General features: G+C 72.7%; 41 protein-coding genes and 2 pseudogenes (2 of these 43 only partly in view). 21 read left to right on the top strand and 22 right to left on the bottom strand.

What is annotated here, in order from left to right; genetic code table 11:
- From ABH937_RS18760 to ABH937_RS18730, 7 genes are all read right to left on the bottom strand, one after another.
- Window positions 1-16,272: the 5' portion of a non-ribosomal peptide synthase/polyketide synthase gene (locus ABH937_RS18760; RefSeq protein ID WP_370218890.1), read on the bottom strand. The gene continues 5,760 nt to the left of window position 1, outside the view; the window shows 16,272 of its 22,032 coding nt (coding positions 1-16,272); its start codon is at window positions 16,270-16,272; its stop codon lies off the left edge, out of view.
- A gap of 273 nt (window positions 16,273-16,545) precedes the next feature.
- Window positions 16,546-17,355, bottom strand: coding sequence for an enoyl-CoA-hydratase DpgD (gene dpgD, locus ABH937_RS18755; RefSeq protein ID WP_280692058.1), 810 nt, complete (start codon window positions 17,353-17,355; stop codon window positions 16,546-16,548).
- Window positions 17,356-17,448: 93 nt separating this feature from the next.
- Window positions 17,449-18,750 (bottom strand): (3,5-dihydroxyphenyl)acetyl-CoA 1,2-dioxygenase DpgC, encoded by a 1,302-nt coding sequence (gene dpgC, locus ABH937_RS18750; protein WP_370146559.1) that lies wholly within the window; start codon window positions 18,748-18,750, stop codon window positions 17,449-17,451.
- Window positions 18,751-18,815: 65 nt separating this feature from the next.
- Window positions 18,816-19,532, bottom strand: a complete 717-nt coding sequence (dpgB, locus tag ABH937_RS18745) for an enoyl-CoA-hydratase DpgB (protein ID WP_348533689.1) — start codon at window positions 19,530-19,532, stop codon at window positions 18,816-18,818.
- Window positions 19,529-20,614 (bottom strand): 3,5-dihydroxyphenylacetyl-CoA synthase DpgA, encoded by a 1,086-nt coding sequence (gene dpgA / locus ABH937_RS18740; RefSeq protein ID WP_280692054.1) that lies wholly within the window; start codon window positions 20,612-20,614, stop codon window positions 19,529-19,531. Before dpgA ends, dpgB begins: the two co-directional genes overlap by 4 nt.
- A gap of 93 nt (window positions 20,615-20,707) precedes the next feature.
- Window positions 20,708-20,884: a hypothetical protein gene (locus ABH937_RS18735; RefSeq protein WP_348533688.1), complete on the bottom strand. Its 177-nt coding sequence runs from the start codon at window positions 20,882-20,884 to the stop codon at window positions 20,708-20,710.
- A gap of 60 nt (window positions 20,885-20,944) precedes the next feature.
- Window positions 20,945-21,931 carry a PLP-dependent aminotransferase family protein gene (locus ABH937_RS18730; RefSeq protein ID WP_348533687.1) on the bottom strand — a complete coding sequence of 329 codons (987 nt, stop codon included), beginning with the start codon at window positions 21,929-21,931 and terminating at the stop codon, window positions 20,945-20,947.
- 513 nt (window positions 21,932-22,444) lie between these two features.
- Here ABH937_RS18730 and ABH937_RS18725 point away from each other — a divergent pair.
- The 3 genes from ABH937_RS18725 to ABH937_RS18715 all read left to right on the top strand — a co-directional run bounded on the left by ABH937_RS18725 (window position 22,445) and on the right by ABH937_RS18715 (window position 24,709).
- The gene (locus ABH937_RS18725; RefSeq protein ID WP_280692052.1) at window positions 22,445-22,651 is read left to right on the top strand and encodes an MbtH family protein; all 207 of its coding nucleotides are present in this window, start codon (window positions 22,445-22,447) and stop codon (window positions 22,649-22,651) included.
- Window positions 22,652-22,779: 128 nt separating this feature from the next.
- Complete coding sequence (locus tag ABH937_RS18720) at window positions 22,780-24,114, top strand: cysteate synthase (protein ID WP_370218889.1); 1,335 nt, start codon at window positions 22,780-22,782, stop codon at window positions 24,112-24,114.
- Window positions 24,115-24,163: 49 nt separating this feature from the next.
- A complete protein-coding gene (locus ABH937_RS18715; protein ID WP_370218888.1) occupies window positions 24,164-24,709 on the top strand; it encodes a hypothetical protein in 546 nt (181 codons plus the stop codon).
- A 15-nt stretch (window positions 24,710-24,724) separates the two neighbouring features.
- Here ABH937_RS18715 and ABH937_RS18710 read toward each other — a convergent pair whose 3' ends face one another.
- On the bottom strand, window positions 24,725-24,943 hold the full coding sequence (locus ABH937_RS18710; protein ID WP_370218887.1) for a hypothetical protein: 219 nt from the start codon (window positions 24,941-24,943) through the stop codon (window positions 24,725-24,727).
- Window positions 24,944-25,110: 167 nt separating this feature from the next.
- On the opposite strand from ABH937_RS18710, the gene ABH937_RS18705 reads away from it, so the two are divergent.
- On the top strand, window positions 25,111-25,674 hold the full coding sequence (locus ABH937_RS18705; RefSeq protein WP_370218886.1) for a GNAT family N-acetyltransferase: 564 nt from the start codon (window positions 25,111-25,113) through the stop codon (window positions 25,672-25,674).
- Window positions 25,667-25,882: a DUF6011 domain-containing protein gene (locus ABH937_RS18700; protein WP_280692045.1), complete on the top strand. Its 216-nt coding sequence runs from the start codon at window positions 25,667-25,669 to the stop codon at window positions 25,880-25,882. Before ABH937_RS18705 ends, ABH937_RS18700 begins: the two co-directional genes overlap by 8 nt.
- 41 nt (window positions 25,883-25,923) lie before the next feature.
- Here the strand turns inward: ABH937_RS18700 and ABH937_RS18695 are convergent, their stop codons facing one another.
- The 5 genes from ABH937_RS18695 to ABH937_RS18675 all read right to left on the bottom strand — a co-directional run bounded on the left by ABH937_RS18695 (window position 25,924) and on the right by ABH937_RS18675 (window position 30,133).
- Window positions 25,924-26,298, bottom strand: coding sequence for a hypothetical protein (locus ABH937_RS18695; protein WP_280692043.1), 375 nt, complete (start codon window positions 26,296-26,298; stop codon window positions 25,924-25,926).
- Window positions 26,299-26,376: 78 nt separating this feature from the next.
- Entirely contained in the window at window positions 26,377-26,802 is a 426-nt protein-coding gene (locus ABH937_RS18690; RefSeq protein ID WP_348533686.1) for a roadblock/LC7 domain-containing protein, read from the bottom strand.
- A 43-nt stretch (window positions 26,803-26,845) separates the two neighbouring features.
- Entirely contained in the window at window positions 26,846-27,814 is a 969-nt protein-coding gene (locus ABH937_RS18685) for a transcriptional regulator (RefSeq protein ID WP_370218885.1), read from the bottom strand.
- Window positions 27,814-28,197, bottom strand: a complete 384-nt coding sequence (locus ABH937_RS18680) for a hypothetical protein (protein WP_370218884.1) — start codon at window positions 28,195-28,197, stop codon at window positions 27,814-27,816. Before ABH937_RS18680 ends, ABH937_RS18685 begins: the two co-directional genes overlap by 1 nt.
- A gap of 406 nt (window positions 28,198-28,603) precedes the next feature.
- Window positions 28,604-30,133 (bottom strand): alpha/beta hydrolase, encoded by a 1,530-nt coding sequence (locus ABH937_RS18675; protein ID WP_370218883.1) that lies wholly within the window; start codon window positions 30,131-30,133, stop codon window positions 28,604-28,606.
- Window positions 30,134-30,435: 302 nt separating this feature from the next.
- On the opposite strand from ABH937_RS18675, the gene ABH937_RS18670 reads away from it, so the two are divergent.
- Window positions 30,436-31,218 carry a maleylpyruvate isomerase family mycothiol-dependent enzyme gene (locus ABH937_RS18670; protein WP_370218882.1) on the top strand — a complete coding sequence of 261 codons (783 nt, stop codon included), beginning with the start codon at window positions 30,436-30,438 and terminating at the stop codon, window positions 31,216-31,218.
- A gap of 99 nt (window positions 31,219-31,317) precedes the next feature.
- Window positions 31,318-31,707 (top strand): annotated as a pseudogene (locus ABH937_RS18665) (transposase); the annotation flags it as partial.
- Window positions 31,708-31,898: 191 nt separating this feature from the next.
- On the opposite strand, the gene ABH937_RS18660 reads toward ABH937_RS18665, so the two are convergent.
- Both ABH937_RS18660 and ABH937_RS18655 read right to left on the bottom strand, forming a co-directional pair.
- On the bottom strand, window positions 31,899-32,453 hold the full coding sequence (locus ABH937_RS18660; RefSeq protein WP_370218881.1) for an isochorismatase family protein: 555 nt from the start codon (window positions 32,451-32,453) through the stop codon (window positions 31,899-31,901).
- 98 nt (window positions 32,454-32,551) lie between these two features.
- Complete coding sequence (locus ABH937_RS18655; RefSeq protein ID WP_370218880.1) at window positions 32,552-33,037, bottom strand: MarR family winged helix-turn-helix transcriptional regulator; 486 nt, start codon at window positions 33,035-33,037, stop codon at window positions 32,552-32,554.
- A 196-nt stretch (window positions 33,038-33,233) separates the two neighbouring features.
- On the opposite strand from ABH937_RS18655, the gene ABH937_RS18650 reads away from it, so the two are divergent.
- Window positions 33,234-33,722 carry an NUDIX domain-containing protein gene (locus tag ABH937_RS18650; protein WP_370218879.1) on the top strand — a complete coding sequence of 163 codons (489 nt, stop codon included), beginning with the start codon at window positions 33,234-33,236 and terminating at the stop codon, window positions 33,720-33,722.
- Between the two features lie 36 nt (window positions 33,723-33,758).
- Here ABH937_RS18650 and ABH937_RS18645 read toward each other — a convergent pair whose 3' ends face one another.
- From ABH937_RS18645 to ABH937_RS18635, 3 genes are all read right to left on the bottom strand, one after another.
- The gene (locus ABH937_RS18645) at window positions 33,759-35,057 is read right to left on the bottom strand and encodes a DUF3533 domain-containing protein (protein ID WP_280692026.1); all 1,299 of its coding nucleotides are present in this window, start codon (window positions 35,055-35,057) and stop codon (window positions 33,759-33,761) included.
- 135 nt (window positions 35,058-35,192) lie between these two features.
- Window positions 35,193-35,936, bottom strand: coding sequence for a class I SAM-dependent methyltransferase (locus ABH937_RS18640; protein ID WP_370218878.1), 744 nt, complete (start codon window positions 35,934-35,936; stop codon window positions 35,193-35,195).
- Between the two features lie 71 nt (window positions 35,937-36,007).
- A complete protein-coding gene (locus tag ABH937_RS18635) occupies window positions 36,008-38,221 on the bottom strand; it encodes an alpha-N-acetylglucosaminidase (RefSeq protein WP_370218877.1) in 2,214 nt (737 codons plus the stop codon).
- Between the two features lie 186 nt (window positions 38,222-38,407).
- Here ABH937_RS18635 and ABH937_RS18630 point away from each other — a divergent pair, with 186 nt between their 5' ends.
- Complete coding sequence (locus ABH937_RS18630; protein ID WP_370218876.1) at window positions 38,408-39,325, top strand: aminoglycoside phosphotransferase family protein; 918 nt, start codon at window positions 38,408-38,410, stop codon at window positions 39,323-39,325.
- Window positions 39,326-39,374: 49 nt separating this feature from the next.
- Here ABH937_RS18630 and ABH937_RS18625 read toward each other — a convergent pair whose 3' ends face one another.
- Window positions 39,375-41,042: a hypothetical protein gene (locus ABH937_RS18625; RefSeq protein ID WP_370218875.1), complete on the bottom strand. Its 1,668-nt coding sequence runs from the start codon at window positions 41,040-41,042 to the stop codon at window positions 39,375-39,377.
- 347 nt (window positions 41,043-41,389) lie between these two features.
- On the opposite strand from ABH937_RS18625, the gene ABH937_RS18620 reads away from it, so the two are divergent.
- Entirely contained in the window at window positions 41,390-42,085 is a 696-nt protein-coding gene (locus tag ABH937_RS18620; protein WP_370218874.1) for an alpha/beta hydrolase, read from the top strand.
- Window positions 42,086-42,181: 96 nt separating this feature from the next.
- Here ABH937_RS18620 and ABH937_RS18615 read toward each other — a convergent pair whose 3' ends face one another.
- Entirely contained in the window at window positions 42,182-42,637 is a 456-nt protein-coding gene (locus tag ABH937_RS18615) for a MarR family winged helix-turn-helix transcriptional regulator (protein WP_280692016.1), read from the bottom strand.
- 74 nt (window positions 42,638-42,711) lie between these two features.
- Window positions 42,712-44,238 (bottom strand): MFS transporter, encoded by a 1,527-nt coding sequence (locus ABH937_RS18610; RefSeq protein ID WP_370218873.1) that lies wholly within the window; start codon window positions 44,236-44,238, stop codon window positions 42,712-42,714.
- Window positions 44,239-44,406: 168 nt separating this feature from the next.
- Between ABH937_RS18610 and ABH937_RS18605 the strand changes: the two genes are divergently transcribed.
- Entirely contained in the window at window positions 44,407-45,057 is a 651-nt protein-coding gene (locus ABH937_RS18605) for a TetR/AcrR family transcriptional regulator (RefSeq protein WP_370218929.1), read from the top strand.
- A gap of 77 nt (window positions 45,058-45,134) precedes the next feature.
- Here the strand turns inward: ABH937_RS18605 and ABH937_RS18600 are convergent, their stop codons facing one another.
- The gene (locus tag ABH937_RS18600) at window positions 45,135-45,926 is read right to left on the bottom strand and encodes a maleylpyruvate isomerase family mycothiol-dependent enzyme (RefSeq protein ID WP_370218872.1); all 792 of its coding nucleotides are present in this window, start codon (window positions 45,924-45,926) and stop codon (window positions 45,135-45,137) included.
- A gap of 220 nt (window positions 45,927-46,146) precedes the next feature.
- Between ABH937_RS18600 and ABH937_RS18595 the strand changes: the two genes are divergently transcribed.
- From ABH937_RS18595 to ABH937_RS18550, 10 genes and pseudogenes are all read left to right on the top strand, one after another.
- Entirely contained in the window at window positions 46,147-47,916 is a 1,770-nt protein-coding gene (locus tag ABH937_RS18595) for a hydrogenase maturation protein (protein ID WP_370218871.1), read from the top strand.
- Window positions 47,917-48,065: 149 nt separating this feature from the next.
- Window positions 48,066-49,712: pseudogene (locus ABH937_RS18590) on the top strand (AMP-binding protein); the annotation flags it as partial.
- 3 nt (window positions 49,713-49,715) lie between these two features.
- The gene (locus ABH937_RS18585; protein WP_280692148.1) at window positions 49,716-50,129 is read left to right on the top strand and encodes a thioesterase family protein; all 414 of its coding nucleotides are present in this window, start codon (window positions 49,716-49,718) and stop codon (window positions 50,127-50,129) included.
- A gap of 35 nt (window positions 50,130-50,164) precedes the next feature.
- On the top strand, window positions 50,165-52,507 hold the full coding sequence (locus ABH937_RS18580; protein ID WP_280692147.1) for an FAD-dependent monooxygenase: 2,343 nt from the start codon (window positions 50,165-50,167) through the stop codon (window positions 52,505-52,507).
- Window positions 52,507-53,505: a carbon-nitrogen hydrolase family protein gene (locus ABH937_RS18575; RefSeq protein ID WP_280692009.1), complete on the top strand. Its 999-nt coding sequence runs from the start codon at window positions 52,507-52,509 to the stop codon at window positions 53,503-53,505. The genes ABH937_RS18580 and ABH937_RS18575 overlap by 1 nt, the downstream gene beginning before the upstream one ends.
- Complete coding sequence (locus ABH937_RS18570) at window positions 53,502-54,665, top strand: cupin domain-containing protein (protein WP_370218870.1); 1,164 nt, start codon at window positions 53,502-53,504, stop codon at window positions 54,663-54,665. Before ABH937_RS18575 ends, ABH937_RS18570 begins: the two co-directional genes overlap by 4 nt.
- A gap of 7 nt (window positions 54,666-54,672) precedes the next feature.
- Window positions 54,673-55,560, top strand: coding sequence for a fumarylacetoacetate hydrolase family protein (locus tag ABH937_RS18565; protein WP_370218869.1), 888 nt, complete (start codon window positions 54,673-54,675; stop codon window positions 55,558-55,560).
- Entirely contained in the window at window positions 55,557-56,324 is a 768-nt protein-coding gene (locus tag ABH937_RS18560) for an Asp/Glu racemase (RefSeq protein WP_280692004.1), read from the top strand. Before ABH937_RS18565 ends, ABH937_RS18560 begins: the two co-directional genes overlap by 4 nt.
- Window positions 56,325-56,373: 49 nt before the next feature.
- Window positions 56,374-57,207, top strand: a complete 834-nt coding sequence (locus ABH937_RS18555) for a PaaX family transcriptional regulator C-terminal domain-containing protein (protein WP_280692002.1) — start codon at window positions 56,374-56,376, stop codon at window positions 57,205-57,207.
- Window positions 57,208-57,227: 20 nt separating this feature from the next.
- On the top strand, window positions 57,228-57,671 hold the start of the coding sequence (locus ABH937_RS18550) for an amidohydrolase (protein ID WP_370218868.1). It continues 1,212 nt past the right edge of the window; only the first 444 of its 1,656 coding nucleotides appear in the window; it begins with the start codon at window positions 57,228-57,230; its stop codon lies off the right edge, out of view.

Below are 57,671 nucleotides of genomic sequence, written 5' to 3'. Positions count from 1 at the left end.
GAAACCGCCCTGGTGGCCGGCGATCGCCGGGCGCGGCCGGTCGGTGGGCAGCGCGAGTTCTTCCGGCAGCTCGGCCAATGCTGCTCGCCAGTAGGCGAGTTGCTGCGCGAGCACGCTGGCCGGGTCCTCGGGCGAGCCGAGCAGCTCGCGCTGCCAGAGCGCGTAGTCCGCGTACTGCACCGGCAGTGGCTCCCACAGCGGGGCCGCCCCCGCCAGTCGGGCCGCGTACGCGGTGGAGATGTCGCGGGCGAGCGGGTCCAACGACCAGCCGTCACCAGCGATGTGATGCACCACCACCAGCAGCACGTGCTCGGTCGCGCTCTGCGAGAACTGCCAGGCATGCAGCGGAACGTCGGCTCGCAGGTCGAAGGTGTGGGCGGCGGCCTGGCTGATCGCCTGCTCGTCGAAGGCGGCCACGGTGAGGAGCGAGCCCACCGCGTCGATCGGCAGCACCTGCTGGCGCGGGTGGCCGTCGACGGCCGGGAAGACCGTGCGCAGCACCTCGTGCCGCTCCGTCACGTCGCGCAGCGCCTGGTGCAGGACCGCCGTGTCCAGCGCGCCGGACAGGCGCAGCGCCAACGGAATGTTGTAGGTGGCGCTGGGGCCCTCCAACTCGCCGAGGAACCACAGGCGTTGCTGGGCGAAGGAGACCGGGACGGCCTCGGGGCGCGGGCTCGCCATCAGCGCCGGGCGCCCTTGGCCCGCTCCCTCCAGCCGGTCGGCGAGCGCGGCGACACTTGATGCCTCGAACAGGGCGCGGATGGGCAGTTCGACGTCGAGGGTGGTGCGGATGCGGCTGACCAGGCGGGTGGCGAGCAGGGAGTGGCCGCCGAGGTCGAAGAAGCTGTCGTCGATGTTGACCTGCGGCAGGCCCAGCACCTGTGCGAACAGCTCGCAGAGGAGCTCTTCGCGCGGGGTGCGGGGGCTGCGACCCGCTGTCGCGGTGAGGTCGGGGGCGGGCAGGGCGCGGCGGTCGAGCTTGCCGTTGATGGTGAGGGGGAGGGTGTCGAGCGGCATGATCGCGCTGGGGACCATGTACTCGGGCAGGGTGGTGGCCAGGTGGCTCCGGATCGCCGTGATGTCGAGCTCGCCCACGGGCACCACGTAGCCGACCAGACGCTTGTCGCCGGGGAGGTCCTCGCGGACCAGCACGGCGGCCTGCGCGACGGCCGGGTGTGCGGCCAGGGCGGCCTCGATTTCGCCGGGCTCGATGCGGAAGCCGCGTAGTTTGACTTGCTGGTCGGCGCGGCCGGCGTATTCGATCTGGCCGTCGTGGTTCCAGCGAGCGAGGTCACCGGTGCGGTACATGCGCTCGCCGGGAGCGCCGAAGGGTGCCGCCACGAACCGCTCGGCGGTCAGACCGGGTCGGTCCAGGTAGCCACGGGCCAGGCCCGCACCGGCCAGGTAGAGCTCGCCGATGCTGCCCGCCGGGACCGGGTGCAGGTGCGCGTCCAGGATGTAGGCGCGCATGTTGTCCAGCGGGCGACCGATCGGCAGCGCCATGCCGGTGTCCGCCACCGGGTGGGCGGTGGCGAAGGTGGTGGTCTCGGTCGGGCCGTAGACATTGGTCACGACCGTGCCCGGGCAGCGGGTCAGCACCTGGGCCACCGCGACGGGGGAGACCACGTCGCCACCGGTCCACACCTCGCGCAGACCGGCGAAGCAGCCGGCGTCCTCGTCCGCGAAGAGCGTGAACAGGCCGATGGTCAGGAACAGCCAGGTCACCCGGTGCTCGGTGACCACCCGGGCCAGCGAGGCCGCGGTCAGGTCGCCCGCCGGCGCCACCACCACCTGACGGCCCGTCAGCAGCGGTGCCCACGGCTCGAAGGTGGCGGCGTCGAAGGAGTGCGGCGAGTGCATCAGCACCCGCGCCAGGCTCTCGGACGCGAACCGGCTCTCCATCGCCAGCGCCACCACGTCACGGTGGGTGACGGCGACGCCCTTGGGGCGGCCGGTCGAGCCTGAGGTGTACATCACGTACGCCAACTGCCGTGCATCGCAGCGGACGTCGACGGCGTCACCAGTGTCCGCGCCGACCTCCAGGACGGTGAGGCCCAGGTCCGTGGCCTGTTCGCGCAGCGCCGTGTCGGTGAGGATCACCGTCGCTCCGGTCTCCGCGAGGATCGCCTGACGGTGCGCGAGCGGGTAGCGGGCATCGAGCGGGACGTAGCAGCCGCCGGCCTTCACCACGGCCAGCAGCGCGATCACGAGCTCGGCCGAGCGTTCCATCAGAACAGCCACGCCGCGCTCGGCGCCCACACCCTCGGCGATCAGGCGCCGGGCGAGCCCGTTTGCCCGCGCGTCCAGCTCGGCGTACGTCAACTCGACACCGTCGGCCACCACGGCGACCGCGTCCGGCGTCCGCGCCACCTGCGCCGCGAACAGCTCCGGCAGCGTCCCTACGGGGACCGGGCGATCGGTGTCGTTCCACTCGGTCAGGATCCGGTACCGCTCGACGCTGTCGAGGATGTCGATCTGGTCGACCGGCCGCTGCGGCTCGGCGGTCACGGAGTGCAGGACGCGGAGGAAGCGGTCGGCGATCTGCTGCGCGGTTCCAGCGTCGAAGAGATCGCGCGCGAAGGTCAGGCTGCCGCGTAGGCCGGACGCGCCGGGCTCCTCGTCCAGCGCGAAGGTCAGGTCGAACTTCGCGGTCGGCTGGCCGGCCGGTATCACCGCGGCGTCCAGCCCGGGCAGGTCCACCACGGCCTGAGCGGTGTTCTGCAGGGTGAGCATGACCTGGAAGAGCGGGTGCCGGGCCATGGAGCGCGCCGGGGCGAGTTCCTCGACGAGGCGCTCGAAGGGCACGTCCTGGTGGGCGAAGGCGCTCAGCCCGGTCTCGCGCACCCGGCCGAGCAGTTCGGCGAAGGTGGGGTCGCCGGTGAGGTCGGTGCGGATGACGAGGGTGTTGACGAAGAACCCGACCAGGTCGTCCAGGGCGTCGTCGGTGCGGCCGGCGATCGGGGTGCCGATCGGGATGTCGGTGCCGGCGCCGAGCCGGGAGAGCAGGACGGCGAGTGCCGCCTGCAGCACCATGAACAGGGTGACACCCTCGGCCTGCGCCAATTCCTGCAAGCGCTGGTGAAGTCCAGCCGGGACGTCGAGCTCGACGTCGCCGCCGCGGTGGCTGGCGATGGTGGGGCGCGGTCGGTCGGTGGGGAGGGTCAGTTCCTCGGGCAGTTCGGCCAGGGCCGAGCGCCAGTAGGCGAGTTGCTGGGTGAGCAGGCTCGTCGGGTCTTCGGGCGAGCCGAGCAGGTTGCGTTGCCAGAGTGCGTAGTCGGCGTATTGGACGGGCAGCGCCTCCCAGGCGGGGGTCTGGCCGGTGAGGCGGGTGGTGTAGGCGGTGGAGAGGTCGCGGGCGAGTGGGACGGTGGACCAGCCGTCGCCGGCGATGTGGTGGATCACGACGAGCAGCACGTGCTTGTCGGCGCTCTGGGAGAACAGCCAGGCTCGCAAAGGCAGTTCGGCTGCCAGGTCGAAGGCGTGGGCGGTGGCCCGGGTGATGGCCTGCTCGTCGAAGGTGGTCACGGTGAGGAGCTCGCCGAGGGTCTCGGCGTTCAGGACCTGCTGGTGGGGCTGGCCGTCGGCGGAGGGGAAGACGGTGCGCAGCACCTCGTGCCGGCCCACGACGTCGCGCAGCGCTGCGTCGAGCGCGGTGACGTCGAGGTCGCCGGTGAGCTGCAGCGCCAGCGGGATGTTGTAGGTGGCGTTCGGCCCCTCCAGCTCGTTGAGGAACCAGAGCCGCTGCTGGGTGAACGCGAGCGGCAACACCTCCGGCCGTGCGCCTGCCGTCAGCGCCGGGCGCCGGTCGGTGGTGTCGTTCAGTCGCCGGGCGAGGGCGGCGACCGTCGGCGCCTCGAAGAGTGCGCGGATGGGCAGTTCGACGTCGAGGGCGGTGCGGACGCGGCTGATCAGGCGGGTGGCGAGCAGGGAGTGGCCGCCGAGCTCGAAGAAGTCGTCGTCGATGCCGACCTGGGGCAGGCCGAGCACCTGGGCGAAGACCTCGCAGAGCAGTTCCTCCTGCGGGGTGCGAGGGGCGCGGCCCGGTGCCGTGCTGAAGTCGGGGGTGGGGAGGGCGCGTCGGTCGAGTTTGCCGTTGACGGTGACCGGGAGCTTGTCGAGGATGACGATGGCGGCGGGGACCATGTATTCGGGCAGCGTCGCGGCGAGCTGGGTGCGTACCTCGGTGGTGTCCAACTCGCCTGTGGGGATGGCGTAGCCGACAAGTCGCTTGTCGCCGGGGGTGTCCTCGCGGACGATGACGGCGGCGTGGGCGATGGCGGGGTGGGCGGTCAGGGCGGCCTCGATCTCGCCCAACTCGATGCGGAAGCCTCGGAGTTTGACCTGGTCGTCGGTGCGGCCGAGGTACTCCAGGGTGCCGTCGGTGCGCCAGCGGGCGAGGTCGCCGGTGCGGTACATGCGCGCGCCGGGCTCGCCGTGGGGGTCGGCGACGAAGCGTTCGGCGGTGAGGTTCGGGCGGCTGAGGTAGCCGCGGGCGAGCTGGACGCCCGCCAGGTACAGCTCACCCTGGACACCGGCGGGCACTGGCTGCAACGCACCGTCGAGCACGTAGACACGGGTGTTCCAGACCGGGCGGCCGATCGGCACGGACGCGCCGGTGCTGTCGTCGGCGCAGGCCCAGGCGGTGACGTCGACCGATGCCTCGGTGGGGCCGTAGAGGTTGTGCAGCGGCACGCCCGGCAGCAAGTGGGCGACTCGGTCGCGCAGTTCGGTGGGCAGTGCTTCGCCGCTGCACAGGACGGCGCGCAGTCCGTCGCAGTTCGCCGCGGTGGGTTCGGTCAGGAAGGCCTGGAGCATCGACGGAACGAAGTGCGTGATGGTGACCCGCTCGCGCTGAATCAGCTCGGCAAGGTAAGCGGGTTCGCGGTGGCCGCCCGGGCGGGCGACGACGAGGGTAGCGCCTTCCAGCAGCGGCCAGAAGAACTCCCAGACGGACACGTCGAATCCGAACGGGGTCTTCTGCAGCACCCGGTCCGAGGAGTCCAGCCCGTACTCACCCTGCATCCAGGCCAGGCGGTTGACGATTCCGGTGTGCGGGACCACGACGCCCTTGGGCCGACCCGTCGAACCGGAGGTGAAGATGACGTACGCCGGGTGCTCCGGCCGCAGACCACGGTCAAAAAGATTGTCGCCATCGCGGTCTGACGCTTCGTCAATCAGCTCTCGCGTCACGGTCACCGGGCTGTTCGCCTCGCTGAGCACGTAGGCGATGCGCTCGGCCGGGTAGTCCGGGTCGACGGGCAGGTAGGCGCCGCCGGCCTTCAGGACCGCGAGGAGTGCGACGACCAGTTCGGTGGAGCGCTCCATCAGCACCGGCACCACCGACTCGGGCGCGACCCCGCGCTCGACCAGCAGCCGGGCCAGCCGGTTCGCCCGCGCGTTCAGTTCGCCGTAGCCGACCTGGACGCCCTCGAAGACCACCGCGACCGCCTCCGGCGTCCGCGCGACCTGAGCCTCGAACAGCTCCGGCAGCGTCCCCGCCGGAACCTCGACCGCCGTGTCGTTCCACTCCACCAGCACCCGCCGCCGCTCCGCCGCATCGAGCACCTCGACGCGGTGGAGCGGCCCGTGCGGCTCGGCGGCCACGGAGTGCAGGACGCGCAGGAAGCGTTCGGCGATCTGCTCAGCGGTCTTGCGGTCGAAGAGGTCGCGCGCGAACGTGAGATCGCCCTGCAGCCCGGCGGTGCCGGAACCCTCGCTCAGCGTGAGGGCCAGGTCGAACTTGGCGGCTTCCTGCCCGCTGGGCAGCACGGACGCGTCCAGACCCGGGAGGTCCACCACCGCCTGGGTGGTGTTCTGCAGGGTGAGCATGACCTGGAAGAGCGGGTGGCGCGCCAACGAGCGGGCCGGCGCCAGCTCTTCGACCAGGCGCTCGAACGGCACGTCCTGGCGGGCGAACGCCGCAAGACCGGCCTCCCGGACCCGGTGCAGCACCTGCGCGAAGCTGGGGTCGCCGGTCAGGTCGGTGCGCAGCACCAGGGTGTTGACGAAGAACCCGACCAGGTCGTCCAGACCCTCATCGGTGCGGCCGGCGATCGGGGTGCCGATCGGGATGTCGGTGCCGGCGCCGAGCCGGGAGAGCAGGACGGCGAGTGCCGCCTGCAGCACCATGAACAGGGTGACGCCCTCGGCCTGCGCCAATTCCTGCAAGCGCTGGTGAAGTTCGGCGGGAACAACCAGTTCGACGGACTCGCCCTGGTGGCTGGCGATGGCGGGGCGCGGTCGGTCGGTGGGGAGGGTCAGTTCCTCGGGCAGTTGGGCCAGGGCCGAGCGCCAGTAGGCGAGTTGCTGGGTGAGCAGGCTCGTCGGGTCCTCGGGTGCGCCGAGGAGGTCGCGTTGCCAGAGTGCGTAGTCGGCGTACTGGACGGGCAGCGCCTCCCAGGCGGGGGTCTGGCCGGTGAGGCGGGCGGTGTAGGCGGTGGAGAGGTCGCGGGCGAGTGGGACGGTGGACCAGCCGTCGCCGGCGATGTGGTGGATCACGACGAGCAGCACGTGCTTGTCGGCGCTCTGTTGGAACAGCCAGGCTCGCAAAGGCAGTTCGGCTGCCAGGTCGAAGGCGTGGGCGGTGGCCCGGGTGATCGCCTGCTCGTCGAAGGTGGTCACGGTGAGGAGCTCGCCGAGGGCGTCGGCGTTCAGCACCTGCTGGTGGGGCTGGCCGTCGGCGGAGGGGAAGAGGGTGCGCAGCACCTCGTGCCGGCCCACGACGTCGCGCAGCGCTGCGTCGAGCGCGGTGACGTCGAGGTCGCCGGTGAGCTGCAGCGCCAGCGGGATGTTGTAGGTGGCGTTCGGCCCCTCCAACTCGTTGAGGAACCAGAGTCGCTGCTGCGCGAACGAGACCGGCAAGACCTCCGGCCGCGTACCGGCCGTCAGGGCCGGGCGGCGCTGGCCCGCACCGTCCAGCCGCTGGGCGAGGGCGGCGACCGTCGGCGCCTCGAACAGGGCCCGGATGGGCAGTTCGACGCCGAGAGTGGCGCGGATCCGGCTGATCAGGCGGGTGGCGAGCAGGGAGTGGCCGCCGAGCTCGAAGAAGTTGTCGTCGGGGCCGACGGCGGGCACGCCCAGAACCTGGGCGAAGACCTCGCAGAGGAACTGCTCCCGCGGCGTCGCGGGTGCCCGGTGGGTGGTGGCTCCGGCGGTGAAGTCGGGGGCTGGCAGGGCGCGTCGGTCGAGCTTGCCGTTCGCCGTGAGCGGCAGCGCGTCGAGCACGACCAGTGCGGCGGGGACCATGTACGCGGGCAGCAGCGTGGCGAGGTGGGCGCGCACCGCTGCGGTGTCGATCTCACGTGCCGGGAGCAGGTAGCCGACCAGCCGAAGGCCGCCCGGGCTGTCCTCGCGGAGGATCACGGTTGCGTGGGCGATGGCGGGGTGGGTGGCGAGGGCGGCCTCGATCTCGCCGAGTTCGATGCGGTGGCCGCGGAGTTTGATCTGGTCGTCGGCGCGGCCGAGGTACTCCAGGGTGCCGTCAGCGCGCCAGCGGGCGAGGTCGCCGGTGCGGTACATGCGGGTGCCGGGCTCGCCGTGCGGGTCGGCCGTGAAGCGTTCGGCGGTCAGGGCGGGTCGGTTGAGGTAGCCGCGGGCCAGGCCGTCGCCGGCGATGTAGAGCTCGCCGGCCACTCCGGCCGGAGTCGGGCACAGGGCCGAGTCGAGCACGTAGGTGCGGGTGTTGGCGATTGGCCGGCCGATGGTGGGGGCCTCGGTGGGGACTACCTGTGCGGTGGTGGACCAGATGGTGGTCTCGGTCGGGCCGTAGAGGTTGGTGACCTCTCCGAGCCTGCCGAGGGTGGTCGCCAGCGGCCCGGGCAGGGCTTCGCCACCCACGAGCACGCGCAGGTGCGGGAGTTCGGCCGTCCCGCTGCTCAGCTCCTCGGTGAGGGCGCGCCAGAGCGAGGGGGTGGCCTGCATGATGGTGGTGCCGGAAGTCTGGAGCAGCTCGGCGAGGGCGGGGGTGTCGATGACGGTGTCTCGCGGTATGAGCTCGACCCGGGCGCCGCTGATCAGCGGAAGGTAGAGCTCCAGGGCGGCGATGTCGAACGCGATCGTGGTCACCGCCGCCCAGCGGTCCTGGCCGGTGAGCGGGAAGCGGCGGCCCATGTCGGCCAGGAAGGTGGCCAGCGCTCCGTGCCGGACCACGACGCCCTTGGGCCGTCCGGTCGAACCTGAGGTGAAGATGACGTACGCCGGGTGCTCCGGCCGGAGCTGACGTTGCGTCAGGTCAGCCGAGTCATAGTTTGACGTTTCGTCAATGAGCTCCCGAGTCACGACCACCGGGGCGTTCGCCTCGCCGAGCACGTAGGTGATGCGCTCGGCCGGGTAGTTGGGGTCGACGGGCAGGTAGGCGCCACCGGCCTTCAGGACCGCGAGGAGCGCGACGACCAGCTCGGTGGAGCGCTCCATCAGCACCGGCACCACCGACTCGGGCGCGACCCCGCGCTCCACCAGCAGCCGGGCCAGCCGGTTCGCCCGCGCGTTCAGCTCGCCGTACGTCACCTCGACGCCCTCGAAGACCACCGCGACCGCGTCCGGCGTCCGCGCGACCTGAGCCTCGAACAGCTCCGGCAGTGTCCCCGCCGGAACCTCGAGCGCCGTGTCGTTCCACTCGCACAGCACCCGCTGCCGCTCCACCGGGTCCAGGATGTCGATCCGATGGACCGGCCGCTGCGGCTCGGCGAGCACGGCGTCCAGGACCCGCACGAAGCGTTCGGCGAGCTGCTGCGCGGTGGCGTGGTCGAACAGGTCGAGGGCGAAGGTCAGGGCTCCGCGCAGTCCGGCCGGCGCGCCGTCGGTGCCGAAGGCCTCGTTCAGGGTGAGGTCCAGGTCGAACCTCGCCGCCAACTGTCCTGCGGGCAGCAGGGAGACGTCCACGCCAGGCAGGTTGAGAGCGGGCAGCGTGGTGTTCTGGAGGGTCAGCATGACCTGGAAGAGCGGGTGGCGGCCCATCGACCGGGTCGGCGCGAGGTCCTCGACCAGGCGCTCGAAGGGCACGTCCTGGTGGGCGAAGGCCCCCAGGCCGGCCTCGCGCACGCGACCCAGCAACTCGCTGAAGGTCGGGTCGCCGGAGAGATCGGTGCGCAGGACCAGGGTGTTGACGAAGAATCCGGCCAGCTCGTCCAGGGCCTCGTCGGTGCGACCGGCGACGGGCGTGCCGACGGGGATGTCCGTCCCGGCGCCGAGGCGCGACAGCAGGACGGCCAGGGCCGCTTGTAGGACCATGAACACCGTCACGCCCTTGGCGCGCGCGAGTTCGGTCAGGCGCTGGTGCAGCTCGGCGGGCACGGCAAGGTCGACGGTGCCGCCGTCGTGGCTGGCCACCAGCGGGCGGGGCCGGGCGGTCGGCAGCGCGAGCTCTTCCGGCAGGTCGCTCAGCGTGGCGCGCCAGTAGGCGAGTTGCCGGGAGAGCAGGCTGTCCGGCTGCTCCGGCGAGCCGAGCAGGTCACGCTGCCACAGGGCGTAGTCGGCGTACTGCACCGGCAGCGGCTGCCACCCAGGAGCCTCACCGGCGCGACGGGCGCTGTAGGCGGTGGCGATGTCCCGGGCCAGCGGCCCCATCGACCAGCCGTCACCAGCGATGTGGTGCACGACGACGAGTAGCACGTGCTCATCGGTGCTCCGCGAGAACAGCCAGGCATGCAAGGGTACTTCGGATGCCAGGTCGAAGGGGCGGGCGGCGGCCCGGGCGATGGCCTGCTCGTCGAAGGCGGACACGGTGAGCAGCGAGTCGAGCGTCTCGGTGTTCAGCACGCGTTGGTGGGGCCGGCCGTCGACGGCCGGGAAGACGGTGCGCAGCACCTCGTGCCGGTCTGCCACATCGCGCAGCGCCTGGCGCAGAGCCTCGGCGTCCAGTGTGCCGGAGAGGCGAAGGGCCATGGGGAGGTTGTAGGTGGCGTTCGGTCCCTCGAGCTCGTTGAGGAACCAGAGTCGCTGCTGCGCGAACGAGACCGGCAGCGCCTCGGGGCGGGTACCGGCCACCAGCGCCGGGCGCCGCTGGTCACCGGCGATGTGCAGCCGCTCGGCCAGTGCGGTGACGGTGGGCGCCTCGAAGAGTGCGCGGATGGGAAGTTCGACGTCGAGGGTGGTGCGGATGCGGCTGATCAGGCGGGTGGCCAGCAGCGAGTGGCCGCCCAACTCGAAGAAGCTGTCGTCCACCCCGACCTGGGGCAGACCGAGGACCTCGGCGAAGAGCGCTGCCAGGACCTCTTCGCGCGGGGTGCGCGGGGCGCGGTTCGAGGCCGGTGCGAAGTCCGGGGCGGGCAGGGCGCGTCGGTCGAGCTTGCCGTTGAGCGTCAGCGGGAGCTTGTCGAGGACGACGATGACGGTGGGGACCATGTACTCGGGCAGCGTCGCGGCGAGCCGGGTGCGTACGTCGGCGACGTCCAACTCGCTTACGGGGACGGCGTAGCCGACCAGCCTGCGGTCGCCGGGGACGTCCTCGCGCACGAGGGCGGCGGCGTGGGCGATGGCGGGGTGGGTGGCGAGGGCGGCTTCGATCTCGCCGAGTTCGATGCGGTGGCCGCGGAGTTTGATCTGGTCGTCGGCGCGGCCGAGGTACTCCAGGGTGCCGTCGGCGCGCCAGCGGGCGAGGTCGCCGGTGCGGTACATGCGGGTACCGGGCTCGCCGTGGGGGTCGGCCGTGAAGCGTTCGGCGGTCAGGGCGGGTCGGTTGAGGTAGCCGCGGGCCAGGCCGTCGCCGGCGATGTACAGCTCGCCGGCCACTCCGGCCGGGGTCGGGCGCAGGCTCGCGTCCAAGACGTAGGTGCGGGTGTTGGCGATCGGCCGGCCGATCGTCGGCGCCTCGGTGGGGACTACCTGTGCGGTGGTGGACCAGATGGTGGTCTCGGTCGGGCCGTAGAGGTTGGTGACCTGGCCGAGCGAGCTGAGCTCGTCGGCGAGGGAGCTGGGCAGGGCTTCGCCACCCACGAGCACGCGCAGGTGCGGGAGTTCGGCCGTCCCGCTGCTCAGCTCCTCGGTGAGGGCGCGCCAGAGCGAGGGGGTGGCCTGCATGATGGTGGTGCCGGAGCTCTGGAGCAGCTCGGTCAGGGCGGGGGTGTCGATGACGGTGTCTCGCGGTATGAGCTCGACCCGGGCGCCGCTGATCAGCGGAAGGTAGAGCTCCAGGGCGGCGATGTCGAACGCGATCGTGGTCACCGCCGCCCAGCGGTCCTGGTCGGTGAGCGGGAAGCGGCGGCCCATGTCGGCCAGGAAGGTGGCCAGCGCTCCGTGCCGGACCACGACGCCCTTGGGACGCCCCGTCGAACCTGAGGTGAAGATGACGTACGCCGGGTGCTCCGGCCGCAGAGCACGGTCAACGAGGTTGTCACCATCGTGATCTGACGCTTCGTCAACCATCTCTCGCGTCACGGTCACCGGGCTGTTCGCCTCGTCGAGCACGTAGGCGATGCGCTCGGCCGGGTAGTTGGGGTCGACGGGCAGGTAGGCGCCACCGGCCTTCAGTACCGCGAGGAGTGCGACGACCAGCTCGGTGGAGCGCTCCATCAGCACCGGCACCACCGACTCGGGCGCGACCCCGCGCTCCACCAGCAGCCGGGCCAGCCGGTTCGCCCGCGCGTTCAGCTCGCCGTACGTCACCTCGACGCCCTCGAACACCACCGCGACCGCGTCCGGCGTCCGCGCGACCTGCGCCTCGAACATCTGTGGCAAGGTGCTCGCCGGAACCTCAAGCGCCGTGTCGTTCCACGCGTGCAGCACCCGCTGCCGCTCCACCTGGTCCAGGACCGCGACCTGGTCCAGGGGGCTGTGCGGCGCGGTCTCCAGGATGGTGACCAGGCTGTCGACGGCGGTGCGGGTCAGGGCGAGGAGCAGGTCGGGGTCGACGGGCGCTGCGGACTGGGCGTTGAGGATGAAGCCGGTGCCGGTGTCGTCCACGTTCATCGTCACCGGGTAGTTGGTGCGTTCGTGGCTGTGCAGGATCTCGACGCCGGGCAGGCCGGTCTCGGGGATCGCCTCGGGGGTGGGGCCCTGACTGTGGCGGTAGTTGAGCAGTGCGGTGAACAGCGGTGCCGCCGCGGCGACGGAGCTGGCCTGCTGTGCGACGGCGAGCGGGGCGTGCTCGTGGATCAGCAGGTCGGCGAGCTGTCCGCGCATCGCGAGGATCGCGTCGGTCGTGCTGACGCCGGCGGTGGGGACGCGGACCGGCAAGGTGTTGATGAACAGCCCGGGCACCCGGTCCGCGCCGCTGCCGGCGTTCATCCGCCCGAAGAGGACGGTGCCGAAGACGACGTCGTCGCGGTTGGCGGTGGCGGCGACCACCCGGGCCCAGGCGACGTGGAAGACGGCGGCCGCGCTGACGCCCAGCCGGCGGGCCTGCTCGCGCACCCGGGCGGCGAGCCCGGCGTCCAGCCAGTGGGTGGCCTCGGCGAGCCCGCCGGCCTCCCGGTGCACGTCCACCAGGCCGAACGGGGCGGTTGGCTCGCTGATGTCGCCGAGCAGGCCGGCGAAGAACTTCTCGTGGTCCTCGGCGGAGACGCCCAACCGGGCCTGGGCGACGAAGTCGCGGAACGGCAGCGGGGTCGGCAGGCTCTCCTGCTGCCCCGTCACGACGGCCCGGATCTCCGCGAGCAGCACCTCCAGGGTGGTGTGGTCGGTGATCAGGTGGTGGCGCTGGAGCAGCAGCAGCCACCGCTCGGTACCGGGCTCGGCGGCGATGTACGCGTGCAGCAGCGGCGCTCGCGTGACGTCCATGGACGGACGGCACGCGGCGCTGAGCCGCGCCATCGGGTCCGTGCCGGAGTCGGTGCCGGCGTCCATGCCTGAGTCAGCAGCGAGCGCCGCGTCGAGGTCGACCTGCTCGACGGGCAGCTCGGCGTGGCGGGCGACGACCTGGACAGGCGCGGACAGGCCTTGCCAGAGGAAGGCGGTGCGCAGGATGTCGTGGCGGTCCACCACGTGCTGCAACGCGGCCAGGAAGCTGTCGAGGCGGTCGCGCGAGTCGAAGGTCAGCGCGGTCGGCAGCACGTAGGCGTCGTCTCCGCCGTCGCCGGTGGCCAGCAGGTGGTGGAAGAAGATGCCCTCCTGGAGCGGGGCGAGGGGGTAGATGTCGGCGATGCCGGCCGCGCCGCCGGGGAACGCGGCCGAGATCCGGTCGATCTCCTCGGCCGTCAGGTCCACCAGGGGCAGCATCTCCGGCGTGATCGCCCGGGCCCCGGCCGGGATCCGGTTCGGCGGCGCCGCCACCTCACTGGTGGCGGAGGCCAGGGCGAGGCCGGCGGCGGTCGGCGTGGCGAACAGCGCGCGGACGTTCACCTGCACACCGCGGGCGCGCAACCGCTCCACCAGCGAGACCGCGAGCAGGGAGTGGCCGCCGAGCTCGAAGAAGTCGTCGTCGATGCCGACCTGGGGCAGGCCGAGGACCTCGGCGAAGACCTCGCAGAGGATCTCCTCACGCGGCGTGGACGGCGCGCGGTGCGTGGCGGACGCGGCGAAGTCGGGGGTGGGCAGGGCGCGTCGGTCGAGTTTGCCGTTGACGGTGACCGGGAGCTTGTCGAGGACGACGATGGCGGCGGGGACCATGTATTCGGGCAGCGTCGCGGCGAGCTGGGTGCGTACCTCGGTGGTGTCCAACTCGCCTGTGGGGACGGCGTAGCCGACAAGTCGCTTGTCGCCGGGGGTGTCCTCGCGGACGATGACGGCGGCGTGGGCGATGGCGGGGTGGGCGGTCAGGGCGGCCTCGATCTCGCCCAACTCGATGCGGAAGCCGCGGAGTTTGACCTGGTCGTCGGTGCGGCCGAGGTATTCGAGGTTGCCGTCGGTGCGCCAGCGGGCGAGGTCGCCGGTGCGGTACATGCGCGCGCCGGGCTCGCCGTGGGGGTCGGCGACGAAGCGTTCGGCGGTGAGGTTCGGGCGGTCGAGGTAGCCGCGGGCGAGTTGGACGCCCGCCAGGTACAGCTCACCCTGGACACCGGCGGGCACTGGCTGCAACGCACCGTCGAGCACGTATACCCGGGTGTTCCAGACCGGGCGGCCGATCGGCACGGACGCGCCGGTGCTGTCGTCGGCGCAGGCCCAGGCGGTGACGTCGACCGATGCCTCGGTGGGGCCGTAGAGGTTGTGCAGCGCCACATCCGGCAGCAAGTGGGCTGCTCTGTCGCGCAGTTCGGCGGGCAGTGCTTCGCCGCTGCACAGCACGGCCCGCAGCCCGGTGCAGGAGGTCGCGCCCGGATCGGCGAGGAAGACCTGGAGCATGGCGGGGACGAAGTGGGTGACCGTCACCTGCTCGCCCTGGATCAGCTCGGCCAGGTACCCCGGCTCGCGGTGGCCGCCCGGGCGGGCGACAACGAGGGTAGCGCCTTCCAGCAGCGGCCAGAAGAACTCCCAGACGGACACGTCGAATCCGAACGGGGTCTTCTGCAGCACCCGGTCCGAGGACTCCAGCCCGTACTCACCCTGCATCCAGGCCAGGCGGTTGACGATCCCGGCGTGCGGGACCACGACGCCCTTGGGCCGACCCGTCGAACCGGAGGTGAAGATGACGTACGCCGGGTGCTCCGGCCGCAGACCACGGTCAACAAGATTGTCGCCATCGCGGTCTGACGCTTCGTCAACCATCTCTCGCGTCACGGTCACCGGGCTGTTCGCCTCGCTGAGCAGGTAGTCGATGCGCTCGGCCGGGTAGTCCGGGTCGACGGGCAGGTAGGCGCCACCGGCCTTCAGCACCGCGAGCAGCGCGACGACCAACTCGACCGAACGCTCCATCAGCACCGGCACCACCGACTCCGGCCCCACCCCGCGCTCCACCAGCAGCCGCGCCAGCCGGTTCGCCCGCGCGTTCAGCTCGCCGTAGCCGACCTGGACGCCCTCGAACACCACCGCGACCGCCTCCGGCGTCCGCGCGGCCTGTGCCTCGAACAGCTCCGGCAGCGTCCCCGCCGGAACCTCGACCGCCGTGTCGTTCCACTCGGTCAGCACCTGCCGCCGCTCCTGCGCGGCGAGCAGGTCGACCTGGGTGAGCGGCAGGTCCAGGGCGTCCGGGGCGGCCAGCGTCTCCAGCAGCCGGGCGAACCGCCGGGCGTGCTCGGCCGTGGCCGCCGCGTCGTACACCGCCGGGTTCGCGTTGACGACCAGCTGCATGGTCCGGCCGCCCTGGCGGTCGTACAGGACGAAGGACAGGTCGTCGACGGAGCCGTTGGTGAGGCTGTGCGCGGTGCTGGGGTGGCCGGCGAACCGCAGGTCGTAGTCGAAGGCCATCACGTTGACCTGCGAGCCGAACAGGCGGGCGCTGCCGCTGCCGACCAGGTTCAGGTCGCGCCGGAGGTCCTCGTAGCGGTAGCGCTGGTGGCGCAGCGCCTCGCGCATGGTGCTGCTGGCCTGGCGGGTCAGCTCGGCCAGGCCCGCTTCCGGACGCACCGTCAGGCGGATCGGCAGCAGGTTGGCGAGCATGCCAGGGGTGGTGCGCTGGAGCCGGCTGGTGCGGCCGGCCACCGGCAGGCCCAGGACGATGTCCTCGGTCCCGGTCAGGCGCTGGGTGTAGAGGGAGGCCGCGGCCATGATGAAGACGGGCAGGCTGGTCTTCAGGCGGCGGGCGGCCGTGCGCACCCGCTCGGCCGTCTCGGGGGCGAGGTCCTCGATGTGGCGGATGCAGGTGTGCGAGGCCGGCGCGAAGCGGCCGCCGAGGCTGACCGCCTCCGGGTGATCGGCGAAGCGCTCCGTCCAGTACCGGCGGTCCTCGGCGAACTGCTCGGAGGTGCGGTAGGCCGCGTCCTCCTCGACCAGGTTCCGGAACGGCGGCAGGGGGTCACCGGTGGGCCGTCCCTCGACCAGGGCGGTGTAGATCTCGGCGACGCGGCCGGCGACCAGCGAGCCGCTGTAGCCGTCGGCGGCCACGTGGTGACCGCGCTGGTACCAGTAGAACCGCTCCGGACCCGCCGGGAAGATGGCCATGGAGTTGGCAGGACCGCGCTCCAGGTCGACCGGCTGCGCCAGGTCCGCCCGCATCCATGCCTGCACCGCCGCCCAGGGGTCCGGCTCGGTGCTCACGTCCCGCACCAGCACGGGCCACTGCGGCACCGGCTCGACCACCTGGCGCACCTGCGCGCCGTTCGACACGAAGCGCAGCCGCAGGATCTCCGCCTCCACGACGATCTGCCGCAGCGCGCTCTGGAAGAGGACCGGGTCGATCGGGCCGTGGATCTCCAGGCACTCGGCGATCTGGTACGACGGATTCGACGGGTCCAGATGCTGGGCGAACCACACTCCGGACTGTCCAGCCATCAGCGGCCAGGTGACGGATTGGGTGTCCGACATCTTCGGTGCTCCGGTTCGTCTAGCAGTGGCCGTGCGACGGGCAGCGGCAACGGGCAGTGGCAAAGAGGGAGCCACCCTCGGCCGGGCAGGCTCCGCGGGTGGTCTCTTCGGGTGGGGGTGGATCCGGCGGGTAGGCGGATCAGGGTGGGGCGTCGATCCGGTGGATCTGCGGATCTTGCTCCAGCGTCACGGTGCCTGAGGCAGAGTCATGTCGAGAGCCCGTTCGGTGAATCAGAGTCAAACTCTGGAACAACTTGCCAGGTTGCCTGACGGTCAGCGGGCTCTCCACTGCGGCGTCCGCTTCTCGACGAAGGCGAGCGGCCCTTCCTCGGCATCCTCGCTGTGCATCCGCCGCTCCTCCCACGGGAAGCGGGTCCGGAACGCCTGCTCCAGGGGCATGGTTGCCGCGGCCGCCGCGGCCTGTTTGATCGCGCGCACCGACAGCGGGGCGCAGCGCAGGATGTCCGCGACCCAGGCGTCCACGCAGGCGTCCAACTCCTCGGCCGGCACCACCTCGTTGACCAGGCCGAGTTCGTAGGCGCGGGCGGCGGTCATCGGGCGGCCGCTGATCAGGTGGCCGAGGGCGATCCGGTGCGGTGCCTGCCGGGTGAGCCGGAAGACGCCGCCGGCGCCGGCCATCAGGCCGAGCTTGGCCTCGGGCAGCGCGAAGGTGGCGCGGTCGGCGGTGACGATCACGTCGCAGGCCAGCGCCAGTTCGAAGCCACCGCCGAAGGCATGGCCGTTGACCCGGGCGATCACCGGCTTGGCCAGCTCGAAGCGCTCGGTGAGCCGGGGCCAGCCGGGCTTGCCGCGGCTGCCGAAGGTGGCCGGGGTGTTGGTGCCCTGGGCGATCCGGGCGGCGAGCTCCTTGAGGTCCTGGCCGGCCGAGAAGGCGCGGTCACCGGCACCGGTGAGGACGGCCAGCCACACCTCGTCGTCCGCCTCGAAGTCGTCCCAGACGCACGCCAGTTCCTCGTGCATCCGCAGGTCCATGGCGTTCAGGCACTCGGGCCGCGCCAGCGTCACATGGGCGACGCGGTCGCGCTTCTCGTAGCGGACGCGGGTGAGGTCTGCCAGGTCCATCGGCTCTCCGGCTCTTCTGGTGGATGGTGCGGCGCTGGTCCGGTCCGGCCGATCCTGCCCGACAGGATCGGCCGGCCGGGACCCGGCGCGCGGTCAGGTGTGGGCGGCAGCGGCGGCCGCCGAGAAGCGGCCGACCTTGCCGATCACGTCCTGGCTGTAGAGGCGCAGCGCCTGCTGCACGGCGAACTCCGCCATGTACTGCCGGAAATGCTCCGGCGGCTCCTCGGCGAGGTTGAGCATCCGGCGGTTGGTGACCACCGCCGGGCTGTCGAGGCGCTCCAGCGACTCGGCCACCGCCCGGTCCATCCGGTCCGGTTCGACGACCTCGTCGAGCAGCAGACCGGCGTCGGGTTCGGTGGCGTGGATCCGGCGGCCCCAGAGCACCACCTGACGGGAGACGCGGCCGCCGGCCAGCCGGCCGAGCCGTAGGTTGCCCGCGCCGGGCACGATGCCCTCCTGGGCCGCGGGCAGGCTGACGTAGGAGTCGGCCGCGGCGAGCACCCGGTCGAAGACCATCAGCAGCTGGGCGCCGCCGCCGATCGCGAAGCTGTCGACGGCCGCCACCCAGGGCTTCTCGATCACGGGGGTGTGCCAGGAGCCAGCGTGCTCGACCCGCAGACCGCGGAAGAGCTTGTTGATGTAGCCGAGTTCGCGGCGCAGCAGGAAGTCGACCAGGGAGATCTGGCCGGTGTGCAGGCTCTTGAGGTTGATGCCCGCGCTGAAGACGCGTCGGCCGCGGTAGCGGGAGTGGGTCATCTCGCCGCCGCGCAGCAGGCCGACCCGCACCTGCGGATCGAGCAGCGCGAGGTCGACGGCGGTCTCCATGTCCTCGACCTGGCGGTTGTCCTCGGCGTTGAGGCAGTCGGTGCGGCACATGGTCAGGTGGGCCGCGCCGCCGCGCCGCTCCAGTCGCACCGAGCCGAGGTCGAGCTCGCCGGTGCGGCGGAAGTCGGGCAGCAGGTGGAGGGCGCGGGCGGTGGGCAGAGCCATCGCGTCGATCAGGTGGCGGCCCGAGGCGGGGGAGCGGAGCACCTCGCGCAGGAAGATGCCCTGGTCGATTTCCAGGCCCTCCTTCGCGGCCTGCGGCCTGGCCTGTTCGGCCGCCATCGCCTCGGCACCCGGCAGCAGCCCGGGCCAGCCGGCGGCGGCGCCCGCGACGAGTTCGGGCAGCCGCAGGTCGAGGGTGTGACCGTCGGTCAGGTGCTGGTAGACGGCCTCGCCGTGCAGCCGCATGAAGTGGCTGCGCACGGTGCGGGCGGCGTTCTTCGCGTCGGTGGCGAGCGCCTGCTGCTCGGAGGTGCGGCCGGCCGGCTCGGGCAGCGTGGCCAGCAGCGTGTCGGCCCGGTCGGCGGCATCGGCCAGGGTGCGCCGGGCCGTGGTCAGGTCGCTGCCGATCGCCGGCGGGGTGAGGGCGGCGTGGATCGGCAGTGCGGTCGGGTCGGCGTCGATCATCGGCGCGGTCATGAGGCCACCCCGGTGGCCGTCCGGCGCAGCAGCCGCTCGCAGGCGGCCAGGTGGCGGCCGAGGGCCTCTTCGAAGCTGGTGGTGGCGGCATCGTGCATCAGCTGCCGGCGGATGCCGAGCCCGGCCCCGGCCGCGGTGGTGAGGCTGTCGACGGTGGCGGCGAGGGCGGCTGACGGGTCGTCGGCGAGCTGGTCCAGCAGGTGCAGGGCCAGCGCCCGCTCGGCCGGTATCGCGGTGCCGAACAGGACGCTGCGACGGGCCGGGGCGACGCCGGCCTGGTGGACGAGGCGGTAGAGGGCCATGCCGGGCCAGACGCCGTCCGCACCGGCCGGCAGCAGGCGGGTCGCCGGGTCGGCGATCCGGTGGTCGGTGGCCAGCAGGGCCTCCAGCGCCGTGCCGCCGCAGTCGCCGGTGGCCAGCGCGATGGTGGGCAGGTCGAGGCGCTCCAGGCGGCGCAGCGCCCGCTCCCACTTGTTGACCAGCGCCAGCGCCGGCGGCTCGGTGGGCCCGGTCGCGGGCACGCCGCCGACCCGCAGGACGAGCGCGGTGCCCAGGACACCGTCCTCGGCCTGGGAGCAGAGCGCGTTCAGGGCCTGCACGGTCTCGGCGGACAGCGGCTGGGCGCCGTCGATGAGCAGCGGCTGGAGGGTGTGGTTCATGGTGGCGTGGCCTTCGTGCTCGGTGCGGACTGGCTGCTCGGTGCGGGTGGTCACCAACGGACCAGCGCGGTCTCGATGGTGGATCCCGGACCCATGGTCATCAGCACGCAGTGGTCCCCCGGCTGCGCCGCCCGCTCCTCCAGCAGCCGCTGGTAGGAGAAGAGGAACGAGCCGCTGGAGAGGTTGCCGAAGTCCCGCAGCACGCTGGTGGTGTGGCGCACGTCGTGCCGGGTCAGGCCGAGGTTGACGCCGACGGCGTCGATGACCTTCTTGCCGCCGGAGTGCACCAGCCACTGGCTGATGTCGCTGCGGCGCAGCCCGGTACCCGCGAGCAGGCGGTCGACGACGAGTTCGGCGTGCGCGCCGACCACGTAGGGTACGTGCGGGTCGAGGAAGAAGCTGAACCGGTCCTGGCCGCCGTCCCAGTCGTAGCGCATCGCGTCGATGGCGTCGGTGATGATGTAGCTGGCGAACTTCAGCAGGCGCGGTCCCTTCGCCTGGGGCAGCGGCAGTTCGGGCTCGCCGGCGAGCAGCGCGACGGCGGCGGCACCGTCGCCGAAGAGACTGTTGACCACTGAGGTGCGCATGGTGCCGTCGAAGACGTAGGCGGCGGAGCAGGCTTCGGCGCAGACCATGACGGCCAGCCGGCCGGGGTTGGCGCGTGCCCAGCCGTTGACGGCGTTGAGCGCGTTGAGCCCCGCGTTGCAGCCCATGCCGACCACGTCGAGTCGGCTGGTGTGCGGGTCGATGCCCAACTCGCGGATGATCAGGGCGCTCAGGCCCGGGGTGAGGAACCCGGTGGTGGTGACGCAGCAGAGGTAGCCGATGTCGGACAGGTCCGCGCCGGTCTCCTTGAGGCAGTCCTGGACGGCGCGCACCCCCATGTCGACGGCCTGGGCCTTGTGCTTGGCGAGCAGCTCGCCCTGCACCTCCAGGACCCGGGTGCCGTCGGGGCCCTCGGGCGGCAGGGTCAGGAATCGGCGCTCGATCGCGCTGTTGAGGAAGATCGAGCGCACTCGCGGGTCCTGGACCTCGAAGATGTCCAGGATTTCCTGCTGGGAATAGGAATTCTCCGGAACGGCGGTGCCGACTCCGACGATCCGGGCCGTGGCGGTGGTCGTTGTGAGCGTGGTCATCGGTAGGTCCACCCCCAACTTCGCGGTTTGCTCCTCAGGAGCGGCGTATAAGTGTCCATCGACTTCGCGGCCTCCGTGTCTTCTTCTTGTCCATCAGGTGCGCGACCGATAACGGATGAAGTCCGCCAGCCGGTTCAATCCTTCTTCGATCTCCTCCGGTCGCAGATGACTGAAGGAGAGCCGCATGACATCGCGTGCTTGTGCGTCGGCGTAGAAGTGGTGCACCGGCGTCCACAGCACCCGGAACTTCTCGGCGCTGAGCTCGAGCAACTCGTCGCCGACCGGGAACGGGACGGTCAGCAGCAGGAAGAACCCGCCGGCGGGCGTGTTCTAGGAGACGCCCGGAGTGTCGCCGAAACGCGCTTCCAGACCGGCCAGTACCCGCTCGAGGTTGCTCCGGTAGTGCTCGATCTCGCGGGTGTTGGCGGCCCGCAGGCTGCACCCGTGGGCCAGCAGCTTGCCGCCGATGACCGCCTGCGCGATCGGCGAGGTGTTGACCGTCAGCATGCTCTTGATCTTGGCCAGCTGGTCGGCCAGCGGGCCGTCCGTCCCGGGCACCAGCTGGTCGGCCAGCACGTAGCCGACCCGGGCGCCGGGCAGGCCGGTCTTGGCGAACGAGCCCAGGTAGACGACCCGGGCGGCGTCGTCCAGGGACTTGATGGTCGGGGGACCGGCGGCCGCCGGGTCGCCGAACAGGCCGTACGGGTTGTCCTCCAGGAGGAGGATGTCCTGCTCGGCGGCGATGCGCAGCAGCCGCCGCCGTACGTCGAGGCTCAGCCTGATCCCGCTCGGGTTGGCGAAGTCGGGGATCACGTAGCAGGCCCGGGGGTTGAGGCCGGCCGCACGGGCGCGCGCCAGCTGGGCCACCAGGTCGTCCAGGTCGATGCCCTCGGACGACTCCCGGACCGGCAGCACCGGCATGTCCACCAGGCTGGCGGCGCCGTGCACCCCGACGTAGCTGGGCGTCACGGCGAGCACCGCGTCCCGGTCGCTGCGGCGCAGCGCGCGCAGCGTCAGGAAGAGCGCCTCCTGGCAGCCGACCGTGACGACCAGGGCCTGCGGGTCCGCGGTGATGCCCTCGTCCACCCGCAGGTGTTCGGCGATCAGCTCGTGGATGATGCCCTTGGTGCGCCCGTACTGCAGCAGCGTGCGGCGCACCGCGTCCTGGTCACCGCCCAGGCGGGTGGTGAGGTGCCGGCGATAGGTGTCGAAGTACCGGTGCACGTCGTCCAGATCGAAGAAACCCTCGAACGGACGCCCGGCGGCCAGGGATATGGCATCCGGGAACCGGTGCGCGATCTCGTTGAGGAAGTTCATCGATTCGCTGACCGGCGATGCCAGCGAATCGTGAAGACCTGACAGTTCTAGTTCCGCAAGCGCGTTTTGGGCGGGTGGGCCGTTCAGCACGGTTGTCCTTCTTGGCTGTTCGTGGTCAACGCTGCCTTGACGAGGTCAGGCACGCTGTCGCGCTTGGTACTTCGCCGGCTGCAGGCTAACCACAGTTGTCAGCCGATGACAACTGACGTCGGCTCAAAGTCGGTCGGCCCCTAATACGGCAGGACTATGAGTGGTGAATTCATCTCGCGTTTACGTGATCGCGATCTTCCGTTACATCCTGCCCCGCAGGCTCTGACTCGCGAGTGCACCCCACCACGCCGGGCCGTTCCGCCCCGGTCGGGGCCGGCCGAGCGCCAACTCAGCTGCCCCGCAGACGAATCCGACTGCGCGTGGCCCGCCCGATCCCGGCCCGGGGTTTCCAACTGAGCACGACCGGCCGACTGCTGACCGCTGTTCAGTACTCTCCGGCTGCTCCGATGAGAGGACACGTCGATGACGAACCCGTTCGAGGACACCGAGGGCACCTTCCTGGTCCTGGTGAACGACGAGGGCCAGTACTCCCTCTGGCCCGCCTTCGCCGAGGTGCCCGTGGGCTGGGCCCTCTCGCACGGCCCGGCCGACCGCCAGGACTGCCTGGACCACGTGGTGGCGCAGTGGACCGACATGCGGCCCGCCAGTCTCGTGCGGGCGACGGCCTGAGCATCGCCGTCCGCGTGCGGCGGGCCCGTTCGGGCCGGCCGCGCGCACCACGGCCCGGCCCGACCCGCGGCCGGATCCGCACGGCGCGATCCCCGACGCACCGACCACACCGAGAGTGAACCAGCCCCATGCACGGTGATTCGACCGACGCGTCCCACTACCGCCTCGTGTGCTCCGTCTGCGGGCACCGGCGGGTCGACGACGGCCTGACGCTCGGCTGCTCCGGCCCGCACGGGCCCGGGCTGTGGCAGACCGACTACCAGGCCACCGAGTTGACGCCGGACCAGGCCCAGAGCGGGGTCTTCCGGTACCGCGACTGGCTGCCGGTCCGCCGCACCCTGGCCGACACCGGCCGCACCGCCGTCTACCGCAGCGAGCGGCTGGCCGCCTCGCTCGGGCTGAGCGAGCTGTGGATCGCCTTCAACGGCTACTGGCCCGAGCGCGGCGGCGACCTGATGACGGGGACCTTCAAGGAACTCGAAGCCGCCACCGTGCTCGGCCGCATCCCCGAGGAGGCCGGCACGCTGGTGGTCACCTCCGCGGGCAACACCGCCGCCGCCTTCGCCGAACTCTGCGCGCGCCAGCAGGTCCCGGTCGTCATCATCGTGCCGTCCTCCGCCCTGCCCCGGCTGCGCACCCGCACGCCCGGCTCCGAGCTGGTGCGCGTCATCGCGGTCGACGGCGCGGACTACGCCGACGCCATCGCGCTGGGCGACGCGCTCGCCAGGCTGCCCGGCTTCACGCCCGAGGGCGGCACCAAGAACGTCGGCCGGCGGGACGGCCTGGCCACCGTGCTGCTCGCCGCCGTGGAGGCGATGGGCACGCTGCCCACGTACTACGTCCAGGCCATCGGCAGCGGCGCCGGAGCGATCGCCGCGCACGAGGCGGCGCTGCGGTTGCGATGTTGCCGGCCCGGACCGCTGCCGCAGCTGCTGCTGGCGCAGAACGACGCGTACGCCCCGGTCCACCAGGCCTGGCAGACCGGCGAACGACTCTGGGAGAGCGGCTCCGAGCAGGACCAACGGCTCGCCACCGAGCGGGCGTTCGCCCCGGAACTGACCAACCGTCGACCGCCCTACGACGTGCGCGGCGGCCTGTACGACGCGCTGACCCAGAGCTCGGGTCAGGTCTTCACCGCAAGCGCCCAGGCGGCCCTGGCGGCGATGGACACCTTCCGCGAACTGGAGGGGATCGACATCGAGCCGGCCGCCGGCGTCGCGCTAGCCGCGCTGCGCGAGGCCGTGCTGGCCGGGCGGATCGACACCGAAGCGCCCGTGCTGCTGAACATCACCGGGGGCGGGCGGGCCCGGCTGGCCCGGGACCACGTACTGACCGCGCATCAGCCGGACCTGGTGGTGCCGCGCTCGGCCGTCCACGACCCCGTGAGCATCGCCGAGCTCGCGGCCCGGGTCGCGGCGCCGCAGCTGACGGCCCTGACGGCCCTGACGGCTTTGACGGTCTGACGTCGGATCAGTTCGCGATCACTTCAGGACGAAGGGAGCACTCACTTTCATGACCACCCTCATGACCGCGGTCCTGACCGAGCTCACGGCCGCCATCCGCACCGAGCTGGGCGCCGCCTCGAACGCCGAGGAGCGCGCCCAGCGGGTCGCCGCCGCGCTGGCCCCCTTTCTGCGCCACGCCGACCTGCTGCCGTCCGCCCAGCTGGAGCCCGATCCGCTCCGCTACCGCCAGCACCTGCTGCACGCCGAACCGGACGGCTCCTTCTCGGTGGTCGCCCTGGTCTGGCTGCCCGGCCAGACGACCAGCGTCCACGACCACACCTCCTGGTGCGTGGTCGGCACCTACCTGGGAGCCGAGGAAGAGACCGTCTACCGCCTGGCGGTGGAGGCCGACCGCGCCGTCCTGGTCCCGGTCGGCACCACGGTCCACCCCGCCGGCGCCGTCACCTACGTCACCCCACCCGGCGACATCCACCGGGTCCGCAACGCCACGACCGAGAAGACCGTCTCCATCCACGTCTACGGCGTCGACGTCAGCCTCAGCGGTACCAGCATCCGTCGGACCTACGACCAGCCGGTGCTGACCGCCGGCTGACCGACGGGCCGTGGCTCAGTGACCGAGCACGCCCGCGAAGTCGGTGCCCAGGTTCGCGACCTTGGTCAGGTCGCCCAGGTCGGTGATCCCGCCGACCGGAATGCTGTAGGTGTGCTCCTGCTTCGAGGGGGCCGGGTAGGCCGGGTTACCGGCCGCCCGGGCGGAGGCGGCGCCCGCCAGGCCGGCCGCGGCGAGCAGGGCGCCGGTGACGGTGAATCGGATCGCGGTACGCATCTGGTCCTCCGGGGGTGGGGTGTGGCCGGCCTGCTCAACGGCCGGCGAGCCGCAGGGTCACGCCCGGCCGGGCGTTTCACCGGGTCGGACCAGTGGTCGAGTCGGTGGGAGCCCTGAGCTCCTGAATTCGGTGGCCGCCGCGGAGTCGACGCGGCAGGGTGGGCCGGGTGGATCTCGTGGATGTCGAACTCGTCGCCGTCGCCGCCGAGGAGAAGCCGGTGCTGGCGAATCTGCTGCAGCTGTACCTGCACGACTACTCCGAGCCAGAGCCCCGGGAGCTGTCCGCAGCCGGCACCTTCGACTTCCCCTGGCTGGACAGCTACTTCACCGGCGCGGACCGCGAGGCGTACGTGATCCGCGTCGGCGGCCAGCCGGCCGGGTTCGCGCTGACGCGGTGCGACGCGGCGGGGGACGAGGGGGCCTGGAACGTCAGCGAGTTCTTCGTCGGTCGGGCGCACCGCAACAGCGGCGTGGCCAGAGCCGCGGCCCGCCTGCTGTTCCAACAGCACCCGGGGCCGTGGACGTTCGCCTGTCTCCAGCACAACGCGCCGATGGCCCGCCTGGCGTCGGTGCTGGCCGCCTCGGTGGCCACTGGGCCGGTGCGGCGGTCGAGCAGCTTGCACGGGCGGTCGCGGCGCCCAAGTACCGCTTGCGCTTCGAGGTGTCCGCCGGGCAGGCGGCTGCGGTCGGCGGCTGCGGTCAGTGGCGCGATACGCTGCGTCGATGCCTGAGGAACTGGTGGAGCCGGAGCGCGCCGAGCCGCTGTTGCCCGGCCTGGCGGCCGAGGAGCGGCTGGCGGCGCGGGTGACCTGTCGCGAGTGCGGGCGGTTGCTGCACGACCCCGAGTCGCGGATGCTCCGGCTGGGCCCGGGCTGCCGCCACAGCGCCGAGCCAGTGCGGCAGCACGTGGTGGAGCAGGACGCGCTGCCCGGCCTGTGAGACGGGGCAGCGCGTCGTATGAGTCCTGAGGTGGCGGTGCGTCAGACCTCCAGCTCGGCCTCGATCTTGGCCAGCTGATGCCGTGCCATCGCCAGGTTGGCGCGGCGCTTGTCGAGCGCGAGGTAGAGGAAGAGGCCCTTGCCGCTGCGGCTGGTCAGCGGCCGGATCAGGTGATACTGGCTGCTGAGCGAGATCAGGATGTCCTCGATCGAGTCGTTCAGCCCCAGCATCTCCATGGTGCGGAACTTGGCCCGCACCACATCGGTGTTGCCGGCGGCCGCCACCGTCAGGTCCAGGCCGCCGCCGCCGTCCAGGGTGCCGAGGGCCATCCCGCTGCCGTAGTCGACCAGCGCGGCGCCGATGGCGCCCTCGATGGAAGCGATTGCCTGGCGCAGCGAGTTGTCGGCGTCTGCCATGGTGATCTCCTGAAGGTGTGGTGAGTTGGTCATCGGGTGAGGGGTCTAGCTGGACAACGGTGAGCAGGGGAGGTCGGTCTAGCCGGCGGAGGGCTGCTGGTCCCCGCCGCGCAGCACCTCGCCCAGCCGCTGGGCCGATCGGCGCGCCTCCAGGTGCAGGCGGCCGATGCTCACATCGGGGTGCGAGAGCAGGGTCAAGACGCAGCTCGGACCCGCCGCGTAGGTCGCGATGTAGCCGTGCTCGCCACGGAACAGCGACTCGCGGAACCCGCCCTGGCCGGTGGCGTCGGAGAGCCGCTGGGCCACCCCGAGCGCGGTCGCGGTCAGCGCGGCCAGGCCTTCGGGGTCGGTGCCGTGGGTGTCGTGGGCGAGCAGCAGGCCGTTCACGCCGGCCACCAGGCCGCCTGCCAGGTGCGGCACGCGCAGGCGCAGCACGCGCAGCTCGGCGAGCAAGGTGCTCTCCAGCAGCGCGAGTTGGTGCCGGTCGGGCCGCGGCTTCAGCATCCGCCTCATGACCGGGTGTCCGGGACAGCGGGCGGGGCGAGGATCACAGTCGGGCCTCCAGTGCGGTGCGGACGCGGATCAGCAGGGCGATGTCCGGTTCGGTGGGTGCGGGGCGGGGCGGTGGGTCGGGCGCTCTGCCGCGGCGCAGGGTGGCACCCGGGACCCGGCGGGCCATCGCGTCGGCCGGGATCGGGTGGGTCGGCGCGTGGGGCGGGATCGGGTGGGTCGGCGCGTCGAGCGGCGTCGCCGCGGCCGGCGCGTCGTGCGGGTCCAGCGCGTCCGGTGCGTCGGGCGGCGTCGCGATCAGGCCCGCCGCCGCCAGGCGCCGGACCTCGACGATCGTGGCGTAGGTCGAGCGTCCGAGCAGTCGGGCCAGCTCGACGGGCGTGCGCCGGCCGTCGGCGAGGCCGAGCAGCTCGCGCCGTCGCGGGCTGGGGGAGAGGCCGCGGGCCGCGGTTCCGTCCTGGTCCGTGGTCACCGTGTGGCGGACCGGCGCGGTGTCCACCTGGGGCCACGGCCAGATCCGCTCCAGCAGGTCCCGGCGCCGGACCGCCTCGCGCCGCAGCAGTCGCGGGTCCACCCCGCTGACCGGGCCGAGCCAGTGCCGGACGCCGGGTTCGAAGCGGGTGGCCAGGGAGAACGCACCGAGGGCGAAGTACCCGGCGTCGTAGAGGGTGGCGAGGTGGCAGACCTCCAACTCGCCCCGGGTCAGGGCGCCCTGGGCCACCAGCATGCGGCCCACCAGGCAGTGCTCGGCGAACTGGTCCAGGGTGTGCTGCCAGTAGTCCGGTGTGACCCGGCCGCAGCGGGTCAGCAGGGAGCCGAGGTCGAGGGAGTGCGGGCTGTCCGCGTGGACGACGGCGCCGTGGTCCAGGTAGAGGGTGCCGGTCTCGGTGTGCAGGGCCCCGGTGGCCTGCCGGTCGGCCAGTTGCTCGACGGCCGGACCGGGCGGCTGCCGGCGGCGGGGTGCGGCCGCGCTCACGCCCTCGGCTCCGCTGGATCGAGGTGCCATCAGCCGAGCACCAGTTCCTCCGCGAGTGCCTGCAGCCGCATCCGGGCGCCGGCCAGGTTGGCCTCCTCGCGGTCGAGCCAGAGGTGCAGCAGCAGCCGGCTGTCGAAGACCGTGCCGATCAGCCGGAACAGGTGGTAGCTGCGCTCGGTGGTGAGGATCAGGTCCTGCAGCGGAAGCCGCGGGTCGCTCGGCTCGGCGAAGCTGAGGCTCTCGGCGGCCAGCCTGATCAGGTCGGTGGCCTCGGCGGCGGTCGCCTCGTGGTCGTCGGCCGGGCTGTCTCCCGCCGTGCCCAGGGCCAGGCCGCTGCCCCAGTCGAGTAACCCCGCGCCGCGCGCGCCGGCGATCCGCATCGCCGCCGACAGGCAGTCCTCGATCCCGGGCACCTGGGCTCCTTCGGGCTGGTAGAAGTCGCGGGAGTATCAGAAGTCGGCGAACCGCGTCGCCCGGCGCCGGGCGTCGGGCGTCCGGCGTCCCTCGCCCGGCGGCTGGAGCGCGGGCGCGGTGGATCGCCACGACGCGTCGCCGATCTGCCACGGAAGGTTACTGAGTTCGGCATGCCGTATGACAATGCCGTTGGCATATTTACTACTTCAGCGACGTGTTTCGGCCACCCCTGGTGCACTTTCGACGGACGGCCGCAGGGCTCGGGCGTCGCGTGTTGCCGCTACGGACGGTGGCGTGAACTCGGCCACCAGCAGCGGGTGGTTGGCTGATTCCGCGCACTGCGGGACGGGCGGACGCCCGGCGCCCCGGGATCTTTGAGATGCTCCGGGGCTCCAGGCGGCCGCCTCAGCCGTTCAGGTGCCGCAGCACGGCGCGGACCGCGTGTGCCACGGCCTGGCGCGCCTGCTCGGTGTGGTCGACCGTCTCGAACCCGTGATGCCCACCCGGCACTTCGACCACCTCGACCTCAGCTCGGCATGCCTCGGCGGCGGTCAGGAACTCCTGGACGGTCGCCGCGATCTCCGCGCTCTCCAGCTCGACCCGGGTCAGTACGATCGGCAGGTGGCCCGCGCCGGCCAGCGCGACCGCAGGACGGAACCGGGACTCCGTGAGCCCCCAGTTCGGCAGCGGAGCCAGCACCGGATAGGTCGCCGCCACGCAGCGCAGCCAGGGCGGCGGCGCCGCGAGCCAGTCCGCTGACAGCAACCCGCCGCCGGAGAAGAACCAGAGCGCGACGCGTTCCCCGTCGACCCGCGGATCGGCCCGCACCAGCTCGACCGCCTCGGCGACGTCGGCGGCGGCCTGCGCGAAGTCGCCGAGCCCGTGCAGCCGGTGATCCACCGTCACGCCGACGACGCCCAGGCTTGCCGCGTACCGTCCGTAGCCGAGGAAGGTCGCGGAGTCCCGTGGCGTGAGAGGCGCGTCCCGGGGGACCGGGCCGCCATGGACGAACACCACCGCGGGCCAAGGCCGCAGGGCGCAGGCCGGATCCGGCAGATGGAGATCGACCCGCCCCACCCGCTCGCGAGCACGCTCCGGCACGTCCAGGAGGAAGCGCCGGGGCTCCGCGAGCAGCCCACCCGCCTTCGCGCTCACCCGTTGCCCCTCGCCCGCGGCGGCCCGGAGCAGCACCGCGGCCAGTTCGTCGGGGGCGGAGAGCATCGGCCAGTGCCCGGTGTCGATCTCGATGAAGCGCACCCGGGGCTCGGTGAGCACCTGGAAGCGCGGATCCCCCATCCCCACCACGGTCTCGACCATCGCGACGCTGGCCCCGTTGGCCGTGCACAGGATGCCGGTCGTCGGCAACTCGGCGGCGGCGCCCGACAGTCGCAGCGGCCGGGAGAGCGTGCCCAACGGCTGCGGCGTGCCGCGCTCGACCAGCTGCGCCAGCGCTTCCTCGGGGACGCCGGCCAGGCTGCCCCAGAGCGGCCACTCCTCGGCCGACGGCGCGGGGACCCGCCAGCCCTCCCCGACCGCCGCGGCCTGCCGCACCAGCCGGTCCCGGACCGCCGGGTCGGGCACCAGGTCCAGCACCGACTCCCCATCCTGGGGGAGGCCGGCGTCCAGGTAGACGACCCGGGCGATCCGCTCCGGCCGCCGGTCGGCGGCGCCCAGCACCGGGTGCATGCCGTTGCCGTGTCCGACCAGCACCAGTTGCGGGGCGGCGATCCGGTCGATCAACCGCAGCAGAGCCGCGATCTGCGTCTCGAGGTCGGTACCAGGACCCGCCGCCTCGCCACCGTCGGCGCTGCCCGCGAACGTTCCCGTGAGCGCCGCCGGGAACACCTCGGCCCCCGACTCCCGCAGCCGGGCGGTCACTTGCTGCCAGATCCAGTCGCCGGCCCAGGGGCCGGGCACCAGCACGAATGCCGTCATCTCATCGCCTCCTCGCACGTCATGGCCCGCGGGTCGGCCGCACCGCGCACCGGCCGTCCGCGCTGCGGGGAACGGTAGGAACTCCCCCTGCGGGAGGTTCCAGTGCCGGGGGACATCCCGCGCGGGCGGCTGCGGGCGGCTGCGGGAGGCTGCGGGCGCCCGGGCGCCTGGGGCGCGTATTTGGTCGTGATCAGGCGGCAGCTCTGGTGAGGTCCTTGATCCGGATCATCGCGCCGCGAAGGTGAAGGCCGGCCCGCGAAAATCGCTGTGACGTCGCCGCCGCACAGTGATAGAAAGCCCGGGTGACCAAGACCTTGGACTTCCCTGAGCTGCTGCGCCTGATCGACGAGCGGTCGGCCGCCTTCCGGGCCGCGATCGCCTCCGCGCCCAGCCTCGATGTGCAGGTGCCGACCTGCCCCGAGTGGACGCTGCTCGACCTGGTGCACCACCTGGGCGGGGGGCGTCGCGCCTGGGCCGCCACGGTCGCGGCTGGGCCGGACGCCTCGGGCAAGTTGGCGGGAGAGGGCCTGGCCGCACCGCAGGAGCGCGAGGCCTTGCTCGCCTGGCTGGCCGAGTCGACGCAGCAGATGCTGGACGCGTTGCGGGAGGCCGGCCCGGAGCGCGGTTGCTGGACGTGGTGGGGCTCGTCGCAGTCGCCGCGGACCTGCGGCGCCGTCGCCCGGCACCAGCTCCAGGAGATCGCGATGCACACCTATGACGCCCAGCTCACCGTGGGCGCCCCGGAGCCGCTGCCGGAGGAGGTGGCGCTTGATGGTGTCGAGGACTTCCTGTTCACCTGCTGCACCACGACGGTCGCTTGGCCGCACAAGCCCGCCGTCGTCGACTATCACGTCACCGAGGGCGGCTCCTGGCGCCAGTCGCTCTCCGCCGATGGTTCGCGGGCCTTCCGTCTGCCCGAATCCGGCCCCGCCGCCGGCGAGGACTCGGAGTCGGTCGACGTCTCCGTCCGGGGTACGGCGAGCGACCTGGTCCTGGCCTTCTACGGTCGCATCCCGCTGGACTCCCTGAAGCTCGAAGGCGACCGGCACCTCTTCGACCTGCTGGAAGAGTGGGACATGGAGTAGGACTGCCTGGAGTGGGACCGCGCACCTAGTGCCTATGTGGTTGTGATCATTCTGGGAAGTTGCTCTCACGGTGCGGTCTGATCCGGTAGGCCGTGTTCCGTGACGCGAGTGCAACTATCCGATGCGGAGTGGCAGTTCATCGAGCCTTACCTGCCTGTCGGCGAGTACGGCCCGTACCCCGAACGGCTGCGCCAGCAGTTCGAGGGCGTGATCTGGCACTTCAAGAGCGGCAGCCAGTGGCCTGAGACGCCCAGGGAGTTCGGTGCCTGGTCGACCGTCCACAACCGCTTCCGGCAGTGGAGGGACGCTGGCGTCTTCGAGGCCCTGCTGGAGGGCGCGATCGCGGAGGCAGCCAAACGGGGCGAGGTGGACTTGTCTCTGGTCGGCGTGGACTCCACCACGGTCCGGGCCCATCAGGACGCCGCCGGGATGCACCCGGACCCCGACGCCCTGGCGGCCTTGGAGAAAGCCGCCGAGGAGGCGGAGCAGGACACCCCGTCCGGGTACGCCGGTGAGCCGGCCCGCAGAGGGCGGGATACCACCGAGTTCGCCGCGATGGCGATCGAGGCGGGGCTGGCGCTCGGCGTCGGCGGGCCTGCTGCGCAGCCGGTGCGCTGAGGACCTGGCATGGCGCTGCTGGGGGCGGACCGTCCCCAGCGGCGCCATGCCAGGTCGGTCGCTCAGCCCCGCTGGTCCAGCAGTGCGATCAGCTCCGCCGTGCTGCCCGTCTCGCCGAGCTTGGGGAAGACCCGGGTCAGGCTGTGCTCGTGCGAGGTCGGGTCGAGGTCGGTCACCGCGTCGGTGGCGATGGTGACGTGGTAACCGTGCTCGTGCGCCGCACGGGCAGTGGACTCGACGCCCATGCTGGTGGCGACCCCGCCGATGACGACCTGGGTGACGCCCCGGCGGCGCAGCTCCGCGTCCAGGTCGGTGCCGTGGAAGGCACCCCAGGTCTGCTTGGTGACCGTGATGTCCCCCTCCTCGGCGGGCAGCACCAGTTCGGCCCAGTCGGCCGGCAGTTCGCCGCCGCGGCTGGGGAACTCGGTCCGGCCGGGGGCGCCGCCGGTGACGTTCACCTGGACGATCGGCAGGCCGCGCTCGCGGAACGCCGCGACCAGTTGCTCGGCGTTGGCCAGGACCTTGTCGATGCCGAAGTCGGCGGCGAAGGCGGTGATGCCCTTCTGCAGGTCGATCAGGATCAGCGCGGTGTCGCGGTCCAGGGTGGTGGCGGTCATCGTGATCTCTTCCTTGCTGCTAACGAGGGGTCTGCCTGCTGGGATGGCGGTCTGATGGAACGTCAGCTACGCGCGGGACGCCTGCGATCTGTGGGCGCTCAACTCTCGTCGCCGGCAGCGAGGGTGCGCAACAGCGGCAGTGCCCGGGCGAGGGTGGCGCGCTGAGCCGGGTCGAGTTCGGTGCCGAGCGCGGTGGTCAGCCAGTCGCGCTTGGCGCGCAGGATCGAGTCCATCGCGGCCCGGCCCTCCTCGGTCAGTTCGATGAGCAGTTGTCGCCCGTCGGTGGGGTGCGGGGTGCGCCGGACGTAGCCCTGCTCCTCCAGTGCCGCCACGGTCATCCGCATCGACTGCGGGCGCACGAACTCCGCCCGGGCGAGGTCGGCCGTGGTCGCCGCACCGTCGCGCCGCAGCCGGGAGGCGGCCGAGCGCTGCGAGGCGGTCAGCCCGCTGCCGGCGGAGGCGGCGCGGGCGCGGCGGAAGAGCTGCCCGAGGACGGCGTGGATCTCACTGGCCAGCCCGGACAGGTCGTCGGGGTCGACGGCGTCCTCGGGACTGGCGGCGGCATCGGGGTCGGCGGGCGGCATGGAGCGAGCTTATGCAGCTGGCAGGGAAACTTGCAAGCTTGACTGTTGAGTCTTCCTGTGGAGTTTCCCCACCGAGTTGTCCCACCGAGTCGTCCCGCCGAGTCGTCCGGTCGATCAGCGCCGCACCCGTGCCCGCTGACCCGGCCGTTCGTTGCCCAGGGCAAGCGTCCCGCCGCACCGAGAGGGGGTCGCGTCGATGACCCTGGCCCTGCCGCCCGACGAGTTCACCGCCATGCTGCCCAAGCACGTGGTCTCCGCCGCCGTCCTGCTCACCGACGGGGCGGGCCGGATCCTGATGCTCCATCAGGCGCGCGCCTACCCGGGGCATCCCGCCTGGTGGCAACTGCCCGGCGGCCTGGCGGACGCCGGCGAGCGCCCGCACGAGACCGCGACGCGCGAGACCCGGGAGGAGACCGGCCTCCGGCTGCCCGCCGAGCTGCCCCTGCTCGCCGTCGACTACCGTGCCCCGGTGGACGGTTGGCCCCCGGTGATCGACTTCTGCTTCGACGGCGGCACGGCGCGGCCCGAGGCCGCGGTGCTGCTCAGCGCCGAACACGACGACTACGCCTGGCGCGACCCCGTGCAGTGGCAGCCCTGCCTGCAGCCCGCGCAGCGCCCCTGGTTCGCCGCGCTGCTGCGGGCGCGCGCCGCCGGGACGGCGCTGTTCCTCAACGACGGCCGCTGACCGGAACCACACCGCGTCCCCGGGTCGCGGTGGTGCTCAGGCGATCTTGGGGACCATCCGGTGCAGGCCCTTGCGGTCGTAGTAGCGGGTGATGGCCAGGCCGAAGGCCAGTGCCAGGACCACGGCGATGGCGATCATGATCCAGGCGCGGATGAGTCCGGCGTCGGCGCGGGCGTCGAAGTAGAGGATGGCGCGGGTGCCGTCGCTGAGTTGCCGCATCGGCTCGAAGACGGCCAGCCAGCGGTAGAAGGTGGGCAGCGCCTGCAGCGGGATCGTCGCACCGGAGGACGGCAGGGCGACGGCGACGAAGATGAACATGCTGACGAGCTGTCCGATGCCGCCGAACGCCGCGTTGATGGCCTGCACACCCAGGCCCACCGCCGCGGTCGCGCAGAACGAGAAGACCCAGAGCAGCGGAAGGTGCGAGGCGTCGATGCCGATGATCGCGATGCCGCCGACCATGACCAGCGTCGAGGTCACCGCGGCGAGCACCACCGACATGCCCCACTTGGCGAGGAGGGTCTGGGTGCGGTTGATCGGCACCACGGGGCGGCGGGTGTGCCAGGGGCCGAGCTCGCTGTCGGCGTAACCGAGGCCCACATCGAGGCCGTTGCTGATGATGTTGGCGCCCAGAAAGCCGGAGAGGACCAGCAGCAGGGTGTAGTAGAAGGCCGTCAGTCCCAGGCCGCTGTGCATGCCGATCGGGTGGCCGACCTGGACCACGACCGTGATCGGGTCGGCGAGCAGCAGCCGCTCCGCACTGCTCTGCGCGCCGCCCGGGGCGGGTGCCGCGGCTGCCGTCAGCGAGCCGCCGAGCTGCAGCGAGGCCTGGTGGGCGGCCGCCTGGTTGATCGAGCTGGCCAGCGACGAGGCCAGGCTGCCCACGCCGGGATTGGTCAACACGTTCACGGTGGGGCGCGCCGGCGACTGGGCGCTGGTGCTGCCGAGAGCGGCGACCGCCGCGGTGAAGCCGTCGGGGACCTCCAGGACGCCGTCCAGCTTCCCCGAGGCCAGACCGTCCTGAGCGCTCGCCTGGTCCAGCAGCCGCCAGGAGACCTGCTCCTTCGGGTCGGGGGCGCCGGCGATCCCGCTGGTGAGCTGCGCGCCGAGGTTCGTCGGGTGCCCGGCCACGGTGGCGCCGCGGTCGGCGTTGACCAGGCCGATCGGCAGCCGGTGCAGGTTCCCGTTGGGGTCGGCCACGCCGCCCAGGTAGAGGAGCGACAGCAGCAGCGCCAGCAGGGCGACGATGCCGCCGGGGAAGTACCAGGCCTTCGGGTTGCGCAGCACCTGCGCGGCGCGCACCTGTGTCGGCGCGGTGCGCTGCGGAGATGTCATGACGCGGCTCCCGGTGGCATCGATCCGATTCACCGGCAAGCTAGCCGCCCCGGCCGCCCGCGACCTCGTGACCCGCCCGCGCGCCCGGCCACGGTGCCCCAGGTGGCTGAGCGCGCGGCCGCTCGGCAGGCGGGGTCAGCCGAGCTGCTCGGCGCGGCTGCGCGCTCGTACGACGAAGAACGGGGGCAGCTCCGCGCGCCGCGGCTGCGCGGCGGCCACCTCGGGGCCGGGCTCGGGCTCGGCGGTCGCCTCGATCGCGAACCCGTGTGCGATCAGGGCGTTGAGGTAGCCGGACAGCCGGCGGTGCTGGTTGCCGGCCCGCCGCACGCCGTGCGGGTCGGCCGAGCGCCAGAAGCCCTCGGCGTGGTAGTCGCCCACCACGCGGCGGGGGCGGCCGGGTTCGGCGGTGGAATCCGTCCAGCCGGCGTGCGGCGCCTCGAAGCACGGGTGCGGGATGGTGAACACCAGGAGCCCGTCCGGGACCAGTACCCGCCGGGCGGCGCGGAGTGCCGCCGGGAGGTCGGGGACGTTGTTCAGGGAGAGCGCGGCCGTCACCCAGTCGACGGATCCGGCGGCCACCGTCGCCAGGGTGCAGCCGTCGTCGACCAGGGAGCGGGCGCCGGTCGGCGTGCGCTGCTCGGCGGCCCGCGCGTGTTCGATCATGCGCGGGGACGGGTCGATGCCCAGGGCATGGGCGCCTCGGGCGGCCAGGGCCCGGGTGGCGATCCCTTCGCCGCAGCCGACGTCGAGAACGCGTCGTCCGGCGGGGTCGTCCGGCAGTTGGTCGAGCAGGATGTCGCGGCTGAACTCGTTCAAGGCGGAGCCGTTGCGGAGGAGTTGGGCGTACCAGTCGGCGATCGTGTCCCAGGTGTCGGTCATCAAAACCCTGACGCTACCCGACGGCCCAGGGCGCCGGCCATCCGTTTTGGGACCGGGTCCGCCCTGAGCTGTCAGTTCGCGTTCGCCGCCGCGACCTGCCGGGCCAGCGTGAGCAAGTCGCCGACCTGCCGGGCCAAGGTGAGCAAGTCGCCGGTCGGCGCACTCGGGTAGCGGGTGGTCCGGTGCGCCCAGGCGTCGTCCCGGGCGAACCAGTCGATCGCGGCCGGCTCGCCGCCGCTTGCGAGGGCGGCGTCCAGGCTCGCGAAGTACGCGGCCCAGCGCGGGGCGTAGACGTCGGCGACCAAGCCGGACCACTCGCGGTTGGCGTAGTCGTGCAACCGCCCGTCCTCGCTGGGCCCGCGACCGCCCCAGGTGGTCAGCAAGGCGCGCGCGTCGTACTCCAGTTGGTCGCGCTCGGCCGGGGAGGCGCCCCAGGATCGGGCGGCGGCGAGCCAGGGGCCCAGCAGGAAGCGGGAGTCGGTGGCGAGCAGCTGGTCGAGCAGCGCCTCGTCGGCGCTCCAGGCGGCTGTCAGCGCGGCGAAGGCGGCCCGGTCGCGCGCGGCGTAGGCGGCGGCGATCCGGGGCAGCTGCGTCCGGGCGCGGTCGGCGAGCACCTGCCGGGCCAGGTCGAGCAGGTCGAAGCGGTAGGCGTCGCTGCCGCGCAGCTCCGGCGCGACCTGGAGGAGCTCGCCGAGCGCCGCCTCGACCGTCCGGGCGGGGTAGCGCATCGCACTGGGACTCCAGGCCGCGGCCGTGCCGGCGGTCAGCGCGGGCCGGGCGGCGAACAGGCTGTCCGGCGGCTCGCTCCAGCCGTCGGACGGCATGCTGTAGGGGCCGTCCCGCAGCAGCTCCCACGCGGCGGCGGCGTGCGGGTCCGGCCCCCCGTAGCGGCGGGCCGCGTATCCGGCGAACCAGGCGCGCTGGTCGACCGGCCTCGGCTGCCAGGCGAGTTCGGTGAACAGCTCGAAGGCGGCCGGGTTGCCGCCGGTGCCCTCGGGCAGGTAGGCGAGGCCGCGCAGCGCGCTGCCGGGCTTGCCGAGCCACCGGCGGAACCGATCCGTCCAGACCGCCGTGTTGGCGCCGATGCCGGTGTGGCCGCCGAAGTTGTCGATGCTGCCGAAGGCGTACGGCGTCCCGGCCCAGCGGCTCTCCCGGTCCAGCCCGTCGTAGCGGTCGGACAGGCCGTCCAGGATCAGCATCCTGGCCTTGTCGACGCCGCCGAGCACGGCGGGCGAGGGGTTCTGCTCCCAGCCGAGGATCGCCCAGGTGGCGCCGGGGTGCGCGGCGTCCAGCGCCTGCTGCACGGCTCGGGCTGCCGCGCCGGCGTCGACCGGGCCGAGCACGCCGCCCTCGTGCAACAGGTCCATCTTGTACATCGTGCTGTCGCCGAACCGCTCGCGCTGCGCCCGGTAGTAGGCCGCCGCCAGGTCGACGAAGACCGGGCCGGTCGGGTCGAGCCAGTCCGGCCGCTGGAAGCCGACCCAACTGCCCTGCGCCACCACCCGGGCGCCCGGCCGGCGTTCGGCGAACCCCGGCGGCACGGTGCCGAAGAAGCCGGGCAGCACCGGCGTCATGCCCAGGCCGCGGAGCTGGTCGGCGATCCGCCGCCCGAGCGCCGCGCGCGCCTCGACGAGTTGCGCGGACTCCGGCCCGCCGAAGCCCGCCAGGTTCTGCAGCAGCCACCAGCTCTGATGGCCCGGGGCGGGAAACCAGGCGCGCAACTCCGCCTCGCTGTAACCGAACTGACGCAGCGCCTGGAGATAGGGGTACTCGGCCCCGGTCTGCACGAAGACCTCGTTGACGCCGTGCAGCGCCAGCAGGTCGATCTCGTGCCGGTAGGCGGTGAAGTCGCGGTAGGGGCCGGAGTAGCCGGCGTCGGTGTCGTTCAGCGCGTAGCGGTGCGGCACCGCCGCCGCGCGGGTGATCGGGCCGGCCGGGGCGGGCAGCACCGCCGGGAGCCGGTCGAGGCTGTCACCCGGCCAGCCGAGGTCGACCCCGGCGACGTGCTCCAGATACCAGCCGACGCCGCTGAGCAGGGTGGCCCCCGAGGTGCCGCGCACGGTGATGGCGCCCGGGGTGCCGTCGATCGAGAACGCGTCGCCGGTGGCGGGCCGGGCCGTCGGGAGCAGGCGGAACTGCGCGGCGTGTCCGGGTAGCAGGCGGGAGAGACTCGCCGTGGCGGGGGCGGTGTCGAAGGCGGGAGCCGAAGCGGCCCGGGTGGGGGCGGGCGGGCTGGTCACGGTCAGCGCCGCCGCCAGTAGCAGGGTGATGCCGGGCCACTTCATGTCGTTCGCCTCCGGTGCCGCGATCGGCTGGATCGATCTTGGCAGGCAGGGTGCGGTGAACGCTGGACCGGCGACTCCGCCGGCCGGGTGAGCGGCGGTCGACCGCTGCCCCGAGGCACCTGCGTTGAGAACATCAGCCACAGCCGCTCCGCCCTGGGCCGGTCGGCGACGCTATCGTTGCCCCGCATGACCCACACAGAGACCGAGCTCACCGCGGAGTTGGTCCAGGATCTGTTGCGCGATCAGCACCCCGACCTGGCCGACCATCCCGTGCGGCTCGGCGCGCGTGGTTGGGACAACCAGCTGTGGCGGCTCGGTGACGACCTCGCCGTCCGGTTGCCCTGGGCGACGCAGTCCGCGGACGCGCTGCTGCGCAAGGAGTACGCCTGGCTGCCCGCCCTCGCGCCGCACCTTCCGCTGCAGGTCCCCGTCCCGCAGCGCCTCGGCGAGCCCTCCGAGCGGTTCCCGCGCCCCTGGATCGTCACCACCTGGGTGCCGGGCGAGCCCGCCGACCGTGCTCCGGTCACGCGCGCCGAGGAGGCGGCCGACACCCTGGCCGCCTTCCTGACGGCTCTTCACCACCCCGCACCAGAGGGAGCACCAGCCAGTCGTCTCGGCCGGGGGAGGCCACTGGCCGAGCATTCCGATGGGTTCGCCGAAGGGCTCGCCGCGGCTACCGAGCTGGGTCTGATCCCCGATCCGGACGCCGTCCGCGCGGTCTGGGAAGACGCCGCCGCCGCGCCCGACTGGCAGGGCGCGGCACTGTGGCTGCACGGCGACCTCCACCCGGCCAACGTCCTCACCGCGAACGGCACTTTCTGCGGCGTGATCGACTTCGGCGACCTCTGCGCGGGCGACCCCGCCTGCGACCTCGCCGCCCCCTGGATCCTGCTGCCCGACGGCGCCGCCACCCGCTTCCACGAGGCCTACCAACCGACCGCAGACACCGCCACCCTGCGCCGTGCCCGCGGCTGGGCCGCGCTGCGCGCCCTCGGCGGCATCCTCATCGGAGATGCCGGCGTCCACGGCCGCCCCGGCGGCAAGCCGACCTGGGGCCCACCCGCTCACGCCACGCTGCGACGCCTCATCGCAACGGCGGGCTGAACGGCGGGGCCCAGGAGGGTGCGGAGTTCGAGAACCTGACCAAGCCCTACTAGTTCCCGGACTTCGGCGGCCACTCGTAAGGGGGCAGCCTGCGGTGCACGGGGCGGTCATTCACCGTTTGCGATTCCTTGTACGAGGCGTATCGAATCCTTCCGAAGGAAACCTCTCCATCCCGGTGCACGTCCACCCCCTCGTTCGGGAAGGAGATCCATCCCGCGCCGGCCTGGGGCCCCGACACCCAGGGGGTGACCACGCTGCGGACGTTGGTCTCGCCGGCGACTATGGTGCCGCGCTTCTTCTCGGGGTCGGTGATCTTCACGCCCGTTTCGGTGAAGGCGATGCGGCTCTTCTTCCCGTCCGGCCCTTCCGCCCAGTGTGTGGTCACGCTGTTCAGGTCGGCCCTGTCGGCCGAGACGGTTCCCCAGGCCTTTCCCTGGCCGTGGAACACGTTCAGCCCGGACTGCGGGAACTCGATCCACCCGTCGCTGTCGCCGCGCCCCTGCACCCACGCGGTCTGCACACCGTTCACGTCGGCCTTGTCGGCCGCGAGGGTGCCCGGCTGCGTTCGTCCGTCCCGGTAGACGTTCAGTCCGGACTTCGGGAAGCCGATCCATCCGTCGTCGGAATTGCGCCCGTGCACCGACGTGGTGTTCACGCGGTCCACCTCGGCCCTGTCGGCCGAGAGGGTGCCCAACTGCGTCGAGCCGCCCTGATGGACGTTCAGGCCGGATTGCGGGAAGTCGATCCATCCGTCGCTGGAGTTGCGGCCGTGCACCGACGTGGTGTTCACGCGGTCCACCTCGGCCCTGTCGGCCGTGACGGTTCCCCGGGCGCCGGCCCCGTTGTGGATCTCCACCCCGGCCGCGGCGAAGGTGACACGGCTCCTGCTCGGCGTCCCCTCGACCCACGGGGTGCGCGTCCCGCTGTCGAACTCGGGGACGAGTGCGTGGACCGTGGTGGTGAGGAAGTACCCGTGGTGCTGCTGCGTGGCGGTGGTCGTCCCGGCGATGAGGGTGTAGGTGGTGCCTCGCCTCGGCGCGGAGGGGGGTGACCAGGTGTACGGCTGCTGGGTCACCCGCGGTCCCTGGGCCGCCGACTGGACGAGCACCTCGGTCCCCTGCGGATCGCGGATCCAGTAGTCGAGGTTGTCCGGCCCCTCCCACTTCAGAACGACGTTCTGGCTCGCGTCCACGTCCACCAAGGAGTTCTTCTCCGGGCGGAAGTTGCGCGGGACCTTCGGCGCCTGCTTCACCAGCCCGAGAGTGGTGGTGAAGTCCGCCTGTCGGATGGGGACGTTGTCGTCGCCGCCGCCGGACCGCTCGTGGATCTTCACGCGGATCAGTCCCGCTGCGTCGGAAACCGGTATGTTCTCCAGTTTCAGGACCAGCGACTCCTCGTCCGGCAGGGTCAGCCTCCCCCCGACGGGCGCCTTCGCCCGGAAGCGGCCGAGCGTACCGTCCCAGCCGAAGACCGGGTCCTCCTCCAGCCAGACCGTGTAGTCCTTCTCGACGCTCGCGCCGATCACCGTCGGATTGCCCGTCAGGTCGTTGGGGCCGCTGCCGACCGGTATCTCCACATCGATGAACTCCCACTTCACCTCGGACTGGTGAGTGTTGGAGACGATCACGTACAGCGTCCCCACGGACGGTGCCCCGGGCTGCGACGCTTGGAGCGAGGTCGGGTCGGTGACGATGGCGTAGTTCAGCAAAGACGGCACGGTAAGGACTCCCTACCTCGGCGTTTCACACGATGCGGGCAGAAGACGCGCAGTGGAGGCTCGGTGCTGGCAGGTGTTGGGTCAGTGTGCTGACACGGGTTCAGGCGGGCAGCCGACAGGTTCAGGGGCAGACGTATCTCGGTGACCGTCGGTACGGCTCAGTCACAGAATCGTCCCGGCGGGCAATCCAGGAGCCACGATTCCGCGTAACTGGCCCGAACAGGGCCCCCGGCGGCTGAAACCGAAGCACATCGTCGTCCATCAGTCGAGACGGGCCTTCGATGGCCCGGCGAGCATGGGTGGCAGGCTGGAGGGGCTGACATAGCGGGGCTGACGTGGAGGTGGCGATGAGGGTCGTGTTCGTGCACGGGGCGTGCGTGCGGGACGGGTCGTGGTGGTGGCACCGCGCCGCCGAGCTGCTGCGGGAGCGGGGGGTGGCGAGTGTGGCCCCGGCGCTGCCGAGTTGCGGTGAGGCGGGCCCGGCCGGCGGCGTCGGCGGTCCGGGGCTGCCCGAGGATGTCGCGGCGGTGCGGCAGGTGTTGCGGGCCGGCGACGAGCCGACCGTCGTGGTCGCCCACAGCTACGGCGGCATCGTCACCGCGGAAGCCGCAGCGGGAATCGGGTCGGTGCGCCACCTGCTGCTGATCTCCAGCTACCTGCCCGAGGTCGGGCAGAGCCTGTCGGAGTTCGGGGACGGCGGCCCCGCCCCGTTCCTCGACGTCGACCCCGACGCCGGCACGTTCGGGGTCCGCCCCGAGCTGCTCGTGGACACGTTCTTGCAGGACTGCGACCCCGAGGTCCAGGCGCAGGCGGCGGACCACCTCGCCCGGCAGAGCGTGCAGGTGACCGGGCAGCCGGTCGGGGCGGCCGCCTGGCAGCAGGTGCCCTCGACGTACCTCGTCTGCGCCCAGGACCGGGGCACCCCGCCACGGCTGCAGCGCGAGTTCGCCCGGCGGGCCGGCAGCGTCGTCGAACTCGACGCCGGCCACCACGCGTTCCTGTCCCAGCCCGCCGCGGTCCGGGACCTGGTGCTGAGCCTGTGACGGCAGGCTCACCGCCGCCCTCAGCCGATCACCAGCACCAGCCTGCCTCGTACGCGGCCCTGCTCGCTGCTGCTCAGTGCGCGCCGCTGTTCAGCCTCAGCCCTCGTCGGCCGTGAACGGCCCTTCGGTGACGAAGCGGTGCAGCTGGCGGGCGAAGGTGGTGGCCTCGGTGGGGGGCCAGGTGCTCAGGGTGGCGGTGATCCGGTCGGTCAGCCGGTCGCGGGTGGCCTGGACCGTCTGCTCGCCGTGCTCGGTGAGGACCAGCAGGGTGGCGCGGCGGTCGGCGGGGTCGGGCTCGCGGCGCAGTAGGCCGGCCGTCTCCAGGCGGCTGGCGCGGCGGGTCACGTTCGAGCGGTCCAGGCCGACCTCCTGGGCGAGGTCGGCGGCGCTGCGGGGGCCGGTCCGGGCGAGGCCGCTGAGCACCGGGTAGGTGAGCTCGTCGACGCCCTCGCCCAGGCCTTCGGTCAGCTGCTGGTACAGCCGCGCCCGGGTGGTGCGCTTGAGCAGCAGCCCCAGCGCGTCGGCGATCTCGCGTCCCGCTTCCGTCTCCACGCCTCCAGGGTAGCGTGTCCGGCGCACGTGGTCCGCCCGGCGGTCCGAGTGCGCCGGGCGGCTGTGACGATTGGTCAGACATGCTGCTGGAAAGGGGGATTGGGCTCGACCTCGACCTCGACCTCGGGGTGGTCGTCGGTGACCCCGGTGGCCGGGGCGGTGCGGCGCAGCAGCAGGCCCGCCGCGAGGGCGGCCAGCAGGGCGGCCGCCACGCCGCCGAGCAGCGCGTCGTGCATGCCCGCGACGAAGGCGGTGCGCGCGCGGTCGAGGACCGGTCCGCCCATCGCGGCGGCGGTCGCCAGCGAGGACTTGGCCGCCTGCACCACGCGCTCGGGTGTGCCGGGCAGCCGCAGGTGACTGCGGTAGGAGGCGCTGAGGATGCTGCCCAGCACGGCGATCCCCAGGGCGCCGCCGAGTTCACGCGACAGGTCGTTCATCGCCGAGCCGACGTTCTGCAGCGCCGGCGGCAGCGCGTCGGTGATCGCCGTGGTGGCCGGGGTCATCGCCAGGCCCATGCCGGCCCCGAGCAGCAGCAGCGCCACCGCGATCAGGCCGTACGAGCTGCCGCGGCCCACCTGGGCGAAGGTTGCCAGCCCGCCCGCGACCAGCAGCAGGCCGGCCAGCCACGGGCGCCGGCTGCCGAAGCGCGCGGAGAGCTTCGGGCTGAGCCGGGAGCAGGGCACCATCGCGACGGCCATCGGCAGCACGCTGACCGCAGCCGCCAACGCGCTGTCGCCGCGCACCAGTTGCAGGTACTGCATGATCACGAAGATGTAGCCGAAGAAGGCGAAGAACTGCAGCGCGATCGAGAGCGAGCCGGCCGCGAACTCCTTGTTGCGGAACAGCCTTGGGTCCAGCAGCGGGTGACGACGCCTCAGTTCCCAGGCCACGAAGCCGCCCAGCACGAGCAGGCCGCCGCCGATGCCGCCGAGGGTGCGCCCGCTGCCCCAACCGTTCACCGGGGCCTCGATCACGCTGTACACCAGCGCGCCCAGGCCGACCACCACCAGCAGCGCGCCGGTCAGGTCGAGCGCGGGGCGGTCCGCTTCGGCCGACTCGGGCACGAAGAGCAGGGCGCCGACCAGCGCGACGGCCGCGAGCAGCACGTTCAGCAGGAACACCGAACGCCAGGACCAGGCCTGCAGCAGTGAGCCCGAGGTGAGCAGCCCGACCACCGCGCTGGCGCCCGCCACCGCCGCCCAGACGCTGACCGCCCGGGCGCGCTGCTCGCGGGGGAAGGTGGTCGTGATGGTGGAGAGGGTGGCCGGCATGACCAGTGCGGCGCCCACGCCGAGCAGCGCGCGCAGGCCGATCAGGGTGCCGGGCGAGGTGGTGACGAGCGCGCCGGCGGAGGCGCCGCCGAAGATCACCAGGCCGGTGAGCAGCGCCCGGCGCCGGCCGAACCGGTCGCCCAGCGCGCCGGCGGGCAGCAGCAGCGAGGCGAAGACCAGGCTGTAGGCGTCGATGATCCAGGAGAGTTGGGTCTGCGTCGCGTGGGTCTCGCGGGCGATGGCCGGCAGTGCGACGTTCAGCGAGGACATGGCGGCCACCACGGTGGCCAGCGCCAGACAAGTGATCGCCAGCACCAGGTTGTGGCGCACCGTGGGTCGCCGGCCGGCCGCTGCGGCTGCCGTGGATGGTGTGGGCGGTGTGGGTGGCTGGACGGCTGAGGCTGAGGCTGACATGGTTCTCGCTCTCCCGGTCTCTCCGCAGGGCGGTTTCGGCTACTCGCTCAGCGTCGCCGTCCCGGGAGTAGCATTTCAACGGTGATGAATAAATCCGCTCCGCGCGGACGCCGGCCAGGCAGCCCGGACACCCGCGCGGTGATCCTGGACATCGCCCGGCGCCGCTTCCTGGCCGAGGGCTATCACGCTGTCACGCTGCGCTCGATCGCCGCTGAGGCGGGCGTCGACCTGGCCCTGATCAGCTACTTCTTCGGCTCCAAGAAGGGCCTGTTCGGCGCGGCGCTCGCGCTCGCCGTCAACCCGGCCGAGGTGCTCGCCGAGGCGCTGAAGGGTGACCCGGCGACGTTCCCGCAGCGCGTGCTGCGCGGTGTGCTGGCCGTCTGGGAGGACCCGGTGGCCGGCCCCACGCTGGTCGCCATGCTCCGCAACGCGATCCAGGAGCCGGCCTTCGGCGCGCTGGTCAAGGAGGTCGTCGAACGGGAGATCGTGGACCGGGTCGCCGCCTGGCTCGGCGGCGCCGCCGCCCGGAAGCGCGCGGCCGCCTTCGGCGTGCAGATCGGCGGACTGATCGTCACCCGCTACCTGCTGCGGCTGGAGCCGATCGCTTCGATGACGCCTGATGAAATCGTCCGCCACCTGGGGCCCGGCCTGCGCCGGGCCCTCCAGGAACCCGGACAACGGCAGGAACCGGGACAGCGGCCCGCCGGCCGGCCGCCAGGTGGCGACCGGAGCTGACCGCCGGCTTGGGCGCCGTGGGACCCGTCCCAGGGCGGTCGCGTGGCCCACGGCGGCCGGGAGCGCCGCACGGGGCGTCAGGGCGCCTTGAAATAGGTCGGAAAGGCGGGCGCCAGCCACGGCTTGCGCCCCCACGCCAGGATCCGGCTCCGCGCGATGGCCCCCGCCGGGTTGCAGCGGCCGAGGGCCAGCAGCAGGAAGGTGACCGGCTCGGCGACGATCACGCAGTCGGCACCGGCTGCGGGCGACCGGCTGACCGTCACCGTGCCGTCGGCGAGCGTCACGCCGAAGCGCGGGCCGCCGCGCAGGCCGACGGTGTAGCGGGCGCTGCGGCCGGCTGCGGTGCGCGGGTCCACCACTCGGGGCATCGCGGTGAGCAGGAACGGGAGCGACAGCTCCGCGCGCTCGCGGTCGATCATGTGCGGGCGGCGCAGCGCGCGGGCCAGGTCGTAGCCGTGGCCGAGCTGGTGGGTGAGCAGGTAGCTGGCCAGCGTGCCCAGGTCCATCGGCCCCATCGGGGTCAGCACGGGCTCGGCGGCGCCGCGCTGCTCGACGTTGGCGGCGAAGGTACGGGTGTGCGCCACGATCGCGTCGGCGAGAGCGACCGGGTCGCGTTCGGGGTAGTCCGCCAGCGACGCCTCGTTGGCGGCGGCGAGGCCGCCCGGGGTGCCGTCGCCATAAGGGTGCTGCTGCCCGCCGGCCACAGCGGCCATCAGCTGGTTCGCCAGCGCGAGGTGCGCGGCCGCCTCGCCCACCGACCAGGTGGCACCTGGTATCCGCGCCGCCGGTTCGGGGCGTGAGCGCAGCAGCTGGGCGATGTCCTCGGCGGTGGCGAGGTTGGCCTCGATCACCCTGGTACTCACGGTCATGAGCCCGAAGCCTGCGGCAAGACGTCCGCGCTGTCCAGACCCTGCGGCGCGCACCCGACCCGGTGGCGTGGATTCCCGGTCGTGGCGCTGAACGGGTGAGCCGGCGGCGATTCGCCGACCTGGGCGGCCGGGGGCTGCGAAACGATCGTCGCCGGATTGTCACCGATCGTCACCGGCCGGAGCGGCGTTGCCGGTCACCCCCCCTAAGCCGGAGGCCTGGATGCGAATCCTGCTGATCGCCAGTGCATTCAACAGCCTTACCCAGCGCGTCTTCGCCGAGTTGCGCGACCGGGGGCACCACCCGGCCGTGCATCTGGTGACCGGCGACCAGGCCCTGCGGGAGGCGGTACGCCGGCACGCGCCGGAGTTGATCGTGGCCCCGATGCTGAAGGCCGCCGTACCCGAGGACGTCTGGTCGGCGCACACCACCCTGATCGTCCATCCGGGTCCGCTCGGCGACCGGGGACCCTCCTCGCTCGACCGGGCGATCCAGGAGGGCGCCGAGTGCTGGGGGGTGACGGTGCTTCAGGCCAACGAGGTGATGGACGGCGGCGACGTCTGGGCGCATGCCGAGTGCCCGGTGCCGCCGGTCGGCAAGAGCGACCTGTACCGCAACGAGGTCTCCGATGCCGCCTCGCGGGCCGTGCTGCTCGCCGTCGAGCGCTTCGCCGCGGGCAACTCCAGCGCCGGCCCCAGCCCCAGCCCCAGCCCCGGCCCCGGCCCCAGCGACAGCCCCAGCCCCAGTGACAGCCACACCCCGCGCCCGCAGCACGGCCCGGGTTGGGACGTCCCGGTCCGCACCCGCCCGTACCTGCGGCAGAGCGAGCGACGGATCGACTGGTCGGCCGACCCGACCGCGACAGTGCTGCGCAAGCTGCGTGCCGCCGACTCCCAGCCGGGCGTGTCGGACGAGCTGCTGGGCGAGCGGTGGTACCTGCACGGCGGTCACCCGGAGGATGAACTGTGTGGAACCCCCGGCGAGTTGCTGGCCACCCGGGCCGGCGCCGTCTGCCGGGCCACGGTGGACGGTGCGGTCTGGCTCCCCGAGCTGCGGGCGGGGCGCGTCCCGGCGGGAGTGGCCGGCGTCAAGCTGCCGGCCACCCTCGCGCTGGGGGAGCGGCTACCCGCACTGCCGGAGGTGCCCGCTCCGCTCCAGCTGCCCGAGGGGCGCCGCACCTGGGCCGACCTCGACTACCGGGAGCTGGGCCCGGTCGGCCTGCTGCGCTTCTCCTTCCCTGGCGGGGCGATGAGCACCATGCACTGCCGGCGACTGCTGGACGCCTACCGCTTCGCCTGCTCCCGCCCGACCTCGGTGCTGGTGTTGGGCGGCGGCCGGGACTTCTTCTCCAACGGCATCCACCTCAATGTGATCGAGGCCGCGGCCGATCCGGCGCTGGAGTCCTGGGCGAACATCAACGCGATGGACGACCTGGTCGCCGAGATCCTCACCAGCACCGACCGGCTGGTGGTCGCCGCGCTGGGCGGCAACGCGGCGGCCGGCGGCGCGATGCTGGCGCTGGCCGCCGACGAGGTCTGGTGCCGCGAAGGCGTACTGCTCAACCCGCACTACCGCCTGATGGGGCTGTACGGCTCGGAGTACTGGACGTACACCCTGCCCCGCCGGGTGGGCCGGGCGGCGGCGGAGCGTCTCACCGGGCAGGCGCTGCCGGTGACGGCGCAGAGCGCGCAGCGACTGGGCCTGGTGGACCGCACGGTCGCGGCCGCGCCGCAGGAGTTCGGCGCCGAGGTCGCGCGGCTGGCCGGCCTGCTCGCCGACCGGCCGGCGCTGGCGGAGCGGATCGCGGCGAAGAAGGCCGCGCGCGAGCGCGACGAGGCGGTCAAGCCGCTGGCGGCCTACCGCACCGAGGAGTTGGCGGTGATGCACCGCACCTTCCTGGACCCTGGAGCGCCGTACCACGCGCTGCGGGCCGCCTTCGTGCGCAAGGAGCCGGTGCGGGGCACGCCGGAGCATCTGGAAGGCACGCGGTGACGGGAGGCGTGGTTTAGCGATCAAGATATCGCGTGATACTGACTGTCGTCAGGAAAGCGCGATACCTGCGCCGCCGCTCCACCGCTTCCGCCGCTCCGCCCACCCCCAAGCCCGCTCCGCCTTCGCCAAGCCCGCCGAGGTGCCCGCCCATGGAGCTCTCCCCCTCAGGACACGTCGACACGTTCTGTCGTGACCGCCTGCCGGCTGCCGACCAGTGGCCGGAACTGATCAACGAACTACCGGAGTTGAGCTATCCGGAACGGCTCAACTGCGCCCGTGAGCTGCTCGACGAGGCCATCGCGCGCTGGGGTCCGGACCGGCGCTGCCTGCTCACCCCCGAGGCGTCCTGGAGCTACGGCGAGCTGCAGCTGCGCGCCAACCAGGTGGCCCAGGTGCTGACCGAGGACCTGGGGCTGCTGCCCGGCAACCGGGTGCTGCTACGTGGTCCCAACAATCCGTGGCTGGTGGCCAGTTGGCTCGGCGTGCTGAAGGCCGGCGGGGTCGCCGTGACCACCATGCCGCTGCTGCGGGCCGGTGAGCTGGTCGAGCTGGCCGGGATCAGCCGACCTGCGGTCGCCCTCTGCGACCACCGCTACACCGCCGAGCTGACCCTGGCCGCCCGGCAGATCCCTGGCCTGGCCGTGCTGACCTACGGCGCTGCCGCTGCCGCCGATGCCCAGGCCCCCGCCGACCTCGCCGCCCGCTGCGCCCGCAAGGCGGGCGTCTTCGCCGCCGTCGACACCGCCGCCGACGACGTCGCGCTGATCGCCTTCACCTCCGGCACCACCGGACGCCCCAAGGCGACCCTGCACTTCCACCGCGACGTGCTGGCCAACGCCGACACCTTCTCCCGGCACATCGTGCGCCCCGAGCCGGACGACCTGTTCACCGGCACGCCCCCGCTCGGCTTCACCTTCGGGCTCGGTGGCCTGGTGGTCTTCCCGCTGCGGGTCGGCGCGGCCACCCTGCTGCTGGAGCGGGCCACCCCGGAGGAGCTCGCCGAGCTGGTCGCCGAGCACCGCGCCACCGTGCTGTTCACCGCCCCGACCGCCTACCGGGCCATCCTGGCCGCCGGGTTGGCGGGGAAGCTGGCCGGACTGCGGCGCGGCATCTCGGCCGGCGAGGCGCTGCCGGCCGGCGTCTGGCACGAGTTCCAGCGGGCCACCGGGCTGCGCCTGATCGACGGCATCGGCGCCACCGAACTGCTGCACGTCTTCATCTCCGCCGCCGACCAGGACATCCGCCCCGGCGCCACCGGCCGGCCGGTGCCCGGCTACCGGGCGGCGATCCTGGACGAGCACGGGCAGCCGGTGCCGGACGGGCAGCCGGGCCTGCTCGCCGTCAAGGGCCCGACCGGCTGCCGCTACCTGGACGACGAGCGGCAGGCCGACTACGTGCGCGGCGGTTGGAACTTCACCGGCGACGTCTATCTCCGGGACCAGGACGGCTACTTCTGGTACCAGGCCCGCAGCGACGACATGATCGTCTCGGCCGGCTACAACATCGCCGCCCCGGAGGTCGAACAGGCCCTGGTCACCCACCCCGACGTGCTGGACTGCGCGGTGGCGGGCACGCCGGACGAGCGGCGCGGCACGGTCGTCAAAGCGTTCGTCGTGCTGCGCGAGGGAGTCGACGCCTCGCCGGCCGAGGTGGCGGCGCTGCAGCAGCACGTGAAACAGGCCATCGCGCCCTACAAGTACCCGCGCGTCATCGAGTTCGTGCCCGCCCTGCCGCGCACCTCCACCGGCAAGCTGCACCGGGCCGAGCTGCACCGCTGGGCGGCGACCCGGCTGCCCAGCGTGCTGGTGGAGCGCCGGGTCGAGTGGTCGGACACCGACGCGGCCGGGCACTACCACTTCTCCGCGGTGCAGCGCTGGGTGGAGGCGGCCGAGGCGGTGCTGCTGCGCCGGCTGGGGCTGGACGGGCTGTTCGGCAGCATCCCGCGGGTCCACTTCGAGGCGGACTACCGCGAGCGCCTCTGGTTCGGCGAGCCGGTGCACACCGAACTGCGGGTGGAGCGGGTCGGCCGTGCCTCGCTGACCTACGGCTTCGAGGTGCGCGGCCCCAGCGGCCCCGCCGCAGTCGGGCGGATGACCGTGGTGCACGCCGCCGCCCGGGCCAAGGGCTCGGCGCCATGGCCGGACGAGGTGCGCGCCGCGCTCACCCGGTCCGGTCCGCAGGACGCCGAGCGCTACCAGCGGGAGGAGTGGTGACGACAGGAGACGCGTCCGTGATGCCCGCAGCCGCGATGCGTACGGCCGTGATCGGCGGCGGCCCCGGTGGCCTCTACTTCGCGGCCCTGGCCAAGCAGTTGGCCCCGGAGCGGGAGATCACCCTGTGGGAGCGCAACGCCCCCGACGACACCTTCGGCTTCGGCGTGGTCTTCTCCGACGAGACGCTCGACGGGATCGCCCAGGCCGACCCGGAGGTGTTCCGGGCGATGTCGGCGGAGTTCGCCCGCTGGCGCGACATCGACATCCGCTACGCGGGGCAGCGGCTGACCTCCGGCGGCCACGGCTTCGCGGCCCTGGAGCGCCGGCGGCTGCTGGCCATCCTGCGGCAGCGCTGCGAGGCGCTCGGGGTCGACCTGCGGTACCGCACCCAGGCGCCCGCCGCGGCCGAACTCGCCACCGGGTACGACCTGGTGGTGGCGGCCGACGGGGTCCGCTCGGCCACTCGGCAGGCGCATGCCGCGAGCTTTCGCCCGAGCCTGGACGAGCGCGGCTGCCGCTACATGTGGCTGGCCACCGACCGGGTCTTCGAGGCCTTCACCTTCATCGTCGAGCAGACCGACTTCGGCGTCCTGCAGGTGCACGCCTACCCCTACGACGAGGGGCGCAGCACCTTCATCGTCGAGCTGGCGGAGCAGGCCTGGCAGCGGGCCGGCTTCGGCGACGACGAGCGGAGCGTGCGGCGCGTCGAGCGGCTGCTGGCCGAACACCTGGACGGGCACCGGCTGATCGCGCCCGCCGCCCCCCGGTGGATCACCTTCACCACGGTGCGCAACGCGAGTTGGCGGCACGGCAACGTGGTGCTGCTCGGCGACGCCGCGCACACCGCGCACTTCTCGATCGGCTCGGGCACCAAGCTGGCCATGGAGGACGCCCTGACGCTGGCCGCCTGCCTGCACGAACACCCCACCGTGCCAGAGGCGTTGAGCGCCTACGAGGCCGAGCGCAAGCCGGTGGTGGAGTCCACCCAACGCGCCGCCCAGGCCAGCCTGGAGTGGTTCGAGGGCATCGGCGGCTACACCGGGCAGCAGACACCGCAGTTCGCCTTCAACCTGCTCACCCGCAGCCGCCGGGTCGGCTACCAGAACCTGCGGGAGCGGGATCCGGACTTCGTGGCGGGCGTCGACTCCTGGTTCGGTGCCGAGCCGGGCGTCCCGCCGATGTTCCAGCCCTTCCAGCTCGGCCGGGTGCCGCTGCGCAACCGGATCGTGGTGCCACCACTGGCCGCCTACACGGCGATTGACGGAGTGCCGAGCGCCTTCGAGGCGGCCCAGTTCAGCGCGCACGCGCTCGGCGGGGCCGCGCTGGTCCTGGCCGGCATGACCGCCGTCAGCGCGCGCGGGAGGGCCACCCCGCACTGCCCGGGGCTCTGGAACGACGAGCAGGAGCGGGCCTGGCGCCGGATCGTCGAGGCCGCGCGCCTGCTGCCCGGCACCCGCCTGGGCATCCAACTCACCCACGCGGGCCGCCGGGCCTCGACCGCCAGGCCGGGCCCGGACGGCATCGGCCGGCCGCTGGCGCCGGGGGAGGGCGGCTGGCCGACGCTGGCCGCCTCCGCGCTGCCCTGGGACGCCGACAGCCCGCGCCCGAGCCAGCTCAACCGGGTCGAAATGGACGCCGTCGTCCGGGACTTCGCCGCCGCCGCCGAACGCGCCGCGCGGGCCGGCTTCGACGTGCTGGAGCTCCAGATGGGCCACGGACACCTGCTCTCCGGGTTCCTCTCCCCGCTGACCAACCACCGCCAGGACGAGTACGGCGGCACCCTCGGCTGCCGGCTGCGCTTCCCGCTCCAGGTGCTGGCGGCGGTCCGGGCGGCCTGGCCGGCCGGCAAGCCGCTGCTGGTGCGGATCTCCGCCACCGACTGGGCCGAGGGCGGCACCAGCGCGCACGAGGCGGTGCGGATCTGCCGTGCGCTGGCCGACGGCGGCGCGGACGCGGTGGACGTCTCCACCGGCGAGGTGGTCGCCCACCAGCGGCCCGCCTACGGGCGCAGCTACCAGACCCCGTACGCCGATCTGGTGCGCAACGCGACCGGGATCCCGACCATCGCGGTCGGTGCCATCTCCAGCCACGACGACGCCAACTCGATCCTGCTGGCCGGGCGGGCCGACCTGGTCGCGATCGGCCGGGCCCAGTTGCACGACCCGCTCTGGACCCTGCACGCCGCCGCCGAGCAGGACTACCGCGGCCCGGGCGCGCCCTGGCCGCAGCCCTGGCAGGCCGGCAGCCGCCGACCGCCGGGCCCGCGCGCCGAGCGGGTGCCACCCCGGCTGCACCTGCTGCGCGCGCCCGCCGACCCCGTCCACCGCCGCTGGCTGCCCAAGAGCGACCCGCGGCCCGACGTCGACCGGAGCACCTGATGGACTTTCCGCTGCCCCGCTTCACCGCCGCCGCCGTCCAGGCCGCACCCGTCTACCTGGACCCGGACGCCACCACCGACAAGGCCGTCGCGCTGGTCCGCGAGGCCGCCGGGCACGGCGCCTCGCTGGTGGTGCTGCCCGAGGCCTTCGTGCCCGGCTACCCGTACTGGAACTGGACGATGAACCCGGTCCAGGGCTCGCCCTGGTTCGAACGGCTCTACCGCGCCGCCGTCGACGTGCCGGGCCCGCAGGTGGACGCGCTGCGCGCGGTGGCCCGGGAGTGCGGCACGGTCGTGGTGGTCGGCGTCAACGAGCGCGGCGCCCACAGCCTCGGCGTGCTGTACAACACCCTGCTGATCATCGGCGCCGACGGCGAACTGCTCGCCGCGCACCGCAAACTCGTCCCCACCTGGGCCGAGAAGCTCACCTGGACCGGCGGCGACGGCAGCACCCTGCGCGTGCACCGCACCGCGATCGGCCCGCTCGGCGCGCTGGCCTGCGGGGAGAACACCAACACGCTGGCCCGCTTCACCCTGCTCGCGCAGGGCGAACTCGTGCACGCCGCAAGCTACATCGCGCTGCCGGTGGCGCCCGAGGACTACGACATGGCGGACGCCATCGCGGTGCGCACCGCCGCCCACTGCTTCGAGGGCAAGCTCTTCTCGGTGGTCGCCTGCTCCACCATCTCGCCCGAGATCGTCGACGCCGTGGCCGGCGAGGACGAGGCGGTGCGCAAGCAGTTGTCCCGCAAGCGCAGCGCGCTCTCCGGGATCTTCGGCCCCGACGGCCGCCCGGTCACCGACCCGCTGATCGACGACGAGGGCATCGTCTACGCCGAGATCGACCTGGCCAGGTGCATCCAGCCCAAGCAGATGCACGACATCATCGGCCACTACAACCGCTTCGACGTCTTCCGGCTGCTGGTGGACGACCGTCCGCAGCAGCCGATCACCTTCAGCACCGACCGGGCCGCACAGGCCGACCAGGAGGACTCGTGACCGCCGACTACGACGACACCCGGCTGGGCCGCGCCCGGGTCACCGACACGCCCGAACTCAAGTCCTACTACCAGGAGTTGGGTGCCCATGAGGCCGGCGCCCTGTGGACCGTGGCGAACGAGATCGAGCCCTGGTACCCGCAGCCCAGGTCGGTCCCGGTGCTCTGGCGCTACCAGGAGCTGCGCCCGCTGGTGCACAAGGCGCTGCCGCTGGTCCAGGCCGACGACGCGGGCCGCCGGGTGGTGATGCTGGTCAACCCGCAGCGCAGGGAGCTCAGCGCCGCCGTCGGCCTGCTCTACACCGGCCTGCAGATCATGGGCCCCGGCGAGTCGATGACCGCGCACCGCCACCAGGCCGCCGCCCTGCGCTTCGTCCAGGAGGGCACCGGCGCCTGGACCATCGTGGACGGCCAGAAGCTCGAGGTCGGCCCGCGCGACTTCGCCATCACGCCCAACGGCACCTGGCACGAGCACGGCAACGAGTCCACCGAGGCGCCGGTGATCTGGCAGGACGGCCTGGACATCCCGCTGGTCAACGCGCTCGACGCGGGCTTCTACGAGGTGCACCCCGAGCTCTACCAGCGGCCCGGGAAGGTGGTCAACTCCTCGGTGCTCAGCTACGGCGGCAACCTGCTGCCGTACGGAGCGGAGAAGTGGACCCGCCCGTACTCCCCGCTGCTCGCCTGGCCCTGGGAGCCCACCTACCAGGCGCTGCTCGACCTGGCCAGGGCCGCCGAGGGCTCGCCGTACGACGGCGTGATCATGGAGTACACCAACCCCGTCACGGGCGGCTCGGTGATGCCCACCATGGGTGCGCACATCCAGCTGCTGCGCCCGGGGCAGGCCACCGCGGCGCACCGGCACACCGGCTCGGTCGTCTACACCGTGGCCAAGGGGCGCGGCAGTTCGGTGATCGCGGGGCAACGGTTCGACTGGCAGCAGGGCGACATCTTCTGCGTGCCGTCCTGGGCCTGGCACGAGCACGCGAACCTGGACGAGGGCGAGGACGCCTGCCTCTTCTCCTTCAACGACTTCCCGGTGATGCGCTCGCTCGCCTTCCACCGCGAAGAGGCCTACCCCGACCACGACGGGCACCAGCCCGTCGCACAGTCCGTCGCACAGTCCGTCGCACACCCCGTCTCGCAGCCCGAGGAGCGTTAGGACCGCCATGCGCCTGATCACCTACACCCACCAGGGCTCGACTCCCCGCCTCGGCGCCCAGCACGGCGAGGGCGTGGTGGACCTGGCCGCCGCGGCCGCCGCAGCCGGCGTCGAACTGCCGGCCGACCTGATCTCGTTGATCCGCTCCGGTGACCAAGCCATGGCGCTGGCCCGCGAGTTGGCCGCCCAAGCCGAAACCGCGCTGCCGCTGGCCGAGGTGACGCTGCAAGCCCCGCTGCGACCCGGCAAGATCATCGGTGTCGGCCTCAACTACGTCGAACACGTCGAGGAGTCCAGCCGCAGCCTGGACACCGCCAGCGAACTGCCGGACCGCCCGGTGCTCTTCGGCAAGCCTGCCACCGCCGTCACCGGACCCGGACAGCCGATCCTGCACAACGGTGACCTGACCCGGCAGCTCGACTGGGAGTGCGAACTGGCCGTGGTGATCGGCCGCCCGGCCTTCCGGGTCGCCGAACAGGACGCCTGGGCCCACGTGTTCGGCTACAGCATCATGAACGACATCAGCGCCCGCGACCAGCGCCGCGCGGGCCAGTGGTTCTTCTCCAAGGGCATGGACTCCTACGCCCCCTTCGGCCCGGCGGTGGTGACCGCCGACGAGATCCCCGACCCGCAGCAGCTCGACCTCTCGCTGCGGGTCAACGGCGAGACCAAGCAGAAGTCCAACACCCGCCACATGCTCTTCGCCATCCCGCGCCTGATCGCCGACATCTCCTCGGGCATGACCCTGGAGCCCGGCGACGTCATCTCCACCGGCTCGCCCTCGGGCGTCGGCGCCGGTATGACGCCGCCTCAGTTCCTGTGTCCCGGCGACCTGGTGGAGGCCACCGTGCAGCTGATCGGCACCCTGGCCAACCCGGTGGTGGACGCCCGATGAGCGCCCGCAGCTACCGCATCGGCCAGATCGTCCCCAGCTCCAACGTCACCATGGAGACCGAGGTCCCGGCGATCCTGCGGGCCCGCGAGACCATCGCTCCCGAGCGCTTCACCTTCCACTCCAGCCGGATGCGGATGACCCAGGTCACCCCCGAGCAGCTCAGGGCGATGGACGCCGACTCCGACCGCTGCGCGCTGGAGCTCTCCGACGCGCGGGTGGACGTGCTCGGCTACGCCTGCCTGGTGGCCATCATGAGCATGGGTCAGGGCTACCACCGGGTGTCCGAGGAGCGGCTGCACCGGCGCACCGTGGAGAACGGCGCGCCGGCTCCCGTGGTCACCAGCGCGGGCGCCCTGGTGCACGGGCTCCAGGTGCTGGGCGCCAAGAAGATCGCCCTGGTCGCCCCCTACCTGCGCCCGCTGACCCGGCTGGTGGTGGAGTACCTCGGCGCCGAGGGCATCGAGGTGCTCGACCACACCTCGCTGGAGATCCCCGACAACCTGGCGGTCGCCGCCCACGACCCGGCCGCGCTGCCGGGCATCGCGAGCGCCCTGGCGCACGCGGACGCCGACGCCGTGGTGCTCTCCGCCTGCGTCCAACTGCCCTCGCTGGCCGCCGTGGCGGACGCCGAACAGCTGCTCGGCAAGCCGGTGGTCTCCGCCTCGATCTGCACCGCCCACCAACTGCTGCGCGCGCTCGGCCTGCCCGCCGTCGCCCCCGGTGCCGGGCACCTGCTCTCCGGAGCCTTCGCCGAGTCCGGCTGAGCAACTGGCGCTGCGTATGATCACCAGGACGGCCCAAGGAGAGGCGAGCATGTCGGAGACCAGACCCAGCGCCCTGATCAGCACCGTCTACGGTGCGTTCGTGCGGCGGCTGGGCGGCTGGATCCCGGTCTCCGACCTGATCGCGCTGATGGCCGAACTGGACGTGGGCAGCCAGGCGGTGCGCTCGGCGATCTCCCGGCTGAAGAAGGCCGGAACGCTGGTCCAGGAGCGCCGCGAGGCCGGCACCGGCTACCGGCTGAGCCCGGCGATGGGCCCGGTCTTCGACGAGGGCGACCGCCGGATCTTCGGCAGCCTGGAGCCCGCCCGGCTGGCCGACGGCTGGGTGATCGCGCTCTTCTCGGTGCCGGAGTCCGAGCGGGCGCACCGCCACCAACTGCGCTCCCGGCTCAGCTGGCTGGGCTTCGGCAACGCCGCCCCGGGCGTCTGGCTGGCGCCCGCCCGGCTGCTGCCGGACGCCGAACTGATGCTGCGCCGGACCGGCCTGAGCGCCTACGTCCACCTGTTCACCGGCGGGTACGCGGCCTTCGCCGAACTGCGTGAGGCGGTCAGCGGCTGGTGGGACTTCCCGGCGATCGAGGCCCAGTACGCCGAGTTCGACGAGGCCCACCGGCCGCTCGCCGCGCGGCTGGGGCCCGTGCCGGACCCGGCGGCCGCCTTCCGCGCCTACCTGCCGATGCTGACCCAGTGGCGCCGGCTGCCCTACCTGGACCCGGGGCTGCCGCCCGAACTGCTGCCCGCCGACTGGAACGCCGCCGCGGCCCGCCGGGTCTTCGCCGAGCTGCACGCGCTGCTCGCCGAACCGAGCCTGCGTCACGTCGAGCGGGTCACCGGCCTGCTGACCGCATCCGTCACCCACCCGTGAGATCAGGGAGCCCGCCCACCATGCCCGATGCCGACCTGGTGCTCCGCGCGGGTGCCGTCCACACCCTCGTCCCCGGCCAGGCCCCGCAACGGGCGCTGGCCGTCCAGGGCGAGCGGATCACCGCCCTGTCGCCCGACCCGAACGGGCTGGACGACTGGATCACGCCCGCCACCCTCGTGCTGGATCGCCCGGACGCCACCGTGCTGCCGGCCTTCGACGACACCCACACCCACCTGATCCTCGCCGCGAGCAGCGTCCACGACGTCCCGGTCCACCAGGCCCGCGACCTCCCGGAGTTCCTCGACCTGATCCGGCGGCGCGCCGCCACCACGGCGCCGGGGGAGTGGATCCGCACCACCATCAACTGGCAGGAGTTCAACCTCGCCGAGCGGCGCTTCCCGAGCATCGCCGAGCTGGACGCCGTCACCACCGAGCACCCCGTGCTGGTCAAGCGCGGCGCCTAC

The organism is Kitasatospora sp. GAS1066B, from assembly GCF_041262605.1.
Classification (GTDB): Bacteria; Actinomycetota; Actinomycetes; order Streptomycetales; family Streptomycetaceae; genus Kitasatospora.
The sequence above is the reverse complement of the archived record's forward strand: the minus strand, read 5'-3'. Positions and strand labels throughout refer to the sequence as shown.

Coding starts and splice junctions, on each gene's coding strand:
- dpgD (WP_280692058.1), bottom strand. CDS start 17,355: ATGGACCTGGCAGACCTCACCCGCGTCCGCTACGAGAAGCGCGACCGC.
- dpgA (WP_280692054.1), bottom strand. CDS start 20,614: ATGACCACGCTCACAACGACCACCGCCACGGCCCGGATCGTCGGAGTC.
- ABH937_RS18730 (WP_348533687.1), bottom strand. CDS start 21,931: ATGAACTTCCTCAACGAGATCGCGCACCGGTTCCCGGATGCCATATCC.
- ABH937_RS18725 (WP_280692052.1), top strand. CDS start 22,445: ATGACGAACCCGTTCGAGGACACCGAGGGCACCTTCCTGGTCCTGGTG.
- ABH937_RS18720 (WP_370218889.1), top strand. CDS start 22,780: ATGCACGGTGATTCGACCGACGCGTCCCACTACCGCCTCGTGTGCTCC.
- ABH937_RS18715 (WP_370218888.1), top strand. CDS start 24,164: ATGACCACCCTCATGACCGCGGTCCTGACCGAGCTCACGGCCGCCATC.
- ABH937_RS18710 (WP_370218887.1), bottom strand. CDS start 24,943: ATGCGTACCGCGATCCGATTCACCGTCACCGGCGCCCTGCTCGCCGCG.
- ABH937_RS18700 (WP_280692045.1), top strand. CDS start 25,667: ATGCCTGAGGAACTGGTGGAGCCGGAGCGCGCCGAGCCGCTGTTGCCC.
- ABH937_RS18695 (WP_280692043.1), bottom strand. CDS start 26,298: ATGGCAGACGCCGACAACTCGCTGCGCCAGGCAATCGCTTCCATCGAG.
- ABH937_RS18690 (WP_348533686.1), bottom strand. CDS start 26,802: ATGCTGAAGCCGCGGCCCGACCGGCACCAACTCGCGCTGCTGGAGAGC.
- ABH937_RS18685 (WP_370218885.1), bottom strand. CDS start 27,814: ATGGCACCTCGATCCAGCGGAGCCGAGGGCGTGAGCGCGGCCGCACCC.
- ABH937_RS18675 (WP_370218883.1), bottom strand. CDS start 30,133: ATGACGGCATTCGTGCTGGTGCCCGGCCCCTGGGCCGGCGACTGGATC.
- ABH937_RS18660 (WP_370218881.1), bottom strand. CDS start 32,453: ATGACCGCCACCACCCTGGACCGCGACACCGCGCTGATCCTGATCGAC.
- ABH937_RS18655 (WP_370218880.1), bottom strand. CDS start 33,037: ATGCCGCCCGCCGACCCCGATGCCGCCGCCAGTCCCGAGGACGCCGTC.
- ABH937_RS18650 (WP_370218879.1), top strand. CDS start 33,234: ATGACCCTGGCCCTGCCGCCCGACGAGTTCACCGCCATGCTGCCCAAG.
- ABH937_RS18645 (WP_280692026.1), bottom strand. CDS start 35,057: ATGACATCTCCGCAGCGCACCGCGCCGACACAGGTGCGCGCCGCGCAG.
- ABH937_RS18640 (WP_370218878.1), bottom strand. CDS start 35,936: ATGACCGACACCTGGGACACGATCGCCGACTGGTACGCCCAACTCCTC.
- ABH937_RS18635 (WP_370218877.1), bottom strand. CDS start 38,221: ATGAAGTGGCCCGGCATCACCCTGCTACTGGCGGCGGCGCTGACCGTG.
- ABH937_RS18630 (WP_370218876.1), top strand. CDS start 38,408: ATGACCCACACAGAGACCGAGCTCACCGCGGAGTTGGTCCAGGATCTG.
- ABH937_RS18620 (WP_370218874.1), top strand. CDS start 41,390: ATGAGGGTCGTGTTCGTGCACGGGGCGTGCGTGCGGGACGGGTCGTGG.
- ABH937_RS18605 (WP_370218929.1), top strand. CDS start 44,407: ATGAATAAATCCGCTCCGCGCGGACGCCGGCCAGGCAGCCCGGACACC.
- ABH937_RS18600 (WP_370218872.1), bottom strand. CDS start 45,926: ATGACCGTGAGTACCAGGGTGATCGAGGCCAACCTCGCCACCGCCGAG.
- ABH937_RS18595 (WP_370218871.1), top strand. CDS start 46,147: ATGCGAATCCTGCTGATCGCCAGTGCATTCAACAGCCTTACCCAGCGC.
- ABH937_RS18580 (WP_280692147.1), top strand. CDS start 50,165: ATGCGTACGGCCGTGATCGGCGGCGGCCCCGGTGGCCTCTACTTCGCG.
- ABH937_RS18575 (WP_280692009.1), top strand. CDS start 52,507: ATGGACTTTCCGCTGCCCCGCTTCACCGCCGCCGCCGTCCAGGCCGCA.
- ABH937_RS18565 (WP_370218869.1), top strand. CDS start 54,673: ATGCGCCTGATCACCTACACCCACCAGGGCTCGACTCCCCGCCTCGGC.
- ABH937_RS18560 (WP_280692004.1), top strand. CDS start 55,557: ATGAGCGCCCGCAGCTACCGCATCGGCCAGATCGTCCCCAGCTCCAAC.
- ABH937_RS18555 (WP_280692002.1), top strand. CDS start 56,374: ATGTCGGAGACCAGACCCAGCGCCCTGATCAGCACCGTCTACGGTGCG.